Consider the following 44,066-nt stretch of genomic DNA (forward strand, 5'->3'; position numbering starts at 1 on the left):
GGATCCTTACTATTATCATCTAATGAAAAAGCCCAATCGACTCGTCCAATACGAGGGCGAAGAGGACTTGCCGTACCAAGACTGATTGCATTTTCTAGTCCTAAAACTTTGCGAACGATAACCGAGCGATGTGCCCATGGACAAGCTGCGGACCATAGTAAACGGTAACGGCCAGCTTCAACGGGAAGCTCCCCGGGCTCGTTTCCAAATGGAGTAGTGAATCGATTTTGTTGTCGTTTAAACGATCCATCAGCACTAATCTCTTCAGGTTTTTTTGCATTATTATTTGAACGAGCGTTATCAACTTTAATTTCACAGCTTACTTGTTCTTTTTCGCTCATGTTTAAGAGCCTCCTTATATTTTAAAGTATGCTTATATAGTACAGATTACTGCATAAAATCACTAGTAAATAGCTCGGAATTAACGTTCAAATTGTTTAGACACGTACAGCAGGTTCCTTAATAGGTTTCCCGGCCCGATTAGAAAAATAAATACCGAAAAAGATCACCACAAGCCCAAGAATTAAATGACTTGTTACCGGTTCCCCTAAAATGACAAATCCCCATATCATTGCTGTAACAGGGACCAAGTAAGTTACAGTGGTCGCAAATTCTGCGCTGCCTTCGGTCATGAGATAATAATAAAGCACATGTGCCACCCCAGAACCTAAGCAGCCTAAGCCAATGATAGAAATGATTAATGCATAGTTAATTTCAACAGCTACAGGAATACCACCTGTAATGAGCATGCCGATTAAGCCTGACACTGTACCAACAATTAAAGAATACGTAGTAATTACTAATAAGCCTGTACCTCGTAAGTGTTTTTGCGTGTACTGTGAACCAAACCCATAACATAAGGTTGCGATAAACATCGTACCTACTCCAATAAAATTTTGTCCGAAAACGACAGAAATATTAAAATCGATTAAAATTAAGATGCCAATAAAGCCAATGAAAATGCCTGTCCATTGTCTTTTTGTTAACAGTTTAGAAAAAAGTAAAAAGCCGATTAGTGCTGTGCAAATTGGTGTTAATGCATTCAAAACAGACGCTGTGTTTGTATTAATCTGGGTTTCGCTTAAAGCAATCAATCCCCATGGCAAGCCAGCATTAAACAGGCCGACAACGATTAAATGCTTCCAAGGTAAGGGCTTAGCAATTTGTTTTCTTTTTAACCATAAAAACGGAATGAGAAGGAGGGCACCAGAGAGGCATCTAAGAAAAACCGTTCCCCATGGTCCTACTGCATCTGTTAAAACTTTTATAAATATAAATGAAAATCCCCATATTAAACTCAAACCGATTAAACCTGCATATAAACGCAACATATGCGTCCTCCTTCGTCTACTTTAAGCCTAGTATCCTATTAAAAAGTAGTTATCTATCATGAAAAATACCATCTTTACTATAATTGAAATGAAACTGTAATATTTATATCACATTCCTGTCACTTCTAGATGTTATACTACAAAGTGACAAAATTTCAATTCTGGAGCTTTTAATAATCTTAAAAATGACGGAATTTGCAGTTGAAAATGTTTTCTAACATACAATTGATCGAATTCACATACACATACGAAGACCATTTCTCAAAGAGAATGTAGGAGGAATTTGGCATGAACAAACTTATACTTAAAACCACATTATTAGTAGGAGTTAGTAGTTTTATCTTGCTTCCATCTGCTTTTGCAGAGCCATCCAATCAATCAGAAATTAAGCAACAAAGATCACAAGTCCAGTCAGAGATTAATAAGGTGGATGAGCAAATTACTGCTACCCAAACTGAACTTGATGAAATTAGTGCTCAGATTTCACGTGTCGATGAAGCAATCAAAGAAAATAATCTGATGATGGATGAAACGAAGCAAAATATCGCAGCCGCAAATGCTGAGGTGGAAAAGTTTCAACAAGAAATTACTGATCTAGAAGTGGATATTGAAAATCGCTATGAATTTCTTAAAAAACGCGCGGTAGCTTTTCAACAAAACGGTGGATCAATTAATTATCTAGAAGTAATTATGGGTTCTAAAGGTTTTATGGATTTTATTAATCGTGTATCTGTCGTGACTACTTTAGTCGAAGCAGATGCAGAACTTTTAGAAAAAGATCAAGCAGATCGTGATTCATTAGAAGTTAAACAAACTGCTGTAGAAGATAAACTTGCAGAGCTTACGGACATGAAAACGGAGCTAGAAGGTATGCAAGCCATGATCGTAGAACAAAAACAACATAGCGAACAATTAAAAGAAGAGCTAGAGCAGAAAAAACAAGATAACTTAAATCAGAAGGCGGATTTACAACAGGAAGATCGCAACTTAGCTGCAAAAGCTGCGGAGCTTAGCAGACCTAAAGTAACTCAATTTAGCGCTTCATCAAGTGCATCACCAAGGGTATCATCAAGTCCTTCCACACCAACATTCTCTGGTGCAGTAGGCAGCGGGTCATTAAGCGTTGCAATTAATGCAGGTTACAAATACATAGGAAATTCTGCGTACAAATTTGGTGGTGGAAGATCAGCCTCTGATATCGCTAATGGGTTATTCGATTGCTCTGGATTTGTCCATTGGGCATTTGCTCAAGCTGGAATAAATGTCGGAAGCAGTACAGCGACACTTAGTGGTCAAGGACAAAAAGTATCTGTAAGCGAAATGAAGCCAGGGGATTTAGTTTTCTTCAATACGTATAAAACAAACGGTCATGTTGGTATTTATATCGGCGGCGGACAGTTTATTGGTTCACAAAGTAACTCTGGTGTAGCCATTGCTAGTATGTCGAGTAGTTATTGGAGAAATGCATTTAATGGTCACGTTCGTAGAATAGCTAATTAAAACGAATAAGGTATCAATCATGTAAAAGTGGTTGGTGCCTTTTTATATATGTAAACAAAAAATTAGGGAGGTGAGTCGCTGTCGGGTCACCAGTGCCCTTATCTGTGACAAAAGAGGTATCATTAGAATTGTGCGGCCACAAGTGCGCTTATTTGGCTGATATTGGTGTTTCTATGGGTTGTTATCGGCAAATAAGTGCTCTGGAGGCCGTCAAATTATCGAAACTAAAACTTCAAGTGAAATAAGCACTTATGTGGCCGCTTAATCCTGTTAGCTACTGCGCTCTAACAGCGCGAACCTAAAACGACTGCCTGAGGCGGAAATTACAAACACTACGTAGTATTCTATATCCTTTATGAAAATTAAAAGAGCATAAACAAAATTAAAACATAAATAAGTACATTTCTTTTTACAATTAATAATCGCGAGTGAAAAGGGGAGCAAGAGTGAAGCAATCGATTGGCATCCCTGAAATATATGAATCAGAGACAGAATGAAATTTAAAGTATCTATATGATGACATTAAATTCGTATTAAAAGTTCCGGTTGTCAATTTTATTTTTATGACCCTAGCTCATTATGATCAGTTTCTAATGCTCGGGTGGCAGCAAGTTCGTCCTAACATGCTAGCAAGGAATGTAGAAGCTGCAGCCACATCATTGCGTTATCCACCGATTGCTTTTCAACCTCCACTTATCAATTGGGATATCTATTATAAGCTTCCAACAATGGAGCATATCCGCAAAATAATCTTTACTTTTAATTATGTTAGTCAATTTCATAATACTGATTTTTAGCTATCTACATCCATATATAGTCAGATTAAAACATCTCCAAACTATATATGGATGCAGATAGCTGTGTAAGGTAATTATGAAATTGACTCATGTCAATACAAAATCTTTTACTCATTTCAACAGCTTGGCAAGAGAGCCTTAGTTATCGCAGCATTACAGGAACTGGTCAATCACAGGGATGGATCACGCCTGGTGTGATACCTGATTTACCGGAGATTAAAATGATTAACATACCTGATGCGCGGCCAAGGATACAACAACTATTATTTGATGTGATGAATAAGCATCAAGCGTATGATGCTGCTAGTGATTATCGAGCACTAGCATTTTACCCTGAATTTCTAGAACAAAGCTGGAGACATGTAAGAGGGTATGTTGGGTCTTCTTCTTATACATTGTGGCATCAAAACATCAAGAAACGGGAAAAATATTTAGTTCATTCCAGTATGCCCTATCCTGTAAGTATTTCACCGTCTGATTTTGCAACCATATATCCACCGAAAGATATTGCTGCATTATGGGGTTGGTATCGATGTATACTGATTTCATAGCTGGGCTCATCATTGATGTATAGATGAACATAAATAAAGCAACCATCTATAAAGTGGAGATGGCTGCTTAGTATGTTTAGTGTTGGTGATTATGAGAATGCTGTTGATCGCAAAATAACGAGTCTTCATGAGGATGTGCATCGCTCTCCATCTGTATCGTTACATGCCCAATACCTTGATGCTCTAAATCATGTTCAATTTTCCGTAAAATGGCTTGGCTGTCTTTAACTGTTAGGTTTTCTTCAACAACTGCATGACACGACAATGCGTTTTGACCACTCGTGATCGACCATATATGCAAATCGTGAATACTCTTTATACCTGGTACTTTTTCCATGGATGTGATAATATCTTCTATTTCAATATTTTTTGGCGTTCCTTCCATTAACACATGAACAGCATCTTTGGAAACGCGCCAACCACTAATTAGTACGAGTAGAGCGACAATCACACTTGCCAACGGATCAGCCCATGCCCAGCCGAATATCATAATTAAAATGGCAGCAATTATTGCCCCAACTGATCCAAGTAAATCTCCAATCACGTGCAAAAATGCAGCGCGAACATTTAAGTTTTCCTCGGTGTCACCACGCATTAAAATCCAAGCTACAAATATGTTAACGAAAAAACCGATAATGGCAATGGCTAACATACCTGTAGAAGCAATTTCAGCAGGCTCATTAAAACGATGATACGCTTCATAAAAAATATAAATGGCAATTGCTATGAGTGTCACACCATTAAATAGTGCGGCTAGAATTTCAAATCGCTTATAACCATAAGTTTTACTGTAACTTGCAACGCGTTCACTGACTGCAAATGCTAATACCCCAACACCAAGCGATACTGCATCACTTAACATGTGACCTGCGTCTGATAGGAGTGCCAAACTATTCGTAAGAAAGCCGCCAACTGCCTCAATCAGCATATATGCTGTTGTAATGATAAAGCCTAACAATAGTGCCTTTTTGTTGGCACCATGTGTGTGATCATGTCCATGATCATGCCCCATATTTAAAACCTCCTTAACTTATCCATACTATATGAAAATTCACTGTCTTGTTTAGCTGTGTCTTGCGTGGTTTATCGTTTGCTCAAGCATCTCCATGACGTGGTGATCGTCACAAGAGTAATAAAGTGTTGTACCATCTCTACGATATTTTACTAAGCGCAAATTTTTAAGAAATCGTAATTGGTGCGAGACCGTGGATTGTCTTAAATCTAGATTTTCTGCAATTTGATTCACGGATTGCTCTTTGTCAAATAGTAAATGTAAAATGCGAATTCTAGTCGGATCTCCAAGTGCTTTAAACGTTTGTGAAACTACAAATAATGTTTCTTCATCTAAATCATGTTCTGCTTTTGGTTCAATATCTGACATAGCGATCAGCTCCTTACTCATATGTAAGTGTTATTATTTATCTATCTATATATTAGCATATGTTCATATATAAGGATAGTGCTATTTTAATATAATTTTGTTATTTTCTAAAAGAATGGTGATTATTGCGTAATATAGCTAAACTCCGTCGTAAGGTAGTGCACGTGATTTCCGCTCCAGGCAGTCGCTTTCCGCGGGCACGGCTTCAGCTAACTCAGAAGCAAAGAACGCTTCTGAGTGGATCTTCAGCCCGTGCTGTTCCCGCAGGAGTCGACTGCCTGGAGCTCCAATCACCCCACATAATGAACAATCCCGTTTGCAGCGTAGGAAATCCACTTCGACTCCTGCGGGACTAGTGGCGTAAGTGAGACCCCGCAGAACGCAGTTCGAGGAGGCTCACTAGCCCCCCGCGGAAAGCGAAGTGGATTTCCGGAGCGGTGCAAGCACTCTCCAAGTTACGACGGATATTACTTCAAATATGAAGTGAAAATTCACGCAAATGAGCCTATAATTTAGAACAAAAAAGGAGAAGCATAGCTGCTTCCCCGGATGTTAAAGAACAAAGGTAATGGTTGTATAGAGCACGGTAGAAATTGTAGCCGCAATTAGAGCTGGTTTTAGTTTGAACCGTGCATAATCCATTACTTCTAAATCCAAGATATTTGCTAATGTATTGGTGTCATCACTTAAAGGAGAGGCGAAAGCGCCAAATGAACCACTCGCAAATACTGCTCCAATTACTAAAGGCATGGAGACGTCAGCTACAGTCGATAAGGAAATTCCCAAAGGCATTAATATGCCCCATGTGCCCCATGCAGAGCCAATAAAGTAAGAGACAATACAGCCAAATAAAAACAATAGCGGTGTAATAAACATGGCAGGTATCCAATCTGCGTAAGACGTTACAAATGCAGAGAAGCCCAATTCATCTGTTACAGATGACAATCCCCAGACAACGGACAAGAGCACAATCACTGACATTAACTCATTCCCGCCGTTAATAAAACTGCTTAACAGTTGCTGCAGTGGAAAACGTTGTAGCATAAAAAGTACAACTGAGAGAAAGGTTGTCATGATAAGCGCGATGACCATTGCCTGTAGGACGTTTGCTTTCACAAAAGCTTGAAATAAAGAATAACCTTGGCTCTGTCCATCCCACCAAGTCAAAAATAAGGTAAGGCTAATTACTAAAACAATTGGAATAAGTAAGTTCCATGGTTTATCAGGCAAGTCTTTTGAGACAGCGGGGTGACAATCGTGCCAGTCATCTTCCTCTTCCTCAGCGTCCATTTCTGTAGGTGCGTCAGAATGAGAAGGGTGAAAAAAACTTAAGTATATGCCTACCAGAATAATAACAATTGCAAAAAAATTAAAAGGGATACTTTGAATAAACAAAGTGTACGGATCAATAGTTCCACCGATTTGTTCAGTGGAAATTTGAATAACAGAAACCATATAACCGACAAAGGCAGTCGCCACTGGTATTAGTACAATTACAGGCGTTGCGGTTGTTTCAATAACAAAGCCGAGCTCTTTTGTCGTCATTTTTACTTTTTTAAGAAGTGCTTTCATGATTGGTGCAATCGTTACGAATCGGAAGGTCGGTGCACTAAAGGTTCCGATTGTTGAGATGTAGGTCATAAATAATGCTTGCTTCTTACTTGTAATCCGTTCTGATGCAGTTTCAACAAAGCCTTTAATCCCGCCTGTAGATTTAATCATACCGATTAGTCCGGAAAAGACGTACAAAAACACGATGATTTTTATGTTGTTTTCATCAATTAAGGCTTGTACAAGATAGTGAAGCATTGTTTCCATTCCATCAATAATCGAGGGGGATATTAAATAGGAACCAATTAATAGTCCTAATAATAAGCCAGGCAATACTTGCTTGGTGATCATAGCAATTGGAATGACGACTAGAAACGGAATGATCGATGTCCAGCTAGCTTCCATGAAACTTCACCTATCCTAATCTGAATTTGTTGATCAAGTGTAGCGTGCGATTAAAATAAGCTTATTATGCAAAAACGTATAATCTTGTCGTACTAAATCATTTAACTTGACACATGCTATGAAATAGGAGGAAACTGTAATAATTGAGTCATGATAATTTGGAGAAAGAAGGGTACAAAATGGATAATTCGGTATCACAAAATGCTGAAGAAATTAAAATTGCACCTTTAATTACGGTATTGATTTCTGGTGCATTTATTGCAATATTAAATCAAACTTTATTAGCAACTGCATTGCCAAAAATAATGATTGATTTGGATATTACAGAGAATACAGCCCAATGGCTAACGACTGTATTTATGCTAGTAAATGGAATTATGATCCCAATAACAGCCTTTTTAATTGAAACATTCACAACTAGACGCTTGTTTCTAACCGCAATGGGCTTGTTTGCACTTGGTACACTTATTTGTGCTATTTCACCAAGCTTCTCACTGCTCATTGTCGGTAGGATTGTCCAGGCAGGTGGGGCGGGTATTATGATGCCGCTTATGCAAACAATCTTTTTCGTCGTATTTCCAATTGAAAAAAGAGGACAGGCAATGGGGCTGTTTGGCTTAGTTATTGCATTCGCACCAGCAATCGGTCCAACTCTTTCTGGTTATTTAGTAGAACAGTTTGATTGGCGCGTATTGTTTTATGTTGTTCTACCAATCGCAATCATTGATCTGATTTTTGCATATTTCCTATTAAAGAACGTGACGAAGCAATCGTTTCCGAAGCTCGATTATTGGTCAGTCGTGTTATCTACACTAGGTTTTGGTAGTCTGCTATATGGATTCAGTAGTGCAGGCAATAAGGGCTGGGGAAGTATATTAGTTCTTACCATGATAGCAGTCGGGGTTATATCCCTTTTTGCTTTTATAACGCGTCAGTTCAAATTAAAACAACCAATCTTAGAATTTCGAGTCTTTAAATACGGTGTGTTCACACTGTCAACCGCATTAGGTATGATTGTATTTATTTCAATGATTGGCGGTGCGACAATCATGCCAATTTATATGCAAAAGATGCACCATTTTACCGCTTTTGAATCAGGGTTGATGCTATTACCTGGTGCGATAATTATGGGGATTATGTCGCCGATTAGTGGAAGAATTTTCGATAAAGTTGGCGCAAGATGGTTGGCGTTTACAGGCTTAATTATTGTAACTGTTTCAACATTATTCTTTACACAGCTAACTTCTACAACATCGTTCACATACATGACAGTAGTTTATGCAATTCGAATGTTTGGCGTCGCCCTTGTGATGATGCCTGTTACTACAGCAGGGCTCAATCAACTGCCACAAAGATTAATTGCCCACGGCACCGCAATGAACAATACGATGCGCCAAGTGTCCGGCTCGATTGGTACCGCATTGCTCGTAACAATCATGACCAATAGTGCATTGGATCCAACTGTACACGGAATGGAAGGAATGATTCATGGTGTGAATGTTTCCTTCTTAGTTGCCGCAATAGTAAGTGGGATCGGAATCATATTGGCGTTTTTCTTAAGAAAGACAACACCTGCTGAGGATTAGAAAGATAGATAAAAACCGATTAGATTTCTGATCGGTTTTTATTAAAACTTCCTCACCATTTTCAAATTTGCTAGTAAGGTTATATACAAAAACTAGATCAATGCTGAATAACCACAATTTGCTTTCCGGGCTTGTTCTGACATCTTTTCAACTTAGCTCATGCATAGCTTAAATCTAATAAAAAACGAGTACAAATCACAGCGTGATTTGTACTCGTTTTTTTGTGAATATTAATGTGCTGCATGCCCGGTTGTTAACACCCAGATTGAGCCGAAAACAATAATCAAGGCCATAAACACGCTGTATATAATATTGATATAGTTTGTTTTACCGTCTTTTCCTTCATTAATGTGCATGAACATAAACAATTGCACACCAGCTTGGAAAATGGCAAGTGTGCCAATAATCCACATAATAACATTACCAGACAGATTCGTTCTAAGTGCGATAATAGCAGCAAGTACTGTCATTGCTATTGAAAGGAAAAAACCGACCACATGGTTTGTAGGGAACGTACTTTGTTTGTTTTCCACCTTACATCACCAACCCTTTCAAATACACAAATGTGAAAATAAAGATCCAAACAACATCAAGAAAGTGCCAATAAAGACTTGCGATAAATATTTTTCTAGTCGTAACTGCTGTAAGCCCTCTTCTGATTACTTGGATAATCAATAACGACATCCAACCGATCCCTAATGATACGTGTAAACCGTGAGTACCTAAAAGGGTAAAGAATGCGGATAGAAATCCACTCGTTTGGATTGTTGCACCTTCATGAACATAATGAATAAATTCATTGATTTCCATGTAAACAAACCCAAATCCAAGAAGTAAGGTAACAACTAACCATACAACCATATCTCTACGGTTATTGTGGCGCATTTCATGGATAGCAAGGCCGCAAGTGAAACTACTTGTTAGTAGTATAAATGTTTGTATTAGAACATCTTTTATAACAAATAATTCGTCACCAGCAGGTCCACCCGCTGTGTTGTGTTCCAGTACAAAGTAAGAAGCAAAGATAGTGGAGAATAAAATGATCTCTGCACCAAGGAAAATCCAGAAACCTAAGATATTCATTTCGTTTTGCTTTGTACTATATTCTAAGGGTACAGATTGATGTGATCCCATTATAAGTCACCTCTCCCTTTGCGTTCGGTTTCTATGATCTCATCAACAGGAACATGAAACCCATCATCGTAATCAAACGAATTGGCTATTAAACCGATAATGATAAGTACTGCAGAAACAGCCGCTAATATAAACCATTCAAATACAAGGAAGAAACCGACAATAGCAAACGCTACACCCATATAGATTGGTGTCCATGAGTTGCTTGGTAAGTGTATTGGTTTAATTTTATCTTTCTGAATACGGGTTTTCCCTGATTTTTTCATTTTCCAAAATTCATCGATACTAGTAACTTCAGGTGTTGTTGCAAAATTATAATGCGGTGCTGGTGATGGAATAGACCATTCCAATGTACGAGCATCCCAAGGATCGCCGCCAATATTTCTTGGCGCATAACGGAAACTCCAGTACAAGTTGTAACATAATGCTGCAAAACCAGCAGCTAAAATTAATGAACCAAAAGCAGATAATCCAAGTAACGGACCCCATCCAGTTTCGGCAGAATAGGTGTACATTCTACGAGACATACCGTCTAATCCTACGAAGAACATCGGCATAAATGTTATATTGAAACCTATTGTAAATAACCAGAAATGCCATTTACCAATTTTTTCGTTCAATTTAAAGCCAAACATTTTCGGCCACCAATAATACAATCCAGCAAATACGGCAAATACTACACCAGGAATCAATGTATAGTGGAAGTGAGCCACTAGGAACATCGTGTTATGGTACTGGTAATCAGCAGCTGCCATGGCAAGCATAACCCCTGTAACCCCACCAATCGTGAAGCATGGAATAAATGCGAGCGACCATAGCATTGCGTTCGTAAACTTTATTCGACCTTTACGCATTGTAAACAGCCAGTTAAAGATTTTAACCCCAGTAGGGATCGCAATCAGCATCGTTGTTAAAGAGAAGAAGGTGTTTACTGGTGCGCTGTTTCCCATGGTAAAGAAGTGGTGTACCCACACAAGCATACTTAAAAATGCAATACCAACAACAGACCATACCATTGTTTTGTATCCATATAGATTTTTTCTTGAAAATGTTGAAATAATATCGGAATACATACCGAATGCTGGTAAGACAACGATATAAACTTCAGGATGTCCCCAGAGCCAGAATAAGTTTAGCCACAACATCGGGTCTCCACCAGCGGCAACGGTGAAAAAGTGTGTGCCGAATAGACGATCTAATGTCATAAATGCTAAAGCAACTGTAAAAATAGGGAATGCCGCTACGATAATTGCAGAAGTAACGAGCGAAGTCCACGTGAACATTGGCATTTTCATTAACGTCATACCGGGTGCTCTCATCTTCAGAATCGTAACGATAAAGTTAATCCCCGAGGCAAGTGTACCAATACCTGCAATCTGTATCGCGATCGCATAATAGTTGTTTCCTACACCAGGTGTAAATTCTTTCCCTGCAAATGGAAAGTAGGAAGTCCAGCCAGCATCCGGTGAACCACCGATAACGAATGATATATTAAACAGCATCGCTGCGCCAAAAAATAACCAAAAGCTAAGTGCATTTAATTTTGGAAACGCAACGTCGCGTGCACCGATTTGTAAGGGTAACACAACGTTCATAATCCCAATTAACATCGGCATCGCCATAAACAAAATCATAATAACGCCGTGCGTAGTAAATACTTCATTGTAGTGTTGCGCATCTAAAAATTCCATATTGGGTCTAGATGTTTGTGCTTTCATCATTAAACCATCTATGCCACCACGGAAAAACATTAATACACCAGAGATGATGTACATAATACCTAATCGTTTATGATCAACGGTCGTGAACCATTCTTTCCACAACCATGTCCATTTCTTTAGATAGGTGATTAATCCTACTAAGCCAACCATGGTTAGGGCAATGGCAATTTGTGAAGCTAAAATAAGTGGATCACCTGTAACAAAGAATTTGTCTAAAGACATCAGTTATTCCCCTCCCATTTCATGATGGTCGTGCTCAGTGGATTCTGTACTTGCTTCATCATGGTGTTCATGTTCAGTAGTTTCAGAACTGTGCTCCCCGTGATTAGAATCAGAATGCTCATCTCCATGATGAATTTCATATAGATCAGGATTTAGATATTCTGTTGAAGAGCCATCATGCGCATGGTTAACCCATTGCAAATGTGTTTCATTATATGTCTCTCTCCCAATTACAGTAGGCTCAAGTAATTCTGCGTATTTCTCTTCAGTAAGTACATCTGCCGTATTCTGTACTTCCTCAACCCATTCTTCAAATGCTGCAGGTGTTTGAGCAAGAACTTCAAATTCCATATCGGCATAGCCTTTACCATTGTAGTTCGTATTTCTTCCATAGTAAGAACCAGGACTATCTGCTACCAAATAAAGCTTTGTTTCCATGTTGGCCATTGTATACTTTTGACCACCAAGCTGTGGCACCCAAAATGATTGCATCGTACCTGCAGAAGTCATTTTAAATAAGACCGGTCGATCTTCCGGAATGTTTAAGTAATTGACTGTTTCGATATTCTGTTCAGGGTAACTGAAAATCCACTTCCAGTCAGCAGATGTAACATTGATCACCAACGGTTCTTGATCTTCATAACCTTCAGGAACATCTTCAATATCATAAATTGCTTTTGTTGTTGGAATCATTAAAATGATTATGATGATTACTGGAATCACAAACCATACAAATTCCAATTTTGGATTACCTTCTTCTTCAGGTGGCTCATAGTCCATGTTGTCTTTTCTTTCACGGTATTTCCAAACAATAACAATGAAAAGCAAATAAACAACAAGCACAATTACAGCCATCAAAATAATTGAAAAAATAATTAGATCAGAAATATTCTTAGCTACTGGACCTTGAGGGTCAAAAACAAGCATGTTCGTTTCACATCCGCTTAAAACAGCTAAAATTAAAATCGAGAAAACGGAAAGAAATCGAAAACGTAAAAACTTCACTGAAAGTGCTCCCTTCTTTCTATACTAAAACGTTAATTAAATATGAAAACTACACACATATTTTTTGTCGATTTCAAAATAACGATCTTGAACCATTCACGTGCAGATTAGACCATTCCAAGGCGATAATTAGCTGCTATTGGCTGTGTATGGTAGTTGTGAAATTGACTTATCTTAGAAAAAATTACTTTTATAACGATTATCGCTACATCATATTACCATGGAAAATACGCAATAAATGTAGGTGAGAGATTTCGCCACAATTGTAGCAATAAAGCTCAGTAGTGCCAGTTATTTCTATTTCAAAATACGTACATGAGTCTTGTTACTCCGACAAATACTAAGCTTGAAACTTCAAGAAAGAAGAGGTGGGAAAAATGGGCAGAGATGACCATAATCATAAAAGAGGGTCGAAAACAAAATTAGCACAAACACCGAAACAGCAGCTAAAAGAAAGCGATGGATTTGATGTGGAATTTTCACAAGAGCTTGCTGATCATGAGGATGTAGAAGCGCAAGAAAGAGCACGTGCAGCTGATGCACGCGCGAAAGACTAAGGAGAATGGTGGCCATTTGGTCACCATCTTTTCATATAAAGAGGTGAGACTAACATGTCTAGAAGAAATAAAATTCTAGTTCCGAGTGCACGCAAAGGTTTAGACGAACTAAAGGCTAAAGTAAGTCATGCGAATTCCGCTAGTGATGCTAAATATGAAGTTGCTAAAGAGCAGGGTGTCCATTTAAATAGAGGATATAATGGTGAAATAAAAGCAAAAGACGCTGGTAAAATCGGGGGTAATATTGGCGGGAGTATGGTCAAAGAACTAATCAACATGGCCAAGCAGGATTTGGCGAAGAAGTGATATATTTTAAACAAGAAACGCATGGATCCTCTGTTGATCCATGCGTTTGCTTCCTTATTCAGCACAATGCTGGTTATAAGATTGTACTAAATTATTAACGATTTCCTCTACATCATGATCCTCAATCTCTTCACGTGGGATGAAATGTAACACTTTCCCATCTTTCATTAATGCCATTGAAGGAGAAGATGGTTCAATTCCCACAAGGTATTCCCGCATGCGAGCAGTTGCTTCACGGTCTTGACCAGCAAAGACGGTGACAAGATTTTTGGGTTTTTTCGTATGTTGTAATGAAGTCCGAACTGCTGGACGTGCTAAACCTGCTGCACAACCGCAAACTGAATTTACAACAACTAATGATGTGTCTTTCATAGTTGAAATAAAATCATCAACTTGTTCTGGCGCCGTAAGCTCGTTAAAACCGGCTTCAGTTAATTCATCACGCATCGGTTGCGATATTTCCTTCATATATTGTTCATAAGGATGCATAAAAAGTTCCTCCTATATTTTACTGTTTTTGTTTCGTCGCTTCTGTCATCTGTTTCCAAACAGATCCTTTCGCTTTTTCGCCACCTTGGATTCGTTCCAATGCCATTTTAGCCTGTAGTCGCACCTCAAACTCAGGATCATCTAGTGCATTTTGTAAAGCTGTGATAGCTGATTGATCGCCAACCTCATAAATAAACATGGCTGCACGCCAACGAACTAGACGATTAGGATCAGCTAAAGATAAGATCATCTCAGGTAAGGCTTCTTTAAAGCCTAGATCAGATATACAATCCCCAGCCGTTCTTCTTACTGTTACTGCACTGTCTTTTAAAGCCTTATATAAATATGGTAACACTTCTGGCTCTTCAAGCATACCAAGATACGCTGTTGCTAACCGACGAATCGAAGCTTTTTGATCTTGAAGTGCTTTGTCTAAGAAAGTGATATTTTCAAAACTAGGGCTTATGCGATCAAGTACTTGGTAACGGATTTTCCAGTCTGGGTCGTCAAGTACACTTAGCGACACGGCTACATTTTTTTCTTCTGTCTCACTAATGTCAACGTTGTTAATTGCGAGTTCGACAAGTTGATTCAGTCGATTCTGATCATAGGTAGCAGCTATTTCCTCCGCCACTTCTGAACCAATCTCTTCTAAGGCACCGTAACGTGGACTTTTTTCTTCCCATTTTCGCTCCATAACAAAGTTGGGTGCGTTTTTTGATGCTTCTAAGGCCGCTTCCATAAACATCGCTGGTAACCCAAATCGTTGTTCATCATTTCCGTCATCCAGCTTAATTTGCATCGGGATATTGCGGAATGTTTGAATATATACTTTCACCTCTCCAAACGACTTGTCTGGATCCGGATCGGAAGCATTAGTTTGAAAAACATCAGCATCTTCCTCAGCGGTCCCAAGTGAAACTCTTACTTGAGGGAGAATCGATTCCCATGTATATTTCGGATAACGCTCTAACGCGATAAAATCAATCACATGATAAATCCCTTTCACTCCACCGATGCTAAGTAATTCTTTGACATAATCAGGTGCATCAGCTGGAATTTCAGAATCCTTGTAATTGCGTGTTTCGCCATCAGGCAATGATTCGTTTAAGACGATTTTCATGGAATGTGGACTAGGTGTAGGTTCAATCGAAATGATATGCACAAATAAGACCCCCTTAGTCTTTTGCTGACATTGATTTTATCAAAGATAGACAGGATAATCCATTAAGAGAGACTGGACGTTCTGAGTAATTAAATTATGGAGAGCTTTTTTAATAATCCAAACATGTTGAAGGCTATGTGCGGGGCGGATAGTTTCTGCGGCCACCAGTGCGCTTATCTGTGACAAATGAGCCATTTTTAGAATTGAGCGGCCACCAGCGCACTTATTTGGGTGAATTTGTTGTTTCAACGAGTTGATATCGGTAAATAAGTGCTGTGGTGGCCGTCAAATCATCGTAACCAAATCTTCAAGTGAAATAAGCGCTTATGTGGCGTCCATTCGGGTTAGCGCCTCTGCTGGTATAGCTAACGAGTATCATCTTTTATAATGGATGATTGGAGCTTCAGGAAGTCGATCCACGAAATTGAAAATCGTATTTTCTTCGTGCGATTTAATTCTTTGAAGCTAATTCAATGTCCTGTTGGGACAGCGCAAGCTTAAAATCCACTTAGAAGCGTACTTTGGGCCTGCGGTTACTTGTCCCACCAAAACATTTGCTTCTTAGTTAGTTGAATTCGCGTGAACGTAAACACAAGCACTACGTCGGATTTTATTTCAATTCCGAAGCTGAAAAAGCAACAAACTTCACTACAAAGCTCTCATCAATAAATATGAACTTCTAACCACCCTCGAACACTATTAATAAACCAAATAGTATCATACGACGCCAGTTCATTCTTTTTAATAACTTTCTCATGCAGTTCTCCCTGATCAATCAATGCTTGACGGTACGTTCCAGCCAATAGCCCGCACGAAATTGGTGGGGTGTAGTAGACGCCATTTCGTTCAACAACTAAATTGCCTGTAGTAAACTCAGTTAACTCCTCTTGTTCGTTCCAAAGTAATATGGAAAAAGCCTGTTTCGCTTGCTGTTGGAAATGATCGTAAACAGCGCGATAGGTTGTTTTATGGAATAAGAATGGGTCTTGAGCGTCGATTGGTGTAGCTGCCAGTGTGCACATAATTGGCTGATTGATTGGCTTGGTTGCTGCTGCTTCTGATACCAAAGTCCCATCCTTATGAAGAAGTAAGCGTGCTTTATAGGCTCCTTGATGATAATCTTGTGCGAGTTCTTTCAATCGAGCGACTACTGAAGTCTCTTCATAACCATAGCCGAAATAGATGGCGGACGTTTGTAATCGAGCAAGATGATAGGGCAGTAAAGGATACTCACCGTCTTCTAATTTTAGTGATTCAAGTAATGCAAAAGGGGTTCTTCGTTCGGACAACAGTTGAGCTTTCACTTGTGTTTCTTGATACTCTCCTTCAGTTGATGAATCCCATGTAATTCCTCCACCAACGCCATAATGAGCAGCAGATTTTTCAGAATCAATCACAACTGTGCGAATTGGCACACTAAAAGTTGCCTCTCGATCAGGCGTAATAAATCCGATCGCACCACAGTACACTTCCCGTGGGACAGCTTCAAGACTTGCGATATATTCCATTGTGCTTATCTTAGGTGCACCTGTAATCGAACCACACGGAAACAAGGCAGAAAACCAATCAAATACAGTTGTGTCTGCTTGGAGTTCCGCTGTAATTGTCGAAGTCATTTGATGAACAGTAGGGTAGGTTTCAATTTCAAATAAGTGTGGAACCTTAACTGTTCCAGGCTTCGCAATCCTACCAACATCATTACGGAGTAAATCGACGATCATTACATTTTCGGCTCGTTCTTTTTCAGATTGTCGGAGCGCTGCCGCTATTTCTTGGTCCTCTTGGAAGAATCGTCCCCTTTTAGCTGTGCCCTTCATCGGTTTTGTTTCGATATGATTATTATTAATTCGGAAAAAAAGCTCAGGAGAAGCAGATAAGAGACGATATTTTCCTAAATTAAGATAAGCACTATAAGCTGCTTGTTGATTTTCAGTTAGTTGTTTATAAAAAGCAAAATCATCACCAGAAAAGTTAGCTTGTAATCGTAGCGTATAATTAACCTGGTACGTATCTCCCTTAGCAATCGCTTGCTTTATCTGATCGATCCCCGTTTGGTAACTGTCATAGCTGGAGGTAGGGACCCAATCCGATACATGATAACTTGTATTGTGATCACTAGGTAGCGCGTCACTAGGTTGTTTGAAAATACCAAACCATACGAGTGGTAAGCTAGGATGTGAAGCAACCTTATAGTTATGATTAAAAGCAGGTGCAGCTTCGTAGGAAACATAACCCGCAACATAATAACCATTTTGTAGTGCTTGTTCGATTTGATCAAAAAAAGGAGGAATCGCAGACAATTCGTTCGTTTGCAGGATTTCTACTGGATCGGTGAAAGTGATCGGGCTTTTTTTACCGTTAACATCATTAAATTCAAAAAGTAGGTACGGGTGCATGAGTAACCCCCATTGAATTGTTGTTTGCATTCCACTGTAGTGCTAGCATATAGCTATTTTTAATCATATCAAAACCATGTTCAGTTAGTATTGATTCGGGATGAAATTGAATACCTTCAACAGAAAGTGTGCGATGGCGAACGCCCATAATAGTTCCATCCGAAGACCTTGCTGTAACTTCTAGTTGTGCTGGAATCGAGTGGTCTTTTACCACAAGAGAATGGTATCTTGTTACGTTGCAAGGGCTAGGGATGGTTTGAAAAATACCGTGGCCATCGTGTGTAATAGTAGACACTTTTCCATGCATCGGTTGTTTTCCTTTCACGACATTCCCTCCAAAGTGTGCACAAATGAGTTGATGTCCTAGACATACGCCAAGTATCGGTGTTGTCGTTGCAAGTTCCTTTAAAATAGCTGAACAAACTCCCGATTGGTCCGGGGAACCAGGTCCAGGTGATAGGACAATCAACGTAGGGTTAAGGCTTGCAATATAAGAAACAGACACTTCATCGTTATAATAAACATGAACGTGTTCGTCGAGTTGTTTATAATACTGCACAAGATTGTAAGTAAAAGAGTCATAATTATCGATAATCACAATCATAAGCAGGTCACCTCACTTTTTCATAAAGCTCTATTCGTAACATGTTGTTCTATATAGTTGATGGAATATCCGTCGTAGTTGGAGAGTACTTGGCCCGCTCCGGAAATGCACTTCGCTTTCCGCGGGGGGCTAGTGAGCCTCCTCGCGCATTCGCGCTCCGGGGTCTCACTTAGGCCACTATTCCCGCAGGAGTCGAAGTGCATTTCCTCCGCTGCTAACGGGATTGCTCTTTACGTCGGGTGACTGGAGCGGAAATCACGTGCACTACGTCAGAGTTTAGCTACTAACAATCATAAACAACAATCTTTCACAAAATAATCTTACAGGAAATTAGTTTATCACAGCTGTGTGATACTTCACTAGATGCCATTTGAAAAAAATAAAGTCTACTTTTCTAGCCTTGTTCTCAAGACAACCCTTTTACCCAAGCGTTTTGTTCATAGCCGCGCTGTTCCCAATAGCCAAAATGTTCCTCTTCAATTAGCTCAATTCGAGTAAGCCACTTAACTGATTTATAAGCATATAATTTTGGTGTAATTAGTCTTACTGGTCCGCCGTTATTCTGCTTTATTAATTCACCATCAATTAATGTAGCAACGATCACATCATCCATCATCGCTTCTGACATTGTAAGTGAGTCGGTATATACGCCATCACCAGAATAGAATTTAACATATTTCGCTTTTCCATTAACATTTGCTTCCTCTAACAATGCTTTTAACGGAATTCCTTCCCAGGTAACATCGTATACACTCCACCCGGTAATGCAGTGAAAGTTGCTAAGCTGTGATGTTCGTTGTAACTTAACAAACTGATCCCATGTATAAGAAAGTTTATTTTCGACGAGTCCATCTACTGTTAAAGACCAATTGTCACTATTAAATGTAGGCATCTCGGTGACAGTATAATAACGAAATTGTCCGGTTCTTCCTGCTATGTCTGTAGAACTTGGTTTAGGAATAGGATTCATATTATTCCCATCGGGATTGATTCCAACATTTTTTTCTGGAAAATAAGACTTCAGCCAAGAACCTATGATTGGTAGTGATATTAGCGCAATGAGTACTCCTGTTGCAACTTTCAAAAACGATCGTCGTCTTAGAATCGGGTTTTCATCGTCAATCTCGATTGGGCGCTGTATGGCAGATGCTTCGTTTTTCTTTTTACTCAAGTTTTCAAACCATTTACTTCTCGTAATACTGTGAAAAATAACGTATGGCAATCCAACCCAGGTCGCTAAATCGTGCACAACTAAAGCTACCGAATTTACGATTGGTGGTAGTTGCCGATAAAAAGTAAGCATCAGGCCAGACACAATTAATAATCCTAAAATAGTTAAGACGGCATATACATTTAAACGGTGGTTTTGCTTTCTCCGAAGCGTTCGCAAATGTTTGAGTATTTTTGGTAAATAAAACAAGACTGGCAATATGCTTACAAAACCAATCCAGATATGTGCATCTTTGACCGACACACGTAGACCCGAAAAGGCTGACCGGAAGTATGTTGAATATAACAAAAGTCCTGTTGCACTTAATAAGAAGAACAGGATTGCATTTGCATGGTGAATCCGAACGAGTTTATCTCTAAATCTTAGCTTTCGCTTGAAAAATAATTTCCAATTCATAACACCAACCTCCTCCTGTATTTCTCTTTCTTCTATCATAACGGTTCTTGGACTCATTTAGAATCAAACCGCACTCATAAGTATGAAATTTCAGAAATCGAATTAAAATTGTCAGTTTTTTTAGTTAAACCATTGACATGTTAGTTAATCATGGTAGTATAAGGTTATCTAATTGATAATGAATCTCATTATCGATTGGTGGGATTATGAACGTCGAAGGAGTAGTCATGCGAAAACGGTATTTAATCATCCTCTTAATTTTATTATCATGTACATCTTTATTTATCGGTGTGACGGGTTTAACTCCATTTGACCTTTTTCATTTAGATGAAGATCAGCTACGAATCTTGTTAATTAGTAGGATTCCGCGGTTATTAAGCATTATCATCGCTGGGGCAGGAATGAGTATTTGTGGTCTAATTATGCAACAGTTAAGCAGAAACAAGTTTGTTTCGCCAACAACTGCTGGAACATTAGACTCTGCTAGATTCGGTATTTTAATATCTTTAATGTTGTTTTCCACCGCAACCCCAATGGAGAAGATGCTTGTTGCATTCGTATTTGCTTTGCTAGGAACTTTTATCTTTATGAAGATACTAGATAAGATAAAATTTAAGGATGCTATCTTCATACCATTAGTAGGTTTGATGTTTGGTAATATTATCAGTTCAATCACGACATTTTTTGCGTACAAAAATGACTTGATTCAAAATATGTCTTCCTGGTTACAAGGTAACTTCGCGCTCATGATTCAAGGTAGATATGAAATATTATACATAAGTATTCCTGTACTCATTATCGCTTATTTTTATGCAAATCGTTTTACAATCGCAGGGATGGGCGAGGATTTCTCAACGAACCTAGGCTTGAATCATAAACAGGTGGTTAATGTAGGATTGGTAATTGTGTCCTTGGTTACAACCGTTGTTGTATTAACGGTAGGGATGATTCCATTTTTGGGACTAATTATTCCGAACATCGTTACGATTTATCAAGGAGATGACTTAAAGAAAAGCCTTTCTCATACCGCATTATTAGGTGCAGTTTTCGTTCTAGCATGTGATATTCTCGGACGCATCATTATTTTTCCATATGAGATCGCCATTGGCGTAACCGTCGGTGTCATCGGAAGTGGTATTTTTCTTTACTTGGTCATGAGGAGAAAGGCATATGAGTAATAAAACAAAACTAGTGATTCTGTCTGTTTTAGCCATTGGATTAATTGCTACATTCTTATTCATCGATTTGGGTGGCAATTGGGATTATGTATTACCTAGAAGAGCGACAAAAATAGCAGCTATTGCTCTAACTGGAGCTGTAATTGCCTTTTCTACAATGATTTTTCAAACGATTACGAACAACCGTATTTTAACACCGAGTTTAATAGGTTTAGATTCTTTGTACTTGTTAATCCAAACCTTTATTATATTTGTTTTTGGTTCTACGAGTTTAGCTGCTGTTAACCCTAATCTGAACTTCGCTATATCAGTTGGTTTGATGATGGTGTTTGCGGCACTGCTATATAAAATTTTGTTTAAAAGTGGTAGAAATATTTATTTCTTATTATTAGTAGGGATTATTTTTGGGACATTTTTTGGTAGTTTGTCATCATTTATGCAAGTGCTAATTGATCCAAACGAGTTCTTTATTGTTCAGAACCAAATGTTTGCTAGCTTTAACAACGTAAATACAGATTTATTAACTGTCTCCTTTATCGTAATTATCATCGTAACGATTTATTTTTGGAGATTGATGAAGTACCTTGATGTGTTATCACTAGGTAAGGAACAGGCAATAAGCTTAGGCGTTGATTATGACTATGTTGTTAAAAGACTTTTAATCATTGTTGCTATTTTTATAAGTATCGCAACGGCTCTAGTCGGACCGATTACATTTTTAGGTTTATTAGTAGCAAACCTAGCACACGAGTTTTTCAAAACGTATAAACATAGTTATCTGATTATCGGTTCAATTTTAATTAGTATTGTTGCTTTAGTTGGTGGTCAGCTAATTGTAGAAAGAGTCTTTACCTTTTCGACAACATTAAGCGTAATTATTAATTTTGTCGGTGGCGTTTATTTTCTATACCTTTTGTTAAAGGAGAGTAAAGCATGGTAGTAGTTCAAGGAGTTTCAAAAAAGTATGCTAGTAAAAATGTAGTGGATAAGGTTTCTGTGGAAATTCCTAAAGGACAGATCACATCGTTTATCGGACCAAATGGTGCAGGTAAAAGTACATTGCTATCAATGGTTAGCCGTCTGATCACGCGGGATGAGGGTGAAATCTTAATTGACGACGAAGATGTAACTGCTAGCAAGAGTAAAGAGCTTGCTAAGAAAATAGCAATCTTGAAACAATCCAACCATGTGAATATCCGTTTGACGATAAGAGAATTAGTAAGCTTCGGTCGTTTCCCATATTCGCAAGGAAAGTTGACCAAGGAAGATATTAGACATATTGACCAAGCGATTGCTTACATGGAGTTAGGTGACATGGAAGGGAAGTTTCTGGATCAGTTAAGTGGTGGTCAGCTGCAGCGAGCCTATATCGCGATGGTGATCGCACAAGATACCGAGTACATACTACTCGATGAACCATTAAATAATCTTGATATGAGGCACTCTGTACAAATTATGAAAGTGCTTCGCCGTCTTGTTGACGAAACGGGTAAAACCGTTGTGATTGTTATTCATGATGTAAATTTTGCCTCGGTTTATTCCGATTATATTGTTGCTTTAAAAGATGGAAAAATTGTTAAAAAAGGAACGACAAATGAAATTATTGATCGGGCTGTATTGAAAGAAGTATATGACATGGACATTCAAATACAGGATATTGATCAGTGTAAAATTTGTTTATATTTTTCATAGCAATAAGAAGTATAAAATTTTGTGCATGTGTCTAGCTCCGAGCGCCAGAAACTAGCGAGACTAGCGAGACTTCCCTCGCCTCCGTACGATAAGTCAACATCGACTCCCTTCGGATCGTCGTGTTTCCTTTATCTCCTGCGGCTCAGTACAGTCCGTACGTTTCTAAGCGGCGCTCTGCGCTTTTCTTAAAGAAATACTAACTATAGTTTAAACATGGATAACGATAAACGATCATCACATATAAAATGCCGGATTATGGGATGTGGATGGGCCCAGAAACCATCCTGTATATCTGGTGAACATTAATATGTATATATGATCATTTATTATTATCTGTTTAAAAATATATTATAATGAGGTGCTTATTTATGAAAAAAAGGTTAGCGGTGCTGGCTTTTGTACTTATACTAGCGTTGTTTACTGCAGCTTGCGGTAACGGCGAGGATGTCGCAACAGCTGCAGATACTGAGGCGGAAACAATTACTGTTACGCATCAGCTTGGCGAAACGGATGTTCCAAAGAACCCTAAAAAGGTCGTTGTGTTTGATTTTGGTACATTAGATACATTGAATAAACTTGGTGTTGACGTGACTGCAGTTCCAAAGGAAAACTTACCTACGTATTTAGCTTCTTCTTATGAAGGAGAAGAATATGAGAATGCAGGCACACTATTTGAGCCTGATTTTGAAACATTAAGCGAAATTGATCCAGATTTAATCATCATTTCGGGCAGAACGTCAGAAGCATATGAAGATTTAAATGAATTAGCTCCAACAATTTTCATGGGTGTAGACACGACAAGATATATGGAATCATTTAAAGAAAATGCTACTTTGTTAGGTGAGATCTTCGGTAAAGAAGCTGAGGTAGAAGAAGAGCTTACAGCTATAGATACAGCAATTGAGGAGCTTAACACTACAGCAACGGAAAGTGGTAAAAATGGTTTAATTATTTTAACTAACGACGGTAGCCTTAGTGCATATGGACCTGGATCAAGATTCGGTGTCATTCATGATGTATTCGGGGTAACTGCAGCAGACGAAGAAATTGAAGCATCTACACATGGACAAAATGTTAGTTTTGAATATTTAGTAGAAAAAGATCCTGATTACTTGTTTGTGATTGATAGAAACCAAGTTGTTGGTGGAGAATACTCTGCAGCAAAAACGTTGGATAACGAATTAGTGAATGGTACAAAAGCGTGGCAAAATGAAGATGTTGTATACTTGAATCCAGATTATTGGTACCTATCTGGTGGCGGATTAATTTCCGTATCAGAAATGGTGAAAGAAGTTAGTGCTGGAGTAGAGTAATCGTAAAAAAATAAACGAGTGCATAGTAGATAGAGAAAAACGCCTGTTGAGTAATCAAACAGGCGTTTGCTCGTGTTTAAGATGCTACTGTACTTTTTGCTTTATCAAGACCACTTTTAATTAATAGAATATAAGGAATAAAAAAGCTGATAATAACACCGCTAAATAGTGCGTTTAATAATGTACCGATACCGATTGGACCATTAAATAAGAGTGCAATTAATACGAGTATGATACTAATAAGTGCTCTAGAATAAGTAACTGTCCATCCAGTTAGTTTAGAGATGATTAACATCGATCGATCCATTGGATTTGGTGCAAATTTAGATTGCAGATAGGTGGCAACTCCAATTCCGGTAAAAATCAGTCCTAATAGTAAGCAAATCCACTGGCCAACCCAGCTATCCGGTTCAATCCAATCACGAAATAAAAACACCCAACAGTCAATTCCTATGCCAGTGAATAGCGATGTGAGTAATGCAAAATATTCGGGGCGTTTTTTCTCTAATAACGCATTACACAGTACCATCGTAAGCCCGACGACAATTTCCCAGCTGCCAATCGTAAGTCCAACCGTACGATGCAAGCCGACAAGCAGGGCATCAAATGGGGATGTACCTAAACGAGATTGTATCGTTAGCGCTATTCCAAGTGTTAAAATCATGATGCCACAAAGATAAAAAAAGAATCCATTCTGTCTTAGGCGCATGTTCCCACTTCTTTCTTATAGTGCGTGTTCAAAAAGGTGACGAATTAGCAGCAAGAAGGTCGAGGCGGTGAAAGTCCCCGCGACCGCAGTGTAGGCTTTTCCGCTCGTGAGGTAAGGAAAAGTGATTTGCTTTTCCATAACCGGAAAGATGAACCAACTCTAGAGTTCGCCGCTGATCATTTGGCACCTTTTTGAACAACCTCTTATTATAATACCGTAACTACTATAACAAAGGCATGAAAGAAAAGATACCATTGCATTTGTGCTATTCCATTATCCGGGTTAACACGAGTCACTGGAAAATGATAGTAAATTTTTGTATGATATGTCTTAGAAGCAAAGCTGAAAATAGCGAATAGGAGTGAACGGATCATGGCTGATATTTACACCCCTTTCATTAAAAATGAGAGACAACAAATGTTGTTTAATAAAGCAGAGGCGCTCGCAGACAAGGCGCAAACGAGAGTATCAGAAACAGAAAAGGCTGCAGATTTTTCACTGGAAACACTAAAGGACTTGAAACAAGCAAATTACGTTTCGTTACCTTTACCAAAAAGTTATGGTGGGGAGGAGTTAAGTCTTTATGAGTTGTTGCTGCTGCAAGAGCGACTAGCAGTAGGTGACGGCTCTACCTCATTGTCGATTGGTTGGCATATGGGTATTGTGATGGAACAGAGTGAACGTGAAACTAGAACTTGGTCACAAGAAGCTTATGATCTTATTGCCAGCGAGATTGGTAAAAATAATAAAGTGATCAATACGTTAGCTACAGAACCAGCGACAGGCAGTCCGACAAGAGGTGGTATTCCACAAACAACTGCCAAAAAACAGGGCGAAGCATACGTGTTAAACGGTCGAAAATCGTTTGCTACGATGTCCAGTGTGCTCGACTATTATTTAATTACTGCCTTTGTCGAAGAGGAAGAAACGATTGGTACTTTTTTACTATCTAAAGGAACAGCAGGAGTGTCGATAGAACAAACGTGGGACACGCTTGGCATGCGGGGAACTGGTAGCAATGATGTTATATTAAAAGATGTATCGGTACCGTTAAACCATTTAGTAGAAGTAAATAGACAGAAAAAATCTAGTCCAAAAGGCTGGTTGTTACATATACCTGCGTGTTACTTAGGAATCGCTATAGCTGCTCGTAACGAAGCTGTTACATTTGCGAAAAATTATCAACCAAACAGCTTGGATACACCAATTGCCGAGGTTCCTCATATTAAACAAAAAATTGGCGAGATGGAATTAAAATTAATGCATGCGCGCTATTTTATGTATACGATCGCTGAAAAATGGGATCAACATCCAGATAGCAGAGGGGAACTAGCGCCTGAGCTTGCTGCTGTGAAGACTGTTGCAACGAACGCTGCCAATGAAGTAGTCGATTTGGCGATGCGTATAGCAGGAGGCAGAGGTCTTTCTAAAAAATTCCGATTTGAACAACTATATCGGGATGTAAGAGCGGGGTTACATAACCCACCGATGGATGACGCTGTAATTTCGATGCTTGCAAGTAAGGCTATAAACGAAGATATCTAAAAAATAGAGCAAATTAGCTAAACTTTGCAGTAGTGCTTGGGATCGTGCTATCACCCGTTCCGTCAGAATTGCTTAGTTTTTCAAATTGTAGAAAAGCGGATGAACACTATTTCGGAGAGGGTATAAGCACACTCTCAGGTTTCGTCGAATATTACTTCAATTATCAAGTTAATAAGCAACAATTATTATTTAAAGAGCGAAACGATAAAGGGCATAGACGCAATTTTGTCTATGCCCTTGCTATTGGAATAGGAAATTCAATAATAATTATTGTAAATAGGTAATATAATGGAAAAGCCTCGGGTAGCTTGAGCGTGAGTGCTTTTATTTGTTATGCATGCTTTGCAACTGGATACGTTTCAATCATCGCTTCTTCATATTCGCTGAGCAGCTTTTCGAAAATTTGATTCCAGGTTTGTTTTAGGGCATATTGTCGAGCGTGTATGCCCATCACTAATCTTTCTGCGTCATTTTGCAAAAGATGATCAATCGCTCCTACAAACCCTTCAATCTCACCAGGCTCACAAAGCATTCCTGTTTTTTTGTGTTCAACAATATGCTTTACACCGCCTGCGTTGGCTACGATTGCAGGCGTACCAGAAGCTAATGCCTCTAACACGACGTTACCAAACGTTTCTGATGAGGAAGGAAATACAAATGTATCAGAATTTGCGTAAACCTCAGCTAGTGCTTCTCCTTGTAAATAACCAGTAAAGGTCACATTTGCTGGAGCACTCTTGATCATGTCTTCCTTAGAAGGTCCGTCACCAACAATTATCCAATGAATTTGATTGGATAGGTGAGCTGGCAATGTGTTCATAATCGCAACTAGGGAATCCACATCTTTTTCAGGAGCAAGCCGACCTACATAACTCAGTATGAATTTTTCTTTAATATTGTATTTTTTCCTAATCGCATTGCCATCATAGCTTGGTTGAAACAGTGTTGCATCCACACCACGTCCCCATATTGATAAATTGGGGTAGCCTTGTGCTTTTAATTTTTGAAAGGTATCTAAGGAAGGAACAAATATTTTTTGCATTGATCGGTGAAACCAATCCAAATATTTGGCTAACGTTTTGGAGAATAACTGGAGATGATAATACGCCAAATACTTATCAAAATCGGTATGGTACGATCCAACCAACGGTATATTGTATTTTTGAGCATAATGAATGCCGCAAAGTCCAACATTGAAAGGAGTAGCTACGTGAATAATATCTGGCTGAAATTGCTTTAACTCAGCTTTTACCTGGAGCACGTTCGGGATAGAAAATCGGCATTCAGGATAAAGAAAGAATGGTAAGCTGGTAAGCTGATAAATTTGGCTGGAATACGATGCAACTTTACTTGTTTTCGGTGCAAATACCCGATATTCATGGCCATTAGCTTCAAGATAATCCGTAAAACGTTTCAATGTTTTAGCAACACCATTAACATCTGGAAAGTACGTGTCAGTAAAAATAGCGATCTTCACGTGATTCACTCCTCTAAGTGCAATTTCTTACTATTAGCTTACAAACTATAAATGTAAAAAACGACCACTTAAAAGTAAAAATTTTGTAAATAATAAAACATATCCTTTTTAAAAGGTATGCACAATTTTAATAAACAATCTCTGGAAAAGTATCTATTTGAAATTTAAGGTTGTTTTATAAAAGATTCTTGATTGTGCATATTAGAAGTAAAATGCGACGTAACGTAGTGCTCGTGATTTCCGCTCCAGGCAGTCGCTTTCCGCGGGCACGACTTCAGCTAACTCAGAAGCAGTGCGCTTCTGAGTGGATCTTCAGCCCGTGCTGTTCCCGCAGGAGTCGACTGCCTGGAGCTCCAATCACCCGACGTAAAGAATAATCCCGTTAGCAGCGAAGTGCATTTCCGGAGCGGTGCAAGCACTCTCCAAGTTACGACGCATATTAGCTAAATCACGTATCTAAAAGCACGAAAAATTCAATATAAAAAAACTTGTAGAGAAACACATCCTCTACAAGTGAACAGGTTAACCTGCCTTACTCTTTGTCACTGTTTGCATCCTTGTTAAGCTTTATATAATCCAGGCTATCATCTTCTTCTGCAAATTCTGTTTGCAGATTTCTTGTTGTGTAGTTTCGTACAACGTAAATATCATCATCCGTTTTAAGTACACGGTTTTGCATATATATGTGAAAAAGTGCCTCACTACAGCTAATTAGAATGGCCGCAATTAATGAGGCACTAACAATTCCAACCACACCTGTATCGAATACGATGCCACCTAATATCCAAACGGCTATAAATGAAAGCCCAAAATCAGCAATTGTAGCAATTAGATTTCCTAGCTTAGGTAAAATGAAGAGGTCACCAATTACATATGAAACGCCAGTAACTAGAACTGACATAATAATAATATTTGTGATCGAAGCATGATTGAAAATAGCTAATATTGATAATAAAGTGATTGCTATCACCAAAAACTTTAATAAGAATGCTTTGATATGCTTCACTGCATGTCCTCCTTTTAACTTTATTATTGGTTAAATGCTCATAAATTAATGCATAATCGGTAAGGTAAATTTTTGCACAAAAGGAAGGGAGTAAGTTGTTATATGGAATTATTTGTCCCAACTCAATCGTCGATATATATTCCGAAAACTTAGTATTACCAACAATAAAAGCGGTTACAAAATATCTGTCACAAATGTTTAAGGTCTGCTATAATAGAGGAAATTCGATAGTGCAGGGGAATTGCTTATGTTTAAAAAAATAATGTTAGCATCTGATGGTTCAGCACACGCGATTCGAGCAGCGGAAAAGGTAGTCGAGCTGGCATCGCATAATGTTCATGTAAAGGTTGATATTGTGTATGTGATCGACGGGAATAAATCGAAATCAGATGTGCTGCATCATTGGAACTCCTTTGACGTAGAAAGAAGTAGAAAAGAAAAATTGACTTTAACGGAACAAAAACTGAAGCACGCTAACATCAAATATGATATTAAAATTTTACATGGGGAGCCTGGACCTACGATTATTAAATATGCTAATGACGCACAAATTGACTTATGCGTGATAGGCAGTAGAGGGTTAAACAGGTTGCAAGAGATGGTCTTAGGAAGTGTTAGTCATAAGGTAGCAAAGCACGTGAAGTGTCCTGTATTAATCGTTAAATAACGAAGCGGCCACCTATGTGCGATTCAGGCGGCCGCTATTATTGCAAAATTTAAAATGGAAGCCGCGGGAAGCGACTAGCGTGATGTCCACCATAACTAGGATCCTACGCTTTTGATCTTATTGATTTTTATATTGCGGTTCTTGGCTTTCTATATATTGCATTCGTGCTTTTAAATTATCTAGCACCTGTTGTTGTTGATTTCCGAGTGTTTGAAACATCTGCTTTGCTGTTTGGTCCTGCGTCTCTAAGGCAAAGCTGTGTAAGCTAGCTAAAACACTTTCACAACTGGCAATAGCTTGCTGCATCTGTGTTCCGACAGTCACAAAAATCACCTCCTTTAGTTAATTATTCGTCCCCGGGTTGTACCCATAAGAGCCCTTCATTGTATCAACATCTTTTAACGATACAGATAAAAATCCTTGCTGGTTATATGTTGCTAAAGAAATTTGATTCAGTTCATGATCACCTACATTATAAGCTTGTAATTGGCTGATCAACCACTCATTAGAAAGCTCAAGATATTTTAAATTATGATGGATCACTTGCCCATCGATAATTAGTGGGATATCAATGAACGTTGGTGATGGTTTTACTTGGATATCAGACGCTTGCAACGGGCGCTTATCTGACGTAGGCAGGATACTAAAATTACCTGTAGTTTCCAAAGTCATCATGGCTATGTCAGTTACAGCCGAATAACCTTTTGTCCTTAACTGAGCAATTAACTCTTCAATAGTGAGCATCTCTTTCTTTAAAGCAGGATAATCAATAATTCCGTTTCGGATAAGTACAGTTGGACTAGGATTTAATATTTTTTTAAATCGATTGTGAAGTTGCAACTTAGAAAATAAATAGTAAATAACCGCAATAACAATTGCAAAATAAGCCGCTATCCACAGATTAGTACTAACAATTGGTTCAGAAATGACGGTTCCGAGCACTAGAACAGCTAATAAATCAAACAATGTCATTTCATTTACTGCTTTTTTTCCCATAAAGCGGAAAAGAACAAACCCTAAGCAAAAAATAATTATAGGTGTAAGCAAGTAGGAATAGATAATGTCCAAAATGAACCACCTCTAAAGAGAAGGTTTCCCTACTAGAGTTTTTTTATTAAATGATTAACCATAAGCTACGTGCATTCTTAATTACATACATACGAAACACTTGGTATGTCAAATAAAATAAAACTGGAAATAGTTTGAGCAATTAAAAAACCAGCTCGGTCGCTTGGACCAAACTGGTTTATGATTCCGTGTGATATTGTTTTTTTCTAAACACAAAATATTTCATAAAAATGAAGCTGGCGGATGAAGATAAAAACATCGCCGTTCCTTTTGAAATATTTTGCACCATTATATTTGGTAAATGAAACATGTTGATGGAATGAATTAACTCAATCATTCCGATAAAAACAATATTGCTGATCAGTAAAGCGATTACCGCTTGTATAATAAACAATCCGAATTCTTTATAATTTGAGTTTGCATTGTGACGAAACGTGTATTTTTTGTTCCATATATAACTATTAAGAATCGCCAACGTATAAGAAATTGTATTAAATATTATAAGCGTAGTCGGATTGTTTGTAGCCCAAAAGAACAGCAATAAATTCAGCGAAACTATGTCGACAACAGCATTCAGAATACCAATAAAGCTAAACTGAAGGATCTGCGTTCTCATTCTTTTAGCCATTGTATCGCTTCTCTTTCTAATTAAGATTATATGTAGTAGTTTAACAAAATAGCCTCTGGTCATACATTCTTTTTCCCGTCTAGCATACTTGTTAGCTTACTTAAATTCAAATATTGACCTAGTTATAAAAATAATCCCAAAATCACAAAAACACCAACCATGCTTAATAAAATAGAGCATGTTACATAGATCACAGCATCTCGGTATTTATGCTCGAGAACCATAGCTAGAAGCTCATTGCTAAAAGTTGAGAAAGTTGTGTACGATCCACAAAATCCCACACCTAGAAATAACCAGATGGAATAGAGGATTACATTTTTGTCATAAAGTACAAAAAGAGTGGCTAGCATTAGTGAACCTGTTAGGTTAGCTAACCATGTTCCGTAGGGCCTTAGTGGCTGTTTAAAATTTAGTTTTAATCCAACCATAAATCGAGCGATTGCACCGAGAAATCCACCAGCAGATACAAATAAAAAACTCATGATTTAGCAGTTTCCTTCCTTGTCGCTAATCGAAAACCTGCATAGCAGAAATAGAAGCCACCAACAATACTTAATAAAACATAACAAAATGCAAGGTATACATTCTCACTATATAGGCCCACCGTTTCTAATGAAAAAGTTGAGAACGTTGTAAGTGAACCGATGAAGCCTGTACTGATCGCCATTAAGATTGGCTGTGGGAGTTTATTATTCAAGAAAGCATGTCTGGCAAGGAAAGCAAGCAGAAAGCAACCAATCCAATTGACTAAAAGTGTTGGTAACGGTAAATTATTAGTCATTGGAATCAGCGCGATACTATATCGAACTGTCGCACCTAAAGCACCGCTGACTCCAATTAATATAATAAGCTGTTTTTCCATAAGTGGTCACCCTTTATAGTTGTTGGCATTCTGGGCAGCGCCCATAGATTTCGAACTTGTGATCTTCAATTGCAAAATTTAACAATTCCTCTTGAATATTATCCATTGGACAGCTTCTAATCTCTTTTGTTACACCACATTCACTACAAATAAAATGATGGTGGTGATGATGGTGGCATTTCATGCGAAAGTGTTTTTCACCGTTTAAATCAGTTGCTTCTAAAATGCCAATCTCATTAAACATGTGCAGATTTCTGTATATCGTATCAAAACTAATGCCCTCGTAATTAGGCTCCATAAATTCAATTAAGTCTTTTGCCGTGCGATAACGATCTTCCGATGAAAAAAAGTAAAGCATATCTCGCCGTTTATCTGTGTACTTGTAACCTTCTCTTTTTAAAAGATTTAACGCTTCCTCTACTTTCATTTAGGTCACCTTCTTTTTAGAAAAGTAATAGCTTAACCGTTTTACCCCAATAACGATTAATAAAATAAAAATAGACGTCATAACAATGGTACCGCCTGGGGGGATTTCTAAATAATACCCAGAAATTAATCCAGTAATGACAGAAATTTCTCCGAATAATATAGAAAAACCAATCGTTTGTTTAAATCCTTTTGCCAGTTTCATACTCGCAGCAACTGGCAGTGTCATGAGTGCAGATACTAATAAAACACCGACAATCCGAATCGAAGCCGCAATTACTAGTGCAGTAAGAACAATAAAAAGAAAATGAATTCGCTTGGCATGGATACCGGATACAACAGCATGTTCCTCGTCAAACGAGAGTAAAAATAACTCCTTATAAAATAATAATAACACGAGAACAACAATGATCGATATCACAATGATCGTCCACAGATCTTGACTGCTAACTGCGGATACTGATCCGAACAAGAAATTGAATAAATCTGTATTAAATCCATCCGCAACCGATATGAAAATAACGCTTAAACCAACACCGCCAGACAAAATAATCGGGATTGCTAATTCCTGGTAAGCGTTGTAAACCCGACGAAGCTGCTCTACAAATACTGAGGCGATTACAGAGAACCCCATGCCTGTATAGAAAGGGGTAATAAATCCGACCGCAAACTTTTTTTCAATTAATAGTCCGAAAGCAATACCTGCAAGCGTAACATGTGATAGTGCATCCGCGATTAGTGATAATCTTCTAACCACAATGAATGTGCCAAGAAATGGTGCAATGAAACCAATTAATAAACCGGTGTAAAAGGTGTTGCGTAAAAATTCGTACTCAAATAAGCTGGCAAGCATAGTATATCCTCCGATTAATGGTTATGTGTCACAACTTGTAATGGGTGTCCATAAAAGTGCGATAAGTCCGTTTCTGTTAACTTAACAAATTCAGATGGATGCCCGTGAAAATGTAAACTTTTGTTTAAACAGACAATATCACTAGCATGCTCCGTCATCGTACCGATATCGTGTGTAACGAGCAATAATGTAATTTGTCGATTATAATTAAGCTGATGCAGCAGATCGTAAAACTTTTTTACGTGCTCCGCGTCGACACCAACGGTAGGTTCATCTAATATGAGTAAATCTGGATCACTAACTAATGCGCGGGCGATAAAAACGCGTTGTTGTTGTCCACCCGATAGATCACCGATATTTTGGTGCAAATAGTCAAGCATACCTACTTGTTCAACGGCGGCTCTGACTTTTTGTTTGTGCAGCTTTGTGAAAAATCTAAAATAGCCCATTTTTGCGGTTAGTCCCATCGAAACTACCTCATTAACAGTTGCGGGAAAGCCGCTATTAAAGGCATTGGCCTTTTGTGACACAAAACCAATCCTGTTCCAGTCCTTAAACTGTGTAATAGGCGTATTGAAAAGTTCGATGGATCCGTGCTGTGGCTTAAGTATACCTAGTAGCAATTTAATTAGTGTCGTTTTTCCGCCACCATTGGGGCCAAGTAGACCGATAAAATCACCTTGTTTGATTTCTATATTTACGTTTTTTAACGCTATTTTATTTTCATATGAATAAGAAACACTGTTCATTGATACGATTGATTGTGACATAACAGCAATCTCCTTTTATTTAATACACCGATTCCATCCAAAATTCTCCTAGTAGACAATCATCATTTTACCTTAAGCATAGACTATTGTAAATAGGAATAGTTACGGTTTGTGTGTGTTTTTAGAAAGTAAAGGTGGTGTGAGGTAAGGCCGTTTGGGCTATGTAGTCAGGAAAGCTCTTATTTTGCACTGAAATTTCTGTTGGGCCATTGGTTGACAGGAGAGACCTTATGAACAAAAATATGTTATTGCGTAAAACAGCTAATATGCGTCGTAACGTAGTGCACGTGATTTCCGCTCCAGGCAGTCGCTTTCCGCGGGCACGGCTTCAGCTAACTCAGAAGCAAAATGCGCTTCTGAGTGGATCTTCAGCTCGCGCTTTTCCCGCTGGAGTCGACTGCCTGGAGCTCCAATCACCCCACATAAAGAGCAATCCCGTTAGCAGCGTAGGAAATCCACTTCGACTCCTGCGGGACTAGTGGCGTAAGTGAGACCCCGCAGAACGCAGTTCGAGGAGGCTCACTAGCCCCCCGCGGAAAGCGAAGTGGATTTCCGGAGCGGTGCAAGCACTCTCCAAATTACGACGGAGTTTACTTCAATCATGAAGTTGCAAAGCAACAAACTGTACAAAAAAAAGCCCTTTCTCATTAAAGCGAGAAAGGACACGATATATATGGTAAATATAGGGGGAATGGGTTAACTATTTACTACTCTAGTTAAGGCTACTTCTTGATCAATAGGTATATCCATCAGTTCGCCTAATGGTACATTAAGTGCAGAAGAGAGTCTACATAGGTTTACGATCGATACATTTCGTTTTCCTGTTTCAATCTCTGTATAATAGGAACGAGTAAACCCTGCTCTTTCAGCAAGTTCTTCTTGTGTAAACCCTTTTGATAGTCGATAAAATTTTAGTCGTTTTCCAATTCTTTTTAATAGAAATCTAGAATCTGCTTGTTTGGCTTTAGTTATCATGAAGTTCACTCCTATTTTTTTTATAAAAACATAAAAAAGCTACCACAAAGAGAGGTAGCTAATGTAACTAACCTCAGCAACTGGCTGACATAGTGTTGTACAAACACCTTAGTCCCTCTAGTTTTGCGTCACTATTTTTCAATAGCTTTGCCTTTGTTGAGTGTCCTATATTAAAAATGGATACACCGGAAACTTCAAAAATTATGTTAATAATTTTATTATATACGAAAACTTAAAATATTGGAAGTAATCTATAAGAATTCCTTTTCTGGAAATAAATTTTAGTGATAGAAACGAAAGAAAGTCCATGCGAACATGGACTTTCTTTCACTTAATGAGGCAATTGACTTGTGTAACCTGTGAATTGCTGAAACGATTGTTGTATTTTTTGTTGTTCCGCGCTCTCTAATGAATACCAACCATTTTTAAACATTAAGTTATACAAATTGCGTTGACAGTTTTGTGTTTCTTGAAAGATCGAAAGTATATCTTGATAAATCACTTGATTACTTGCCTCATTTAATGCTGTACTATAAGCATCAGTCATATATTTTTCTGTAGTTAAAATGTCATTAACAAAATCTCGATCATTCATTTGAGGTGTTTTTGGCACCTGTGTTTCTGGATTTTGTACTTTATTACTTTGTTGTTGATTCATCTTCATGCTCCTTTCTTAGTTTAATGGTTGTGGATTTTGATTTAAATGCTGCAATATTTTATTATAATGGGCCTGGTGCATATGGCATGCTTTTTCTAGTTCAGTTTTGATTTCAGGTATCGTACATTGCTGCGCAAAGAAATGTGCTTTCTTTGATGCATTCAAATTCCAGCTCAGCATATCAGTCAAATATAGCAAATCTTTCGTTGTCACAATATTAGGGGGCTGTGGCATCATATTTGCTTGATTTTGCATACCCATTGGTTGGTTTTGTTGTTGCATTCGAGAAACCTCCTTTTTCATTTTCGTTCTTAAAATTCCCTAGTGGTAGGAACTTATGCTTAAGCTATTTAGGGTTTTTGTGTTAAAATATTTACATTAAAAAATGATTGCGAAATGTCAGGAAATAATTTATAGTTAAAGGTAGTTTAGAAGTGATTTTTTGTGGCTATTTTTTTTATAAGTAAAATGAATGAGTATTCATTCAAGTTAAAGATGGGAGGATAAATAGTGACTCGAAAAATTAAACGTGCAGCTGTAATTGGATCTGGAGTAATGGGATCAGGGATTGCCGCACACTTGGCAAATGTAGGTATTAAGACACTGATGATTGACCTGATTCCCAAGCAATTGACTGACAAAGAAACCGAGCAAGGTTTGACTTTGTCTGATAAGAAAGTGAGAAATCGCCTAGCGTCTGCAAGTAAGCAGGCGTTAGTAAAGCAAAAACCGTCACCAATCACAAGTAAGCAGAGTCTAGATTTAATTGAAGTTGGCAACATCCAGGATGACATGGGTCGTATTGGTGAATGTGATTGGATTATTGAAGTGGTGGTCGAAAATCTTCAAGTGAAAAAACAGGTTTTGGCTGAAATTGATCAGTACAGAAAAAAAGGGAGTATCGTAAGTTCTAATACTTCCGGGATATCAATTGAAAGGATGGTTGAAGACTGTTCTGCAGATTTACAAAAGCACTTTCTAGGCACCCACTTTTTTAATCCACCACGATACTTAAAGCTTCTTGAAGTAATACCTACGAAATGGACAGATCAACACGTACTTGATGATGTTAGATTGATTGGCGAAGATGTCTTAGGTAAAGGTGTTGTCGAAGCAAAGGATACACCGAACTTTATAGCCAACCGAATTGGTACGTATGGTCTTCTCGTTACATTGAAGGAGATGATCGATCAAGGACTAAGTGTTGGTGAGGTCGATTCCATTACCGGCCCTTTAATTGGTAGACCGAAGAGTGCGACATTCAGAACACTAGATGTTGTTGGATTAGATACGTTTATTCATGTCGCTAATAATGTATTTGAACAAACCGATGGCGTTGAAAAACAAGCATTTCAAGTACCGACTATCATGACAAAGATGGCTGAATTAGGTTGGCTCGGTGAAAAAACAGGGCAAGGCTTTTATGTAAAAAAGAAGCAAAACGGAAAAAGTCATATTTATGAGTTGAATTTGGAAACGCTTGAATATGAAGAAAGAAAGAAATTAACAACAAATGCAACAGAATTGGCAAAACAAGCGAAGGGTACTAGCGGTAAAATGAAAGCGCTTTTATCTGTTGAAGGTGATCCTGCAAGTTCATTTACATGGGCAATTTTAAAGCAGTTACTCATTTATTCGGCAGAACACATACATGAAATTGCTGATGATATTGTTGCAGTTGATCGAGCAATGCGTTGGGGATTTGGGTGGGAACAGGGCCCATTTGAATTGTGGGACGCACTTGGTTTCCGAGCGACGTTGGATAGGATGCTAAAAGAAGGCGAAAACGTGCCTGCTTGGGTAACTGACATGGCTGTGAGTGGTGCAGAATCATTTTATAAAACAGAAAAAGACGCGGTGTCCCATTACGATAACGGTACTTATAAAGAGCAAGTAATCAACCCGAAAGTAATTAATTTAAAGGCAACGAAAGAAGCGCGTGGTGTGATTTTGCAAAACAAAGGGGCTTCACTCATAGATTTAGGTGATGGAGTCGCTTGCTTTGAATTCCAATCCAAAAGTAATGCAATCGGATTAGATATTATCCAATTGATTAATCAATCGATAGAAGAGGTTAATAAAAATTATCGAGGCATGGTGATTGGTAACCAAGGGAAGAATTTTTGCGTTGGCGCCAATATTGCAATGATGCTAATGGAAGCCCAAGATGGCAATTTTTTTGAAATTGACTTTGTCGTGCGTCAGTTCCAGCAAACGATGATGAATATTAAATACGCAGAAAAGCCGGTTGTCGTTGCGCCGTTCAATATGACTTTAGGTGGTGGTGCAGAGGTGTCGTTACCAGCGAGTGCACTGCAAGCACACCAGGAAGCATATATCGGTTTAGTAGAGTTCGGTGTTGGTCTTATTCCAGGTGGTGGTGGAAATAAAGAGCTGTACTTGAAGCAAATACGTAATCTGCCTCCAGGTGTTGATTTTGATTTGCAGAAGGTTGCCAATAACGTGTTTGAGACAATCGCAATGGCGAAAGTATCAACATCGGCACAGGAAGCTGTCGAAAACGGATTTTTAAATAAACAAGACGGTATTAGTGTGAATAAGGATCACTTAATTCATGATGCCAAGCAAAAGGTAATCTCTCTAAGTGAAGCGGGTTACCAAGCGCCTAGTCGCGAGCAAGTACCAGTAGTTGGAGAGCCAGGTTATGCAACGATGCTTTTAGGTGCTAAGTCACTAGCGATAGGAGGATACGCATCGGAGCACGATTTGAAAATAGCTGAAAAACTGGCATTTGTCTTGGCAGGGGGACGGATTAAGCAAGGTTCCTATGTTGATGAACAATACTTGTTGGATATTGAAAGAGAAGCGTTTTTAAGCTTAATTGGAGAGCCAAAAACCCAACAGCGCATGCAGCACATGCTCATGAAAGGGAAAGCATTACGAAATTAATAGCGTGAGGAGGCGGAAACATGAAAGAAGCAGTAATCGTTGCCGGTGCAAGAACGCCGGTTGGAAAAGCAAAGAAGGGATCGTTAGCTCATATTCGCCCAGATGACCTTGCTGCGCTAACTATTAAAGAAACGTTGAAAAGAGCCGGTGGATATAACGGACCAATCGATGATGTTGTTATCGGTTGTGCGATGCCGGAAGCAGAGCAGGGAATGAATATGGCGCGAAATATCGCTGGCTTGGCAGGACTTCCGATAACAGTTCCCGGTATTACGATCAACCGTTATTGTTCATCAGGATTACAATCAATTGCTTATGCAGCGGAACGGATTATGCTTGGTCATAGTGACACGATCATTGCCGGGGGAGCAGAATCGATGAGTCTAATTCCCATGGGCGGGCACGTGATTAAACCGAACTTGGATTTAGTACAACATGCACCAGGCTATTATATGTCGATGGGGCACACAGCTGAAGAAGTTGCCAACAGATTCGATATATCCAGACAGGATCAGGATGCTTTTGCAGCCCGCAGTCATCAACGAGCGGCGAAAGCACTTGAGTCAGGGAAATTCAATGATGAAATCGTCCCTGTCGAAGCAACTTTGCAAGCAGTTGGATCTGATCATAAAGTCTACGACGAGAAAATCTATCTAGATCAAGATGAGGGTGTCAGAAAAGATACAACTGCAGAGGTACTGTCCAAATTAAGGCCAGCTTTTGCTTTAAAAGGGTCGGTGACTGCAGGTAATTCATCGCAAATGAGTGATGGAGCTGCATCCGTATTAGTAATGGACCGGGAAAAAGCAGAGGCGGAGGGACTAACACCTTTGGTTAGGTTCCGATCGTTCGCGGTTGCGGGAGTTGAGCCGGAAATCATGGGTGTAGGCCCGGTTAAGGCCGTTCCTAAAGCATTAGAAATAGCTGGTTTATCGTTAAGCGATATTGGATTATTCGAATTAAACGAAGCATTTGCTTCACAGTCAATTAGAGTGATTCGTGAGCTCGGATTAGACGAAGAGATTGTCAATGTAAATGGTGGCGCAATCGCACTGGGCCATCCATTAGGCTGTACTGGAACGAAGCTAACGTTAAGCCTTATCCATGAAATGAAACGCAGAAATGTCCAATTCGGTGTTGTGACGATGTGTATTGGTGGTGGCATGGGAGCAGCGGGCGTATTTGAATTAATTTAACGATGCATGGAGGGGGAAAAACCCCATGGGATTGAGAATTCACTTATAAAAAGGAGCGATTGTAATGGGAGAAACGAAGGAGAAAGTGTTTAAAGGCGGCGCGTTTATTATCGAGGATTTAACTCCAGATGATATTATTACACCGGAGGATTTCACAGAAGAGCATTGGATGATTGCCAAAACAACAGAGGACTTCGTTGCAGGTGAGGTTTTGCCTAAGGTTGAAAACTTGGAGAATCACGAATTTGAGCACTCGGTTGCTTTGTTAAAGCAAGCTGGTGAGCTTGGCTTGTTAGGTGTAGATGTTCCTGAAGAATATGGTGGCTTAGGCTTGGATAAAATTAGTTCTTCGCTTATTACCGAAAAATTCTCCCGTGCTGGCGGATTTTCTGTCACACATGGTGCGCATGTTGGGATCGGCTCTTTACCTATCGTTTTTTTCGGAAATGAACAGCAAAAACAAAAATATTTACCACTGCTTGCAACTGGTGAAAAGTTAGCGGCATACGCGTTAACGGAGCCAGGTTCTGGTTCGGATGCACTTGGTGCAAAAACGAACGCCAAACTCAATGACGCAGGAACCCATTACATCTTAAATGGTGAAAAACAATGGATTACGAATGCTGCCTTTGCTGATGTGTTTATCGTATATGCACAAATCGATGGTGACAAGTTTACCGCGTTCATCGTGGAAAGAGATTTTCCTGGCGTTTCCACTGGTGCTGAAGAAAAGAAAATGGGAATTAAAAGTTCTTCTACACGTACAGTCATTTTCGATGATGCTGAAGTACCTGTAGAAAATGTGCTTGGTGAAATCGGAAGAGGTCATATTATTGCTTTTAATATTTTAAACGTAGGCCGATATAAACTAGCTGTTGGTGGCATTGGTGGCGCTAAATTAGCAATTGAATTATCATCCGCTTATGCGAATGGACGTAAACAGTTTAAAACGCCAATTGCTAAATTTTCGCTGATTCAAGAGAAACTTGGTACAATGGCTGCCAATACCTATGCAAATGAAAGTGCTGTATATCGTACAGTCGGTTTGTTTGAGCAACGGATGGGTAATCTTACAGATGAGGAATTAAAGGACGGTAAAGCAGTTGCAAAAGCAATCGCAGAATATCAAATCGAATGTTCGATCAACAAAGTTTTTGGTACTGAGCTAATGGATTATACGGCTGATGAAGCAGTGCAAATTCACGGTGGTTACGGATTTATGCAAGAATATGAAGTGGAAAGAATGTATCGTGATTCAAGAATTCAGCGTATATTTGAAGGGACAAATGAAATTAATCGACTGTTGATCACAGGTTCGCTTGTGAAAAAAGCGATGAAGGGTGAGTTGCCACTTCTCCAGCAGGCACAAGCGCTACAAGAGGAATTAATGATGCTAATGCCAGAAGATGTTGGCAATGCTCCGTTAGAGAAAGAAAAGTATATGCTGAAAAATGCCAAAAAGTTAGGGCTTATTGCTGCGGGTCTTGCAGCCCAAAAATTTGGAACAAAACTTGAGCAAGAACAAGAGCTGTTAGCTAACATTGCTGATGTTGTATCAGAGGTATACAACATGGAATCAGCTGTTTTACGAACAGAAAAAGCTATCACCAAATCTGGTGAAGATAAGAATAAGCAAAAACTGCTTTACACAGAAGTGTATGTGCAAGAGGCGTTTAATCGTATTGAAGGACATGTAAAAGAAACGATTGTAGCTTGTGAATCGGGTGATGCATTACGAATTACCTTGGCGGCTACTCGGAAATTAACACGTCATGATCCAACAAATGTGATAATTAAAAAACGTGAAATCGCTAAAGCAGTTCTAGAAGCAGAGAAATATGTACTATAAAATAATCAACATAAAATCCTTATCCTAATTGGATAGGGATTTTTTTGACAATACGGTCCGTTTAAATCAACACGGAATGGATAATATGATAAAATACGTTAGAAAGGGGGGAGTAATGGTGACAGTAACATTTTATTGGTATCCGAAATGTGGCACGTGTCAAAAGGCAAAAAAGTGGATGGATGAATCAAATGTACAATATAATGCTATTCATATTGTGGACGAAACTCCTTCTAAGGATCAACTTAAAGAAATGGTTGATAGAAGTAAATTGCCTATTAAAAAGTTTTTTAATACGAGCGGTCAAAAGTACCGAGAACTAAATGTAAAAGATAAGCTTAAAACAATGAGCGAAGAAGAAATGTTAGAGTTGTTAGCTTCAGACGGCATGCTAATTAAGCGACCCATCGTGACAGACGGTACAAAAGTAACTGTCGGTTTTAAAGAAGCTACATTCGAAGAGACATGGAAATAACATGATCCATACGAAATAAAAGCAGTTTTATCGCTTTTCCAAATGAAAGCGTGGAATTTTGCTTTTACATAATTAATCGAAAATTAATGGAGGTATTTAAGATGAGTTTACCTAAAGATTTACGTTATTCAGAAGAGCACGAATGGGTAAAAGTTGAAGGAGATAAGGTTAGAATTGGTATTACAGACCATGCTCAATCAGAGCTTGGTGATATTGTTTTCGTTGAACTACCAGAAGTAGGCGATCAAATCGAAACAGATGCGCCATTTGGTAGCGTAGAATCTGTGAAAACAGTTTCTGAGTTATATGCTCCAGTTAGTGGCAAAGTAATCGAAGTTAATGAGGAATTAGATGATAGTCCTGAATTTGTTAATGAATCACCATTTGACAAAGCATGGATGATTGTAGTTGAGCCTACGAATATGTCAGAAGTAGAAGAATTAATGACAGCAGAAGCATATCAAGAAATGGTTGAAGAAGACGAATAAGCAGGTTAACTAATCTTAATTTAAAATTGGTACATAAGATTGGCTTCTAGAATGGGCATGAATATAAGTTATAACTATATAATAATAGTATAGCTATTTATCCCTTGTTTTCTAACAAGGGATAAATACTACTGTGAAATGTATACCTATATTTATTTCAAGAGCAGGTGGTCGGCATGACGGATATGGAAAAGGTAATTATCGTTGAAGGACGGACCGATAAAAAGCAGATTGAAAAGCTTATTGAGGAGCCGGTAGAAATAATTTGTACCAATGGAACATTAGGGGTCGGAAGATTAGAAGAGTTAATCGTTGAGTATGACCTAGATAACAAAGATGTGTTTATTCTTGTTGATGAGGACGATGCGGGCCATAAATTACGTAAACAGCTTTCCATCGAGTTGCCTCATGCGGAGCATATTTATATTGATAAGGAGTTTAGAGAAGTAGCAGCTACTCCGGAATCAAAATTAGCTACGGCACTGCTTACATGTAGAATAATGATAAACCCATCGTATTTGTAATCTGAGGTGAAAAAAGGTTGGTTTGATGATTCAAATAACAAAGCATGCATTAGATTTTTGCTTGCGAAAAGATATCGCATTCATATTTATCCATACACCATTTTGTGGTACGTGTAAGCTTGCAAGAAAGATGCTGGTCACGGTTGAAGAAATGTGGGAACAGGACATCTTTTATGACTTAAATGCTGCGATGTTTCCAGATAAGATGAAGCAATTTCAAATAACGAGTGTTCCTTGTTTATTAATTTTACGCAAAGGAAAACCTGTCGACAAGATTTACGCAATAGAGTCCGTTACAAATATATATAATCAATTGCTTGTGTATAAAGATCAGATATAGTATCTGGTCTTATTTTTTTGCTGTTTGGGTAAAGTTTGTTGCTTTTAAACTTCGTAATTGAAGTGAAATGCGACGTAACGTAGTGCTCGTGATCTCCGCTCCAGGCAGTCGCTTTCAGCGGGCACAGCT

At 38.6% G+C, this 44,066-nt stretch carries 47 protein-coding genes and 1 riboswitch (1 of these 48 only partly in view); of the genes, 19 read left to right on the forward strand and 28 right to left on the reverse strand.

The features are described 5' to 3' along the window. A protein-coding gene (locus tag ACI6MV_RS03715; protein ID WP_407268593.1) for a glutathione S-transferase family protein crosses the window boundary here: on the reverse strand, nucleotides 1-341 show its beginning. 700 nt of this gene lie to the left of the window's left edge; only the first 341 of its 1,041 coding nucleotides appear in the window; the start codon lies at nucleotides 339-341; the stop codon falls past the left edge of the window. 96 nt (nucleotides 342-437) lie between these two features. Beyond that, nucleotides 438-1,331, reverse strand: coding sequence for a DMT family transporter (locus ACI6MV_RS03720; protein ID WP_407268594.1), 894 nt, complete (start codon nucleotides 1,329-1,331; stop codon nucleotides 438-440). Between the two features lie 288 nt (nucleotides 1,332-1,619). Here ACI6MV_RS03720 and ACI6MV_RS03725 point away from each other — a divergent pair, with 288 nt between their 5' ends. From ACI6MV_RS03725 to ACI6MV_RS03735, 3 genes are all read left to right on the forward strand, one after another. After that, nucleotides 1,620-2,831 (forward strand): C40 family peptidase, encoded by a 1,212-nt coding sequence (locus ACI6MV_RS03725; RefSeq protein WP_407268595.1) that lies wholly within the window; start codon nucleotides 1,620-1,622, stop codon nucleotides 2,829-2,831. A gap of 521 nt (nucleotides 2,832-3,352) precedes the next feature. After that, nucleotides 3,353-3,628 carry a halocarboxylic acid dehydrogenase DehI family protein gene (locus ACI6MV_RS03730; RefSeq protein ID WP_407268642.1) on the forward strand — a complete coding sequence of 92 codons (276 nt, stop codon included), beginning with the start codon at nucleotides 3,353-3,355 and terminating at the stop codon, nucleotides 3,626-3,628. A gap of 89 nt (nucleotides 3,629-3,717) precedes the next feature. Further along, a complete protein-coding gene (locus tag ACI6MV_RS03735) occupies nucleotides 3,718-4,179 on the forward strand; it encodes a hypothetical protein (RefSeq protein ID WP_407268596.1) in 462 nt (153 codons plus the stop codon). Between the two features lie 76 nt (nucleotides 4,180-4,255). Here ACI6MV_RS03735 and ACI6MV_RS03740 read toward each other — a convergent pair whose 3' ends face one another. The 3 genes from ACI6MV_RS03740 to ACI6MV_RS03750 all read right to left on the reverse strand — a co-directional run bounded on the left by ACI6MV_RS03740 (nucleotide 4,256) and on the right by ACI6MV_RS03750 (nucleotide 7,516). Next, nucleotides 4,256-5,191 (reverse strand): cation diffusion facilitator family transporter, encoded by a 936-nt coding sequence (locus ACI6MV_RS03740; RefSeq protein ID WP_407268597.1) that lies wholly within the window; start codon nucleotides 5,189-5,191, stop codon nucleotides 4,256-4,258. Nucleotides 5,192-5,242: 51 nt separating this feature from the next. After that, nucleotides 5,243-5,560 (reverse strand): ArsR/SmtB family transcription factor, encoded by a 318-nt coding sequence (locus ACI6MV_RS03745; protein ID WP_407268598.1) that lies wholly within the window; start codon nucleotides 5,558-5,560, stop codon nucleotides 5,243-5,245. Nucleotides 5,561-6,112: 552 nt separating this feature from the next. Next, the gene (locus tag ACI6MV_RS03750; RefSeq protein ID WP_407268599.1) at nucleotides 6,113-7,516 is read right to left on the reverse strand and encodes a Na+/H+ antiporter NhaC family protein; all 1,404 of its coding nucleotides are present in this window, start codon (nucleotides 7,514-7,516) and stop codon (nucleotides 6,113-6,115) included. 179 nt (nucleotides 7,517-7,695) lie between these two features. On the opposite strand from ACI6MV_RS03750, the gene ACI6MV_RS03755 reads away from it, so the two are divergent. Continuing rightward, nucleotides 7,696-9,102, forward strand: coding sequence for a DHA2 family efflux MFS transporter permease subunit (locus tag ACI6MV_RS03755; protein ID WP_407268643.1), 1,407 nt, complete (start codon nucleotides 7,696-7,698; stop codon nucleotides 9,100-9,102). A gap of 230 nt (nucleotides 9,103-9,332) precedes the next feature. On the opposite strand, the gene qoxD is transcribed toward ACI6MV_RS03755, so the two are convergent. The 4 genes from qoxD to qoxA are packed head-to-tail and all read right to left on the reverse strand — an operon-like array spanning nucleotide 9,333 to nucleotide 13,184. Then, nucleotides 9,333-9,635: a cytochrome aa3 quinol oxidase subunit IV gene (gene qoxD, locus ACI6MV_RS03760; protein ID WP_407268600.1), complete on the reverse strand. Its 303-nt coding sequence runs from the start codon at nucleotides 9,633-9,635 to the stop codon at nucleotides 9,333-9,335. A gap of 1 nt (nucleotide 9,636) precedes the next feature. Next, nucleotides 9,637-10,236, reverse strand: a complete 600-nt coding sequence (gene qoxC / locus ACI6MV_RS03765; protein WP_407268601.1) for a cytochrome aa3 quinol oxidase subunit III — start codon at nucleotides 10,234-10,236, stop codon at nucleotides 9,637-9,639. Then, a complete protein-coding gene (gene qoxB / locus ACI6MV_RS03770) occupies nucleotides 10,236-12,179 on the reverse strand; it encodes a cytochrome aa3 quinol oxidase subunit I (protein WP_407268602.1) in 1,944 nt (647 codons plus the stop codon). Before qoxB ends, qoxC begins: the two co-directional genes overlap by 1 nt. A gap of 3 nt (nucleotides 12,180-12,182) precedes the next feature. After that, nucleotides 12,183-13,184: a cytochrome aa3 quinol oxidase subunit II gene (gene qoxA, locus ACI6MV_RS03775; RefSeq protein WP_407268603.1), complete on the reverse strand. Its 1,002-nt coding sequence runs from the start codon at nucleotides 13,182-13,184 to the stop codon at nucleotides 12,183-12,185. Between the two features lie 377 nt (nucleotides 13,185-13,561). On the opposite strand from qoxA, the gene ACI6MV_RS03780 reads away from it, so the two are divergent. Both ACI6MV_RS03780 and ACI6MV_RS03785 read left to right on the forward strand, forming a co-directional pair. Then, the gene (locus ACI6MV_RS03780) at nucleotides 13,562-13,741 is read left to right on the forward strand and encodes a YfhD family protein (RefSeq protein WP_407268604.1); all 180 of its coding nucleotides are present in this window, start codon (nucleotides 13,562-13,564) and stop codon (nucleotides 13,739-13,741) included. A gap of 54 nt (nucleotides 13,742-13,795) precedes the next feature. Beyond that, nucleotides 13,796-14,047 carry an alpha/beta-type small acid-soluble spore protein gene (locus tag ACI6MV_RS03785; RefSeq protein ID WP_407268605.1) on the forward strand — a complete coding sequence of 84 codons (252 nt, stop codon included), beginning with the start codon at nucleotides 13,796-13,798 and terminating at the stop codon, nucleotides 14,045-14,047. Between the two features lie 54 nt (nucleotides 14,048-14,101). On the opposite strand, the gene ACI6MV_RS03790 is transcribed toward ACI6MV_RS03785, so the two are convergent. The 5 genes from ACI6MV_RS03790 to ACI6MV_RS03810 all read right to left on the reverse strand — a co-directional run bounded on the left by ACI6MV_RS03790 (nucleotide 14,102) and on the right by ACI6MV_RS03810 (nucleotide 20,328). Further along, nucleotides 14,102-14,536 carry a BrxA/BrxB family bacilliredoxin gene (locus ACI6MV_RS03790; protein WP_407268606.1) on the reverse strand — a complete coding sequence of 145 codons (435 nt, stop codon included), beginning with the start codon at nucleotides 14,534-14,536 and terminating at the stop codon, nucleotides 14,102-14,104. Nucleotides 14,537-14,555: 19 nt separating this feature from the next. Further along, entirely contained in the window at nucleotides 14,556-15,701 is a 1,146-nt protein-coding gene (locus ACI6MV_RS03795) for a conserved virulence factor C family protein (RefSeq protein ID WP_407268607.1), read from the reverse strand. Between the two features lie 662 nt (nucleotides 15,702-16,363). Beyond that, nucleotides 16,364-18,127: an aminodeoxychorismate synthase component I gene (gene pabB, locus ACI6MV_RS03800; protein WP_407268608.1), complete on the reverse strand. Its 1,764-nt coding sequence runs from the start codon at nucleotides 18,125-18,127 to the stop codon at nucleotides 16,364-16,366. Continuing rightward, a complete protein-coding gene (locus tag ACI6MV_RS03805; protein ID WP_407268609.1) occupies nucleotides 18,075-18,701 on the reverse strand; it encodes an anthranilate synthase component II in 627 nt (208 codons plus the stop codon). The genes pabB and ACI6MV_RS03805 overlap by 53 nt, the downstream gene beginning before the upstream one ends. Before the next feature lie 406 nt (nucleotides 18,702-19,107). Next, entirely contained in the window at nucleotides 19,108-20,328 is a 1,221-nt protein-coding gene (locus ACI6MV_RS03810) for a molybdopterin-dependent oxidoreductase (RefSeq protein WP_407268610.1), read from the reverse strand. A gap of 227 nt (nucleotides 20,329-20,555) precedes the next feature. Between ACI6MV_RS03810 and ACI6MV_RS03815 the strand changes: the two genes are divergently transcribed. The 4 genes from ACI6MV_RS03815 (at nucleotide 20,556) to ACI6MV_RS03830 (ending at nucleotide 24,511) form a co-directional block, all read left to right on the forward strand. Further along, entirely contained in the window at nucleotides 20,556-21,506 is a 951-nt protein-coding gene (locus ACI6MV_RS03815) for an ABC transporter permease (RefSeq protein ID WP_407268611.1), read from the forward strand. Then, nucleotides 21,499-22,446 (forward strand): iron chelate uptake ABC transporter family permease subunit, encoded by a 948-nt coding sequence (locus tag ACI6MV_RS03820; RefSeq protein WP_407268612.1) that lies wholly within the window; start codon nucleotides 21,499-21,501, stop codon nucleotides 22,444-22,446. The genes ACI6MV_RS03815 and ACI6MV_RS03820 overlap by 8 nt, the downstream gene beginning before the upstream one ends. Further along, nucleotides 22,440-23,198: an iron ABC transporter ATP-binding protein gene (locus ACI6MV_RS03825; RefSeq protein WP_407268613.1), complete on the forward strand. Its 759-nt coding sequence runs from the start codon at nucleotides 22,440-22,442 to the stop codon at nucleotides 23,196-23,198. The genes ACI6MV_RS03820 and ACI6MV_RS03825 overlap by 7 nt, the downstream gene beginning before the upstream one ends. Before the next feature lie 368 nt (nucleotides 23,199-23,566). Beyond that, complete coding sequence (locus tag ACI6MV_RS03830; protein WP_407268614.1) at nucleotides 23,567-24,511, forward strand: siderophore ABC transporter substrate-binding protein; 945 nt, start codon at nucleotides 23,567-23,569, stop codon at nucleotides 24,509-24,511. Between the two features lie 76 nt (nucleotides 24,512-24,587). Here the strand turns inward: ACI6MV_RS03830 and ACI6MV_RS03835 are convergent, their stop codons facing one another. Further along, a complete protein-coding gene (locus tag ACI6MV_RS03835; protein WP_407268615.1) occupies nucleotides 24,588-25,220 on the reverse strand; it encodes a YczE/YyaS/YitT family protein in 633 nt (210 codons plus the stop codon). A 372-nt stretch (nucleotides 25,221-25,592) separates the two neighbouring features. Between ACI6MV_RS03835 and ACI6MV_RS03840 the strand changes: the two genes are divergently transcribed. Further along, complete coding sequence (locus ACI6MV_RS03840; protein ID WP_407268616.1) at nucleotides 25,593-26,765, forward strand: acyl-CoA dehydrogenase family protein; 1,173 nt, start codon at nucleotides 25,593-25,595, stop codon at nucleotides 26,763-26,765. Nucleotides 26,766-27,096: 331 nt separating this feature from the next. Here the strand turns inward: ACI6MV_RS03840 and ACI6MV_RS03845 are convergent, their stop codons facing one another. Together ACI6MV_RS03845 and ACI6MV_RS03850 are read right to left on the reverse strand one after the other, a co-directional pair. Beyond that, entirely contained in the window at nucleotides 27,097-28,242 is a 1,146-nt protein-coding gene (locus tag ACI6MV_RS03845; protein WP_407268617.1) for a glycosyltransferase family 4 protein, read from the reverse strand. Nucleotides 28,243-28,774: 532 nt separating this feature from the next. Next, complete coding sequence (locus ACI6MV_RS03850) at nucleotides 28,775-29,248, reverse strand: YndM family protein (protein WP_407268618.1); 474 nt, start codon at nucleotides 29,246-29,248, stop codon at nucleotides 28,775-28,777. A 247-nt stretch (nucleotides 29,249-29,495) separates the two neighbouring features. Between ACI6MV_RS03850 and ACI6MV_RS03855 the strand changes: the two genes are divergently transcribed. Next, entirely contained in the window at nucleotides 29,496-29,915 is a 420-nt protein-coding gene (locus tag ACI6MV_RS03855; RefSeq protein ID WP_407268619.1) for a universal stress protein, read from the forward strand. 117 nt (nucleotides 29,916-30,032) lie between these two features. Here the strand turns inward: ACI6MV_RS03855 and ACI6MV_RS03860 are convergent, their stop codons facing one another. The 11 genes from ACI6MV_RS03860 to ACI6MV_RS03910 all read right to left on the reverse strand — a co-directional run bounded on the left by ACI6MV_RS03860 (nucleotide 30,033) and on the right by ACI6MV_RS03910 (nucleotide 36,437). Further along, a complete protein-coding gene (locus tag ACI6MV_RS03860) occupies nucleotides 30,033-30,239 on the reverse strand; it encodes a DUF1657 domain-containing protein (protein ID WP_407268620.1) in 207 nt (68 codons plus the stop codon). A gap of 18 nt (nucleotides 30,240-30,257) precedes the next feature. Further along, nucleotides 30,258-30,983: a DUF421 domain-containing protein gene (locus tag ACI6MV_RS03865; RefSeq protein WP_407268621.1), complete on the reverse strand. Its 726-nt coding sequence runs from the start codon at nucleotides 30,981-30,983 to the stop codon at nucleotides 30,258-30,260. A gap of 178 nt (nucleotides 30,984-31,161) precedes the next feature. Beyond that, nucleotides 31,162-31,611 carry a GtrA family protein gene (locus ACI6MV_RS03870; RefSeq protein ID WP_407268622.1) on the reverse strand — a complete coding sequence of 150 codons (450 nt, stop codon included), beginning with the start codon at nucleotides 31,609-31,611 and terminating at the stop codon, nucleotides 31,162-31,164. A 122-nt stretch (nucleotides 31,612-31,733) separates the two neighbouring features. After that, nucleotides 31,734-32,093: a FluC/FEX family fluoride channel gene (locus ACI6MV_RS03875; RefSeq protein ID WP_407268623.1), complete on the reverse strand. Its 360-nt coding sequence runs from the start codon at nucleotides 32,091-32,093 to the stop codon at nucleotides 31,734-31,736. Beyond that, nucleotides 32,090-32,473, reverse strand: a complete 384-nt coding sequence (locus tag ACI6MV_RS03880; protein WP_407268624.1) for a fluoride efflux transporter FluC — start codon at nucleotides 32,471-32,473, stop codon at nucleotides 32,090-32,092. The genes ACI6MV_RS03875 and ACI6MV_RS03880 overlap by 4 nt, the downstream gene beginning before the upstream one ends. Before the next feature lie 13 nt (nucleotides 32,474-32,486). Then, on the reverse strand, nucleotides 32,487-32,900 hold the full coding sequence (locus tag ACI6MV_RS03885) for a Fur family transcriptional regulator (RefSeq protein WP_407268625.1): 414 nt from the start codon (nucleotides 32,898-32,900) through the stop codon (nucleotides 32,487-32,489). Continuing rightward, complete coding sequence (locus ACI6MV_RS03890; protein WP_407268626.1) at nucleotides 32,901-33,752, reverse strand: metal ABC transporter permease; 852 nt, start codon at nucleotides 33,750-33,752, stop codon at nucleotides 32,901-32,903. Nucleotides 33,753-33,766: 14 nt separating this feature from the next. Further along, complete coding sequence (locus ACI6MV_RS03895; protein WP_407268627.1) at nucleotides 33,767-34,522, reverse strand: metal ABC transporter ATP-binding protein; 756 nt, start codon at nucleotides 34,520-34,522, stop codon at nucleotides 33,767-33,769. Nucleotides 34,523-35,218: 696 nt separating this feature from the next. Continuing rightward, nucleotides 35,219-35,497: a helix-turn-helix domain-containing protein gene (locus ACI6MV_RS03900; protein ID WP_407268628.1), complete on the reverse strand. Its 279-nt coding sequence runs from the start codon at nucleotides 35,495-35,497 to the stop codon at nucleotides 35,219-35,221. Between the two features lie 72 nt (nucleotides 35,498-35,569). After that, nucleotides 35,570-35,659: riboswitch (cyclic di-GMP riboswitch) on the reverse strand. A gap of 169 nt (nucleotides 35,660-35,828) precedes the next feature. Then, entirely contained in the window at nucleotides 35,829-36,155 is a 327-nt protein-coding gene (locus ACI6MV_RS03905) for a spore coat protein (protein ID WP_407268629.1), read from the reverse strand. A gap of 15 nt (nucleotides 36,156-36,170) precedes the next feature. Then, nucleotides 36,171-36,437 carry a hypothetical protein gene (locus tag ACI6MV_RS03910; protein WP_407268630.1) on the reverse strand — a complete coding sequence of 89 codons (267 nt, stop codon included), beginning with the start codon at nucleotides 36,435-36,437 and terminating at the stop codon, nucleotides 36,171-36,173. A gap of 228 nt (nucleotides 36,438-36,665) precedes the next feature. Between ACI6MV_RS03910 and ACI6MV_RS03915 the strand changes: the two genes are divergently transcribed. The 7 genes from ACI6MV_RS03915 (at nucleotide 36,666) to ACI6MV_RS03945 (ending at nucleotide 43,937) form a co-directional block, all read left to right on the forward strand. Beyond that, complete coding sequence (locus ACI6MV_RS03915; RefSeq protein ID WP_407268631.1) at nucleotides 36,666-39,065, forward strand: 3-hydroxyacyl-CoA dehydrogenase/enoyl-CoA hydratase family protein; 2,400 nt, start codon at nucleotides 36,666-36,668, stop codon at nucleotides 39,063-39,065. Between the two features lie 20 nt (nucleotides 39,066-39,085). Next, the gene (locus ACI6MV_RS03920) at nucleotides 39,086-40,261 is read left to right on the forward strand and encodes an acetyl-CoA C-acetyltransferase (protein WP_407268632.1); all 1,176 of its coding nucleotides are present in this window, start codon (nucleotides 39,086-39,088) and stop codon (nucleotides 40,259-40,261) included. Between the two features lie 64 nt (nucleotides 40,262-40,325). Next, nucleotides 40,326-42,110, forward strand: coding sequence for an acyl-CoA dehydrogenase family protein (locus tag ACI6MV_RS03925; protein ID WP_407268633.1), 1,785 nt, complete (start codon nucleotides 40,326-40,328; stop codon nucleotides 42,108-42,110). A 118-nt stretch (nucleotides 42,111-42,228) separates the two neighbouring features. Further along, a complete protein-coding gene (locus tag ACI6MV_RS03930) occupies nucleotides 42,229-42,585 on the forward strand; it encodes an arsenate reductase family protein (RefSeq protein WP_407268634.1) in 357 nt (118 codons plus the stop codon). Nucleotides 42,586-42,686: 101 nt separating this feature from the next. Beyond that, entirely contained in the window at nucleotides 42,687-43,073 is a 387-nt protein-coding gene (gene gcvH, locus ACI6MV_RS03935) for a glycine cleavage system protein GcvH (RefSeq protein ID WP_407268635.1), read from the forward strand. Between the two features lie 176 nt (nucleotides 43,074-43,249). Then, the gene (locus ACI6MV_RS03940) at nucleotides 43,250-43,597 is read left to right on the forward strand and encodes a toprim domain-containing protein (RefSeq protein ID WP_407268636.1); all 348 of its coding nucleotides are present in this window, start codon (nucleotides 43,250-43,252) and stop codon (nucleotides 43,595-43,597) included. A gap of 25 nt (nucleotides 43,598-43,622) precedes the next feature. Next, nucleotides 43,623-43,937, forward strand: a complete 315-nt coding sequence (locus ACI6MV_RS03945; protein WP_407268637.1) for a thioredoxin family protein — start codon at nucleotides 43,623-43,625, stop codon at nucleotides 43,935-43,937. The last annotated feature ends 129 nt before the right edge of the window (nucleotides 43,938-44,066 follow it).

It is taken from the genome of Radiobacillus sp. PE A8.2 (assembly GCF_045635475.1).
Classification (GTDB): Bacteria; Bacillota; Bacilli; order Bacillales; family Amphibacillaceae; genus JBJGXI01.

What these genes read in the sequence shown, in the direction of transcription:
- ACI6MV_RS03720 (WP_407268594.1), bottom strand. Translation starts at nt 1,331, where the DNA reads ATGTTGCGTTTATATGCAGGTTTAATCGGTTTGAGTTTAATATGGGGA.
- ACI6MV_RS03725 (WP_407268595.1), top strand. Translation starts at nt 1,620, where the DNA reads ATGAACAAACTTATACTTAAAACCACATTATTAGTAGGAGTTAGTAGT.
- ACI6MV_RS03735 (WP_407268596.1), top strand. Translation starts at nt 3,718, where the DNA reads ATGTCAATACAAAATCTTTTACTCATTTCAACAGCTTGGCAAGAGAGC.
- ACI6MV_RS03740 (WP_407268597.1), bottom strand. Translation starts at nt 5,191, where the DNA reads ATGGGGCATGATCATGGACATGATCACACACATGGTGCCAACAAAAAG.
- ACI6MV_RS03745 (WP_407268598.1), bottom strand. Translation starts at nt 5,560, where the DNA reads ATGTCAGATATTGAACCAAAAGCAGAACATGATTTAGATGAAGAAACA.
- ACI6MV_RS03750 (WP_407268599.1), bottom strand. Translation starts at nt 7,516, where the DNA reads ATGGAAGCTAGCTGGACATCGATCATTCCGTTTCTAGTCGTCATTCCA.
- ACI6MV_RS03755 (WP_407268643.1), top strand. Translation starts at nt 7,696, where the DNA reads ATGGATAATTCGGTATCACAAAATGCTGAAGAAATTAAAATTGCACCT.
- qoxC (WP_407268601.1), bottom strand. Translation starts at nt 10,236, where the DNA reads ATGGGATCACATCAATCTGTACCCTTAGAATATAGTACAAAGCAAAAC.
- qoxB (WP_407268602.1), bottom strand. Translation starts at nt 12,179, where the DNA reads ATGTCTTTAGACAAATTCTTTGTTACAGGTGATCCACTTATTTTAGCT.
- ACI6MV_RS03780 (WP_407268604.1), top strand. Translation starts at nt 13,562, where the DNA reads ATGGGCAGAGATGACCATAATCATAAAAGAGGGTCGAAAACAAAATTA.
- ACI6MV_RS03785 (WP_407268605.1), top strand. Translation starts at nt 13,796, where the DNA reads ATGTCTAGAAGAAATAAAATTCTAGTTCCGAGTGCACGCAAAGGTTTA.
- ACI6MV_RS03790 (WP_407268606.1), bottom strand. Translation starts at nt 14,536, where the DNA reads ATGCATCCTTATGAACAATATATGAAGGAAATATCGCAACCGATGCGT.
- pabB (WP_407268608.1), bottom strand. Translation starts at nt 18,127, where the DNA reads ATGCAAACAACAATTCAATGGGGGTTACTCATGCACCCGTACCTACTT.
- ACI6MV_RS03805 (WP_407268609.1), bottom strand. Translation starts at nt 18,701, where the DNA reads ATGATTGTGATTATCGATAATTATGACTCTTTTACTTACAATCTTGTG.
- ACI6MV_RS03810 (WP_407268610.1), bottom strand. Translation starts at nt 20,328, where the DNA reads ATGAATTGGAAATTATTTTTCAAGCGAAAGCTAAGATTTAGAGATAAA.
- ACI6MV_RS03815 (WP_407268611.1), top strand. Translation starts at nt 20,556, where the DNA reads ATGCGAAAACGGTATTTAATCATCCTCTTAATTTTATTATCATGTACA.
- ACI6MV_RS03820 (WP_407268612.1), top strand. Translation starts at nt 21,499, where the DNA reads ATGAGTAATAAAACAAAACTAGTGATTCTGTCTGTTTTAGCCATTGGA.
- ACI6MV_RS03825 (WP_407268613.1), top strand. Translation starts at nt 22,440, where the DNA reads ATGGTAGTAGTTCAAGGAGTTTCAAAAAAGTATGCTAGTAAAAATGTA.
- ACI6MV_RS03830 (WP_407268614.1), top strand. Translation starts at nt 23,567, where the DNA reads ATGAAAAAAAGGTTAGCGGTGCTGGCTTTTGTACTTATACTAGCGTTG.
- ACI6MV_RS03835 (WP_407268615.1), bottom strand. Translation starts at nt 25,220, where the DNA reads ATGCGCCTAAGACAGAATGGATTCTTTTTTTATCTTTGTGGCATCATG.
- ACI6MV_RS03840 (WP_407268616.1), top strand. Translation starts at nt 25,593, where the DNA reads ATGGCTGATATTTACACCCCTTTCATTAAAAATGAGAGACAACAAATG.
- ACI6MV_RS03855 (WP_407268619.1), top strand. Translation starts at nt 29,496, where the DNA reads ATGTTTAAAAAAATAATGTTAGCATCTGATGGTTCAGCACACGCGATT.
- ACI6MV_RS03870 (WP_407268622.1), bottom strand. Translation starts at nt 31,611, where the DNA reads ATGGCTAAAAGAATGAGAACGCAGATCCTTCAGTTTAGCTTTATTGGT.
- ACI6MV_RS03875 (WP_407268623.1), bottom strand. Translation starts at nt 32,093, where the DNA reads ATGAGTTTTTTATTTGTATCTGCTGGTGGATTTCTCGGTGCAATCGCT.
- ACI6MV_RS03880 (WP_407268624.1), bottom strand. Translation starts at nt 32,473, where the DNA reads ATGGAAAAACAGCTTATTATATTAATTGGAGTCAGCGGTGCTTTAGGT.
- ACI6MV_RS03885 (WP_407268625.1), bottom strand. Translation starts at nt 32,900, where the DNA reads ATGAAAGTAGAGGAAGCGTTAAATCTTTTAAAAAGAGAAGGTTACAAG.
- ACI6MV_RS03890 (WP_407268626.1), bottom strand. Translation starts at nt 33,752, where the DNA reads ATGCTTGCCAGCTTATTTGAGTACGAATTTTTACGCAACACCTTTTAC.
- ACI6MV_RS03895 (WP_407268627.1), bottom strand. Translation starts at nt 34,522, where the DNA reads ATGTCACAATCAATCGTATCAATGAACAGTGTTTCTTATTCATATGAA.
- ACI6MV_RS03900 (WP_407268628.1), bottom strand. Translation starts at nt 35,497, where the DNA reads ATGATAACTAAAGCCAAACAAGCAGATTCTAGATTTCTATTAAAAAGA.
- ACI6MV_RS03905 (WP_407268629.1), bottom strand. Translation starts at nt 36,155, where the DNA reads ATGAATCAACAACAAAGTAATAAAGTACAAAATCCAGAAACACAGGTG.
- ACI6MV_RS03910 (WP_407268630.1), bottom strand. Translation starts at nt 36,437, where the DNA reads ATGCAACAACAAAACCAACCAATGGGTATGCAAAATCAAGCAAATATG.
- ACI6MV_RS03920 (WP_407268632.1), top strand. Translation starts at nt 39,086, where the DNA reads ATGAAAGAAGCAGTAATCGTTGCCGGTGCAAGAACGCCGGTTGGAAAA.
- ACI6MV_RS03925 (WP_407268633.1), top strand. Translation starts at nt 40,326, where the DNA reads ATGGGAGAAACGAAGGAGAAAGTGTTTAAAGGCGGCGCGTTTATTATC.
- gcvH (WP_407268635.1), top strand. Translation starts at nt 42,687, where the DNA reads ATGAGTTTACCTAAAGATTTACGTTATTCAGAAGAGCACGAATGGGTA.
- ACI6MV_RS03940 (WP_407268636.1), top strand. Translation starts at nt 43,250, where the DNA reads ATGACGGATATGGAAAAGGTAATTATCGTTGAAGGACGGACCGATAAA.
- ACI6MV_RS03945 (WP_407268637.1), top strand. Translation starts at nt 43,623, where the DNA reads ATGATTCAAATAACAAAGCATGCATTAGATTTTTGCTTGCGAAAAGAT.